Source organism: Mesorhizobium sp. P3_A10, assembly GCF_056403175.1.
The window spans coordinates 954,512-1,010,018 of sequence record NZ_JBFUFZ010000001.1 but is presented as its reverse complement, the minus strand read 5'-3'; the positions used below and the strand labels follow the sequence as shown (position 1 = coordinate 1,010,018).

Here is a 55,507-nt window from a genome sequence, read left to right as displayed (position 1 = left end):
TGGCGCCTTCGGCAGGCCGGGCATCGTCATGACCTCGCCGCAGATGATGACGACGAAGCCGGCACCGGCCGACAGCCTGACCTCGCGCACCGGCACGGTGTGGCCGGTCGGCGCGCCGCGCAGGTTCGGGTCGGTCGAGAAGGAATACTGCGTCTTGGCCATGCACACCGGCAGGTGGCCGTAGCCGGCCTGCTCCCAAGCGTGCAACTGATCGCGCACCGACTTGTCGGCGATCGCTTCGGAGCCGCGATAGATACGCTGGACGATGGTGTTGATCTTCTCGAACAGCGGCATCGCGTCGGGATAGAGCGGCGCGAACTGCGAGGCGCCGGATTCGGCCAGCGCCACCACCTTGTTGGCGAGTTCCTCGATGCCGGCCGATCCCTTGGCCCAATGCTTGCAAAGGATCGCTTCTTCGCCCATCGAGGCGACGTAGTCCTTCATCGTCTGGATTTCAGCGTCGGTGTCGGAATAGAAGTGGTTGATGGCAACCACCGCCGGCACGCCGAACTGGCGGATGTTCTCGATGTGACGGCCAAGATTGGCGCAGCCCTTCTTCACCGCCTCGATGTTTTCCTTGCCGAGGTCTTCCTTCTTGACGCCGCCATTCATCTTCATGGCGCGCACGGTGGCGACGATGACCGCCGCTGCCGGCTTGAGGCCAGCCTTGCGGCACTTGATGTCGAAGAACTTTTCAGCACCGAGATCGGCGCCGAAGCCGGCTTCGGTGACGACATAGTCGGCAAGCTTCAGTGCTGTCGTGGTGGCGACGACCGAGTTGCAGCCATGCGCGATATTGGCGAACGGGCCGCCATGGACGAAGGCCGGGTTGTTCTCCAGCGTCTGCACCAGATTGGGCTGCATGGCGTCTTTTAGCAAAACGGCCATGGCGCCGTCGGCCTTGAGGTCGCGGGCATAGACGGCCGACTTGTCGCGGCGATAGGCGACGATGATGTCGCCGAGGCGCTTTTCCAGGTCCTTGAGGTCGGTGGCCAGGCACAGGATGGCCATGACTTCCGAGGCGACGGTGATGTCGAAGCCGCCTTCGCGCGGAAAGCCGTTGGCGACGCCGCCGAGCGAACAGATCATCTCGCGCAGCGCCCGGTCATTCATGTCCATGACGCGACGCCAGACGACGCGGCGGGTGTCGATGCCGAGCTCGTTGCCCCAGTAGATGTGGTTGTCGATCAGCGCCGAAAGCAGATTATGCGCGGTGGTGATGGCGTGGAAATCGCCGGTGAAGTGGAGGTTCATGTCCTCCATCGGCACGACCTGCGCATAGCCGCCGCCAGCAGCACCGCCCTTGACGCCGAAATTCGGCCCGAGCGAGGCCTCGCGGATGCAGACGATCGCCTTCTTGCCGATGCGGTTGAGACCGTCGCCGAGGCCGACCGTCGTCGTCGTCTTGCCTTCGCCGGCCGGCGTCGGGTTGATGGCGGTGACGAGGATCAGCTTACCGTCCTTCTTGCCCTTCACCGACTTGATGAACTCGGCTGATATTTTCGCCTTGTCGTGGCCGTAAGGCAGGAGGTGTTCGGTCGGGATGCCGATCTTGGCACCGATCTCCTGAATCTGCTTTTTCTTGGCGCCGCGCGCGATCTCGATGTCGGACTTCACTTCGGCCATGACGGCTTTCCTCTGGATTGGACGATGGAGGGGACGGGTTTGGTGACTATGGTCGTCGCAAGCAATTCGAAACGGCCGTTAGGCGCGCGGGCATGTTCTAACCCTGTCGCTGCCGTGGCGTCAACTTGCATGCAACTATGTTTCCTATGAAGAAAAATGCTTCAGCTACCGGCAGAACCTGCCATGGGTCTTTTTTCGCGCCGGTTGCCGCGCCGTATAGAAGCCAGAGCGGGCGCTGTTCCGCCGTCTCAAAACAGCCGCACAATGCACCGAATGCGACAGAGGCGACGGCGCAAATTCGCCATCGCTGTCGATGTATTGCTACGCGCTACTGGGTCAGCACGTTGCTGATCTCGACCATGTTGGAGCGGACCCTGAGCACGTAGAAGCCCATCGTCGTCAGATGCGTCGGCATGATCCAGCCGTCCTCGCGGCCATTGGCGATGATGAAGGGCTGGATGCGCAGCGCCGAGACGAACTGCGAGTCCATGGTGTCCCACAGATTGCCGAGATGCTTTTCCTTGATCACGTCCTCGAAATCGGCCTGGGCGCCCTTCATCAGCCCGTAATAGGCATAGAGCTGGCCATAGGCGAACCAAAAGCGGTCGTCGGCGCGGAAGTCGAACCAGCCATTGTTGTGGTTTTCAGCGCGTTCCTTGAGGATCGCCGAGGTCGAGCCGATATCAGAGGAGATGCGGTCGATATATTGCTTCAGATTGTCGGCGCGGGCGTCGAATGTCGCCTGGCAGGTGGCCAGCCGGGCGTTGAAAGAGCGCAGCTTGTTCACGGCATCGCGATAGTAGCTCGGGGTCGGGGTCTTCGGGCCGAAGGGGTTCAGGCCGAAATACCAGGTCTCCTCGTCGAACTGCAGATTGCCGCGCGCGTCCTGCAGATCGGCGTCGATCTGCGATGTCGTGCGGACGCGGCCAAGATTGTCGGCCAGTTCGGTCGCCGTGCGCCGCACCGCCTGGTTGACGCCGCGCTGGAACGAAGCCTTGTTGTCCATCCACGGCGTGTGATCCCAGTCGATGCCGAACAGGCCGAGCTTGTAGAGGATCATCGACGAGATCCAGGCATTCTGGTTCACGTTGAAGTCGGTGAGGTCGGCCGCCACCTGGGCTATGCCTGAGTTTCCGCAGGTCTTGGCCGTATCGGTGCCGGCGCCGGCCGCGACCTGTTCACCGGCCGAGACGTTGCGGTTCTCGAAGGTATATTTGTCGACGTAGTTGGGATCGAACTTGTTCCACCACTGGGTGGCGTAGAAGAAATTCGCGTAGAGACCAAGCAGCACCAGTAAAGCGAGGCCGACCACCGCCTTCAGGATCCAGCCGCGCTGCGTATACCAGCTCCCGGCCCATAGGAACGGCCACAGGATCACACCGATCAGCAGGCCGATGCCGCGACCAATCCACTGGAAAATGCGGGTGAAGAAATTCACGATCGGATCAAGCATGGCTGTGTTCACCCCTCAGTCAGTCAGGCCATAGAGGCGTGTGCGAAACGCCACCTTGTCTTTCAAATATGTGGTTTTCAGAACGTCCACAACATGCGATCGCCAGGCGTCGCTGTAGCCGTCATAGTCCCTGTAGAAGCCCGGCTTGTTGAAGACATAGCGCGAGACGAAGTCCTGCGGCACGAAATCCGAGATCAGCTGATTGGTCAGCCAGGCATCGGGATGATCGGGCTTGGCCCGGATCACCAGGAAGCGCTGCTGCGGAAACACGTCGTCGATCTTGAGATGGCCAAGCTGGGAAATCTCGCGCTTGGCAGCGTTGAGGAAGGGGAAATTGCCGTCCCTCGTGATCAGGTCGGCATGGCCGTGAATCCAGGTCTGCAGCCAGACCTTGTCGACGTCGGTCAGATTGCGGTCGGGCTCGGAGTCGCGGATCAGCGCGCGCACCACCATTTCGGCGCGGTGCTCAAGATAGCCGGAGGTTTCGATCCACGAGGCGCGCGGCAGTTCGATGCGGCCGGTCGAGGCGAGGAACTTGAACACCTTGTCGGCATCGCTGATCGAGATGTAGCTCACCTGCCACGGCCGCGAGCGGCGGAAGCCGGGTGCAGCCGGATCGCTGATCACCGTCGTCATGTCGGGATCGACGAAGACGTAGAGGCCGCCGAAATGGCTGGTCCAGTAAGCGTTGTGGCGGAAGATCACCTGATCGGGCACCAGCGCATTCTCGCGGATGTCGCCACAGATCTTGGCCAGCTCCATCATGCGGGTAAGCATGGTGTTGTCGCGCCAGGCGTCTGGTTCCTGCTTCAGCCGGTCGACCAGCTTGCCGAGCTCGGCCGCCTTGCCCAGCACGTCCTCCGCCGACAGTACCTTGAACTCGACCTGGCTGATCGACAACAGGTCCTCGATGTCGTTGACCTTGGGGACAGAATCCTCGATCTCGCCGTAGATCACGTCCTTGATGGTCAGCGCGTCGATGGCGCGCTGGTTCTTCGACATGAACTCGAACATCAGCTGCGAGGTGTTCGAAAAGGCGGTGTGGACCACCGGCAGGTCGATCTGCGACGGCGTCAGGATGATGAAGCGGCGATTGACCTCGTCGGGATCGAGATAGTCGTAATCGCCGCATTCCTCGGCCACTTCTGGCGAAAAACCGGTGCGATCGATCTGGAAGCTCTTCAGCTTGGTTGCTTTGAGCCCGAAGGCCACCATCGCCTTGTTGTAGCGCTGGATCAGATGCGGTTCGTCAACCGTCAGCAGCCGGCCGTAGATCAGCTCATTGTCGCGGAGAAGGTCGGGTTTTTTGGCGGTTTTCACTCTTCCTTCTCCCCGTTTACGGGGAGAGGGGGGCGGCGGCGCATTTCACGCATTCCACAGCCCCTTTTTCTTCATCTCCTCAATTTCGCGCACCGCACGGTCGCGCAGGCGGGTGTCGCGGATCATCTTGGTGACCGCGGCATCGTCGGACTTGTCGGAATAGCGGAACTCCGAGTCGGCGTAGCGGTTGACCTCCTGCATGACCATGTCCATCGAGAACGGGCCGCGCAGTTCCTCGATCATCGCCTTCTTGTCGTCGTAGCCCTTGTGCATGAAGGCTTCCGGCTTCTCGAACCACTCATCCGGCAGTTCGATGTCCATGGCGCGCATCTTGATCGCGTCGGTGACGTTCTTGATGGCGCGGCCGGTGAAGCGCGGCTCGGCATCCTTGATCATGTGCAGATAGGTGCCGATGTCGGTCATCGATTTCGGCGCGCCGTTCTCCTTCATGTAGCGCTCGTAGACCTTGATCAGCCCGTCTTCCTGCGGCTTTTCATGCTCTTCATAGGCTTCGGTCACCGCGCGCTGGATTTCCTGGGCGGCATAGAGCTTGTGGTCGCCAAGCGGAATCTTGTGGTTCTTGCCCGCCAGCAGGACAAAAATGTCGATGTAGTCGTCGCGGCTCTGCGGCCCGTCGACGAGCCAGCGGGCGCCGGCGCGCTGGCGCAGCGCGTCGTCGACGTTCTCGGGGTAGTTGGAAAACATGCCGAACGCGCAGTTGCCGCGCACCACGGTGCCGGCGCCGGCAAAGGCGTCCATCAAGACGCCGGTGATTTCCTGCTGGCCGGCCGAGGCACGGTCATCGGAGCGCCTGGCGGCAACCTGGTCGATGTCGTCAATGGTACCGAAGCCGATGACGCGCGGGTTCAGCACATTGTTGATGAACTGGCGGCAGTTCTGGCCGGATTTGCCCTGATAGGAAGAGATCTGGTCGACGCCGAAATTCTCGTAGGCGAAGGGGTAGCCGGCGACCTGGCAGTAATTGTTGACGAGGCCGGCGATCATCTGGATCAGCGTCGTCTTGCCGGTACCGGGCGCGCCGTCGCCGATGAAGGTGAACAGGAAGCCGCCGAGTTCCACGAACGGGTTCAGCTCGCGCTCGAAATCATAGGCCATCAGCATCTTCGCCAGCTTCACCGACTGGTATTTGGCGATGTGGTTGCCGACGACCTCTTCCGGTGTCTTGAAGGTCATCACCAGCGGTTTCGACCGCTTGCCCGGCGCGACGTCAAAACCGTCGAGAGTGAAATCGTCGGCATCGATGCGGATATGGGCGTTCTCGAACGGGCCGATGCCGTCGAAGCGGCCCTTGCGCGCCAAAAGTCCGTCGATGGCGACGCGGGCAAAGGCGCGTGCCCGTGTCATCAGGTCGGCATCGTCCTTCGAGCCGGTAATCGCCTTGTCGAGACCGGCCACGATCGACTTAACCGCGTCCTGCGGCGTGTCGAACAGGAAGTCCGGCTCGGGGATGTCGTTCGGCGCCTCGCCGTCGCTGTCGACCAGCTGGAACAGATAGGAGGCAAGGCTGAAGGCCGAAATGTAAGCCGAGGCTGACAGAAGCTTCTTGAAGGTCGTGGCTTCGTCGCCTTCGAGCGGGGCGCGGGTGTTCTTCGCCTGCAGGCTCTTAAGGTCGGAGCCTTCGGCGAAGACATCGGAAATGGCGAGCGCAATCGCCAGGCCGCGCCGGGCGCGATAGAGCAGCGTGTGCTGCGGGATGCTCATCAGCTGATCGTCGGGATGGATGGCGGCGACGGTCTTGGCAAGCTCGACTTCGCGCGTGCGCCGCACCGAGCCGACAGAGACGGTCGAGACAAAACGGCGGTTGGTGCCGGCAAGCGCGGTGCCGGATTCGCGTGAAGGATCTTCCAGAACGACGACGCGGGTGATGAAGCTCTGCGCGGTAGCGCGGTGCTTTTCGATTGCGGCTTCCGGGATGGTGGTCAGGCCGGTGTCCATGAAGGATGCTCCGTGGTGTGACGGTCAGACGTCTGAGATGACCTGCCCGTTTGACAGGATGTGGACCTTGTAACCGGAAAAGATCTTTTGTGCCTCGCCGGCGGCGTAGAGCGCCTGATAGGCCTCGTGCGGGATCAGCGCGTGGTTCTCGTAGCTAGAGACACCCTGGCGCGCGGCTTCCAGATCGTCGGTGTTGATGAAGAACTCCTGCGTCGTCTTCTCGCTTGAGAACAGGCCTTTGCGGCCGGGCTTTTCGCCCTTCGAATAGACTTCCTGGATGGTCCAGGTCAGCAGCCAGGCGTTTTCCGGCTTGCGCACCTTGGCCAGCACTTCCGTGACCGTCGAGTTGTTGTCGGTAATGCCTGCCGAATAGAAAGGACCGAGCACGACGCGGCGCAGCTGCTTGGGGTGCAGCGGCTCGAAATCCTTGTCGAGATTGACTGCGATGGTCGCCGGCGACAGCGTGTAGGCGGAGTTCTTCTCGGTGAAATCGTCGAACCGATGGGCAAGCTCGGGATTGAGCAAGCCGTCGACGGGCAGCGGAATGTCGACTTTGTCGTTGAGCTTGCCGCTGCTGTCGACGAGCTGGCGGATCATGTCTTCGGAAGAATCCTCCACCGTCACCATGTAGACCAGCGGCAGGTTGGCACTGCCGTCGAAACTGGCCCAGTGGACGAGATAATAGGGCCACCCGGTCTTCGGATTGACCGAGACCTTTGCCGTCTGCGCCAGCGAGAAGGGGCCGAAGGTCTGCTCGCTCTTGACGTCCTCGAGGTAGAGCCGCTCGGCCATCGACTTCTGCAGCGCCTCGGGGAATTCCTTGTGGCGCAGGATGAAGTCGGCCATTTCCTCGCGCAACTCGCCGGCCAGCGGGATGTTGGCGAGGCGGCTGTCGGCCTGACGGCGGTCGTTTTCCAGTTCGAGCAGGTTCTGGAACACCGGAAAACCGCTTTCGGCGCGCGAAATGCGGAACGTGTCCATGAAGCCTAGCCGGTTGCGCCAGCAGGTAAAGGACTTGTCCAGCCGCGCAATATACTCGGCAACGATCTTGGCGACGATGCCGTGCCGGTAGAGCGGCGAACGGTCGTCGCGCATGAACACTTCAAGGCCGCTGAGTGCAGCAGTGATCGCGGAGAAATAGCGGGCCGCCGCTTCGTTTTCGGGGGTCATGATACTCGCCCCAAGGAGGTGCCCGGCACCCCCCTCTGTCTTGCCGGACATCTCCCCGTCGAGGAGGGAGATCGTTTGTGGCTTGGGCTCTCGCCACCCTTCAACTCCGCAGAAACATGCGAGGCGTCAGAACTGCCAATCTCCCCCCTTGAGGGGGAGATGTCAGGCAGGACAGAGGGGGGCGTCAAGGAACGCGACACTGGCGAGTGCTGCAATGCGGTTACGACTGCACGTAGTTTGCCGAATTGTGCTTCTTCATCACCTCATCGAAGCGGCGGGCAAACGCATCGTCGGCCAGCTTCTTGCGGCGCTGGATGTCGCCGCTGGCCACCATGTTCTTCTCGTGCATTTCGAGGAGATCGCCAATGTGCTTCTGGGAGGCGGCGCCAATGCCGGCCATGGTCTCTTCGGCGGTGTTGTCGACCTGGCTGCCCAGCGTGTTGATCTTGTGGGCGACGTCCTGCTGGGCCGCGGTCTTCAGCGAATCTTCCAGCGCCTTGTAGAGCACGATGCGCTGCTCGGTATCGATGGTCAGCTTGTTGATCAGCGTCGACTGCGCGGCAATCTGGTTGTTGAGCGAATCGACGAAGGTCTGGAACATCGAGGTGTAGCGCTCGAGTGTCTGGCTTTCGGCCAGCAATTCCTGCTCCTTGGCCTGCTTTTCGTTGTATTCGGTGGCCAGTTTCGAGCGCTCGCCCTCAAGCTGCGTGCGCTCCTTCTGGCTGGTCGACGCCGCGATCTTGTTCTCGATGTCGAGCAGAAGCGGATTGACCTCCTCGATGCGTTTCTGCACGGCTTCGAGGTTGGCCATGGTCACCTTGCGGCGCTCGATCACCTGCGCCAGGCTGGCCTCGGAGGTCTTATAGCGCTGGTCGAGAACTTCCTTTTGCGCCTTTAGGATGCCGACGATGGTGTCGGATTTCGCCAGCAGTTCCTGCAGATTGCCGGCCAGCGACATGTTGCGCACGCGATCGGTGCGCATGCGCTGCTTGCTCTGGGCGGAGAAGACGCCGACGAGATTTTCCCAGCCGGTGTAATTCTTCATGCTTTCGAATTCGGCGCCGAAGACGTTGGTGGCGTCCTCCAGCCCGATGATCAGGTCGGCGATGTTGCCTTCCATGACCTTCTGCTGCTTCAGCACATCCTCGATGCGGGCGTTTTCGATGTCGAAATTGGCGTCGCCGATCTTCTTGTCGGCTGTGGCCAGCGTATCAAGCACGGTGCCGGACTGCTCGATCTTGGTGCGCATGTCCTGCACGACCTGCTTGGTCTTGGCAATTTCGGCATCGAAATTCTGCAATGTCGCCATAGGGGCCTCCCGCTTCGGCATCAGTTTCGTGTCGGCGCGAATATATGTGGGGCATCCGGGGAATGAAAGACGCAAGACAACAGAGGGCACGAAAACAAAAGAATTCGCTCCACTCTTGAAACACAATGGAACCGTGAACATGCCATGATTTTCGGATCGACAGGCTGCCATTGGCCTGTGTGGGCGGCTGATCTGGTGGCCCCCGACGGATTCTTGCTCATCCTCTGCGCCTGCATTGCCGACTTCAAGCCAGCCCTGGGCCGCGTTTCGCGCCGTCACGCTGACGGGCGGGAGAAAAGCCGCCGCCACCATCGCCGCGAGCGCTTCTCCGCTGCACGGATCTCGCCGTGTTTCTCAAAGGGAATGCCATATCTGCCGCAGTGCAAACAGCTAAAGTCACGGCCGCAGAGATCTTCCCAGCACTGAACGTCCCTGGTCAGCGCGAGGCCGATGCGCTCCAGATGAAGGTTGCGAGAGCCCTTGATCAGGATCAGCTCATCCGGGCGTTGGGTGGCCCTGATATGATCGGCGGCTTTGCGCACCGAGTGCATTTCGTGGAACCGGCCGCTGTTGCGGTCCTCATCCGAGGGCGCCGCGCGATGTGCATGCTCACCGATAAAAATGATCTCCTGGGCGACGGCTCGGGCGTCCCGGTATGCCATGCGGTAGGCTTTGCTGGCCTTGCCGGCATAGTCGGCAATATGACCGAGCACCACGCGCTTGTGGGGCACCTGAGCCCGATCCAAGGCGGCGAAGGCCAACCCGAGGGAATGGAGCGGCGCCTTGATCGTGTCGATCAGGAAGGTCGGCCCGTGCGGGACCTCCAGCACGCCGCAGCGGTTGAACAGGGGCTCGAAACGCGCAACCCGTTCGCCGATGCGCTCTGGATCGAGGCCTAGTTCGATGGCACTCGCTACGGCCGCCGCTACGGGCAGCCAGAAGTGCTCGGCGATGAAGCGCGTATGCAAGTGAAGGGAGCCGCCGGGCCAAGTCAGACGCATTGTCAGCCGCTGCGGGAAGGCGGCGTGGATGTCGGTGGCGCGGTAACGGGCCTGGTCCCCGCGCCCGAAGGTTACGACGCGCGCCGCGCTTGCTGCTGCCATCGCCACGACACGCGCGTCATCGGCATTGAGCATGGCCAGGCCCTCGGGCGGAAGCGACTGGACCAGCGCCTGCTTTTCGGTAGCGACGGCGTCGGCGCCGCGAAAGATGGCTCTGTGTTCGTCGGCAACCAAGGTGACGACCGCGACGTGCGGCTTGAGCAGCGATGCCATCGCTCCCACGCGGCTTTTGCCGCCAGCGGCCACCTCCACCACCGCGTAGTCGGCGTCACGTGACAGACGTCGGAGCCCTTCGACAAGGGGTTTGAACGTGTTGCCATGGGTCTGCTTATGGACGCGTCCTTGCGAGTCGAGGATAAAAGCCAGAAGTTCTGCCGTCGTCGTCTTGGCCGAACTCCCGGTAATGCCGATCACCATGGCCTTGCTGCGCCGTCGCCGCCGGCGCGCGAGCTCGACATGACAACGCTTCCTGATGGCGCGAAAAGCAGTTCGCGTCCGTCCTGCCCGGTCCAGGCCGAGCATCAGCGTCGCCCGCTCGGCAACGGTGCGCATGAAACGATGCCCTCCGGTTCGACACCGTGGGGCACTCTGTGCGTGCGCAGCGCCGCATGCAACCCCTTGCATGTCGCGTACGCAGCGCTGCCGCGGCGATGGTTCAGGGCTTCGGGTCTGCCTTCAGATAGGCGATGACATTGGCAATGTCATCATCGTTGCTAAGACCGCCAAACGCCATCCTGTTGCCGGGCACTTTCAGCTTGGGAGCCCTTAGATATTCGGTGAGATTGGCCTCGTCCCAGACAAGGCCTGCGGCGCCCGCGCTTGTCATAGCTTCCGAGTAGTGGCCGAGGAAGCTTGCGGCGGTGCCTGCGGTGCGGCCGACGACACCCAGCAGATGCGGGCCGACCTTGTCGCGATCGGTCGCCGCCTCGTGGCAGGCCATGCACCGGTTGAAGACCTTTTTGCCGAGCGCGGCGTCGCCATCCGCGTGCGCGGCAAGGACGCCAAGAAGAAATGCTGCTGCAAACGAAACGGCTCGAAACATGGCTGACCCCGATGAGTTCTGGTTGGAGCACAAAATAGGACCGAGGCCTTAACAAACGCAGCTTCAGAGCTGGTGCGCTACCATTTCCGCGACTGCTTGCCGGATCGCCATTTCGATCGTCGTCGTCAGGCCTTGATGAAGCCGATGAAATCGTCGGGCGCGGCGCGGCCCATTTCTTCTTCCCAATGACGGCGGCAGAGCGAGACATAGACGTCCTTGCCGATCGCCACCTGTTCGCCTTGCCTGGCCACCTTGCCGTCCGGGCCGAGACGCACAACCATCGTCGCCTTGCGGCCGCAGCGGCAGATGGTACGCACTTCGCGCAGATCGTCGGCGATGGCCAGCAGCGCGCGCGAACCGGAAAACAGCTTGCCCTGGAAATCGGTGCGCAGGCCGTAGCACATGACCGGGATGTTCAGCCGGTCGGCAATGCGGGCGAGCTGCCACACCTGCTCCTCTTCGAGGAACTGCGCCTCGTCGACGAAGACGCAATGCACCGTCATGTGATCATGATGCTCGGCGACGCGGGCGAACAGATCGTCGCCATCGCGAAACATTTCGGCTTCGGTCTCCAGGCCAATGCGCGACGAGATCAGCCCGCTATCGCCCTTGCGGTAGTGGCCGGCAACGAACAGCATCGTCGTCATGCCGCGTTCGCGGTAATTGTACGACGCCTGCAGCAGCATCGTCGTTTTGCCGGCGTTCATCGTCGCATAGTTGAAGTAGAGCTTGGCCATGCCGTCCTTTTAAGCCGAGTTGTCGCCGCGCGGGGAGGGGGCGCCAGCGCCATTCCCCTGAAAAAGCTGCCTTCCATCAAAAAAGCGGCAGACGTGTCGCTCATCGGCCAGTCCGCGCCGTTGATCGTGATTGCCTTGGCGCTTGAAACCGCACCAGAATGGTGTTTGGCTGACGAAACAAGGCGGAGACAAAAACCGTAACTTCGCTTCGCCAAGAAATCGAAATGGGAGAATATCAATGTCGCGTATGAATTCCCTTGTCGCTGGCCTCGGCCTGGCGGCTTTGCTGTCCACCAGTGCTGCCTTTGCCGGCGATGCGGAAAGCTGCAAGACCGTGCGTCTTTCGGATGTCGGCTGGACCGATATCCAGGCAACCACCGGCGTCGCCTCGGTGCTGCTCACCGCACTCGGCTACGAGCCGAAGGTGATCCAGCTTTCGGTGCCGGTGACGATGGCGTCGCTGAAGAACAAGGATCTCGATGTCTTCCTCGGCAACTGGATGCCGTCGATGACCAACGACATCAAGGATTATACCGCCGACGGCTCGGTCGAGACCATCAGCGAAAACCTCACCGGTGCCGGCTACGGCATCGTCGTGCCGACCTACGTCGCGGACGCCGGCGTCAAGACGCTGACCGACCTCGGCAAGTTCAAGGATAAGTTCGACGGCAAGATCTACGGCATCGAGGCCGGCAATGACGGCAACCGTATCATCCTCGACATGATCAAGAACCCGGCCGACAATCTCGAAGGCTTCGAGCTGGTCGAGTCCTCGGAGGCCGGCATGCTGACGCAGGCCGAGCAGTCGATGAAGAACAACGAATGGGTCGCCTTCCTCGGCTGGACGCCGCATCCGGTGATGGGCGCCATGAAGATCACCTATCTCGACGGCATGGGCGACACCGGCTTCGGCGCCGCCACCGTGCACACCAATGTGCGCAAAGGCTACACCACCGAATGCCCGAATGCCGGCAAGTTCATCGCCAATCTGAAGTTCAATCTCGACATGGAAGGCGAGATGATGGACGCGATCCTGAAGGGCGCCGATGCCAACACGGTCGCGACCGACTGGCTCAAGAAGCACGCGGACGCGGTCGCTCCGTGGATCGCCGGCGTGACCACCTTCGACGGTGGCGACGCGGCGGCGGCGGTCAAGACCGCACTCGGAAGCTGAGCCGACTGAATTCGGCAAGGCCGAACCAGGAAGGGCAGTCACTGTAGAAAGGGCTGCCCTTTTTCATATCCTGTGACAAGATGACCGTACGGCAAGGACGGCGACTGCCAAAGAGGGGTAAGATGGATCCAATTTCGAAATTCCTGGTCAGCTACAAGATCCCCATAGGCGCCTGGGGCAAGGCTTTCTTCGGCTTCCTCACCGACAATTTCGACACCATCTTCAGGGCCTTCTCCAACGGCCTCAATTTCCTGCTCGACGGCATCGTCGACGGACTTCTGCTGGTGCCGCCCGTCATCCTCATCGCGCTGATTGCGCTGCTCGCCTATTTCCTGCAGCGCTCCAGGGGCCTGGCCGTGGCCGTCTTCATCGGACTGCTGTTCATCCTCAACCAGAACCTGTGGAAGCAGACGGTGGAGACGCTGGTTCTGGTGGTTGCCGCCGCCGCCGCCTCGATGGCGATTGGCGTGCCGCTCGGCATCTGGGCCGCGCACAAGCCGAAGGTCTACCGCATCATGCTGCCGGTGCTCGACCTGATGCAGACGCTGCCGACCTTCGTCTACCTGATCCCGGTGCTGACCTTGTTCGGGCTCGGCAACGCGCCTGGCCTCATCGTCACCATCATCTTCGTCATCCCGACCTCGGTCCGGCTGACGCATCTCGGCGTCACCTCGGTGCCGAAATCGATCGTCGAGGCCGGTGAGGCGTTCGGCGCCACCAAGAGCCAGCTCTTGTGGAAGGTCGAATTGCCCTCGGCACTGCCGACCATCATGGCAGGCCTCACCCAGTCGATCATGCTGTCGCTGTCGATGGTGGTGTTCGCGGCGCTGATCGGCGCCGGCGGTCTCGGCACCGAGATCAACCGGGCGTTGGGTTCGCGTAGGATCGACCTTGGACTTGAGGCCGGCCTCGCCATCGTCGTGCTCGCCATCGTACTCGACCGAATGACGCGTATTGGCGTTGGAGGCAAGAAATGACCGTCGCCGTTGACTTTAGAAATGTCGATATCGTCTTCGGCTCGGATCAAGCCGGTTCTCTGGCGCTGATCGACAGCGGCGCCACCCGCGCCGAAATCCTCGAAAAGACCGGCAATGTGCTTGGCTGCGCCGGCGCCAGCCTGACCGTGCATGAGGGCGAGATTTCCGTCCTGATGGGCCTGTCCGGTTCGGGCAAGTCGACGCTGCTCAGGGCCGTCAACCGGCTCAACGTCGTTTCGCGCGGCCAGGTCCTGGTCAAGGATGGCGACGGGACGGTCGACGTCGTCACCTGCGATGAGGTGACGCTGAGACGGCTGCGGCAGAAGCAGGTCGCCATGGTGTTCCAGCAATTCGGCCTGTTGCCGTGGCGCACGGTCGAGGAGAATGTCGGCCTCGGCCTCGAGCTCGCCGGCATGCCGGAAGCCGAGCGCAAGCAGCGCGTCAAAAAACAGCTGGAGCTGGTCCATCTCGACCAGTGGGCGAAGAAATACGCGCACGAGCTTTCCGGCGGCATGCAGCAGCGTGTCGGCCTGGCGCGCGCCTTTGCCACCGAAGCGCCGATCTTGCTGATGGACGAGCCGTTCTCGGCGCTCGATCCGCTGATCCGGACAAAGCTGCAGGACGAGTTGCTGCAGCTGCAGGCGGAGCTGAAGAAGACCATCATCTTCGTCAGCCACGATCTGGAAGAAGCGCTGAAGATCGGCACCCACATCACCATCATGGAGGGCGGACGCATCGTGCAGACCGGCGCGCCGGAAGACATCGTGCTGCGCCCGGCCAACGACTATGTCCGCGACTTCATCGCCAATGTGAATCCGTTGTCGGTGCTGACGGCCTGGAATGTGATGCGCGACCGCCGCGACCTCGAAGAGAGCAAGGATGGCTGGGTGTGGCTCGACCGGCGCAAGACGACGCGCTTCAAGATCGATGAGCACGGGCTGGTGGCGGCGGCCGAGCGTGACGGCAAGCCGGCGGTGTGGGTGTCCTGCGCCGATGTCGAGGCGCAACCCGAGGAGACGGCGCAGGTGTTCTGGGCCAACCCCGGGACGTCGCTGAAGACCGTGATGCTGGCCATGCACCGTTCGCAGACCGCGCCCGTAGCGCTGTTCGACGACCAGTCGCGCTTCGTCGGCGCGATCGGGATCAGGGACGTGCTGAGCGCGGTGTTGCGGCGGTAGACCGCTGGCCACGCTTTTCCGAAAATCGATTCCGATTTTTCGGGCCGGTGCGCTAGGGTAGCGTCGCAGCCGAATGGACGGTTGCGCCTGCCATGGGTATCAGAATGCAGCGGGGCATGTGGCAAGAATGATCTTCCGTCAGCTCTTCGATTCCGTCTCGGGCACCTATTCCTACCTGCTTGCCAGCCGCCTGGGTGGCGAAGCCCTGATCATCGATCCGGTGCTGGAGAAGGTCGACCGCTATCTCCAACTGGTGCGCGAACTCGACCTCAAGCTGGTCAAGGCGGTGGATACGCACCTGCACGCCGACCACATTACCGGCCTCGGGGCGCTGCGCGACAAGACCCATTGCGTGACAGTGATGGGCGAGCAGACCAAGGCCGACGTGGTCTCGATGCGGCTATCCGACGGCGACAAACTCGGCATTGAGGGGCTGTCGCTCGACGTCATCTACACGCCCGGCCACACCGATGATTCCTACAGTTTCATCTTGCCGGACCGGGTGTTCACCGGCGATACGCTGCTGATCCGCGGCACCGGCCGCACCGATTTCCAGAATGGCGATCCGCGCCAGCAATATGAATCGATCTTCGGCCGCCTGCTCAAGCTTCCCAACGAGACGCTGATCTATCCGGCACATGACTACAAGGGCGAGACCGTCTCGACCATCGGCGAGGAAAAGGCCTTCAACCCGCGCCTGCAGGTGAAGTCGATGGACGAGTACGTCGAGATCATGAACAACCTCAAGCTGGCGAATCCCAAGATGATGGATGTCGCCGTGCCGGCCAACATGAAGGTTGGGCTGCATCAGGAGGAGATTGCGCGGCGCGGCTGGGCGGTCAGTGCCGAGCAGGCATTCGCGCTGGTGGGAAAGCCTGATATCGCGCTGATCGACCTGCGCGAGCAATCCGAGCGTGAGCGGCACGGCGTCATCCCGGGGGCGATCCATCTGCCCTATACGAGGTTGCAGGAGAACATTGCCGCGGGCGGCATGCTGCACGAACTCGCGAGGTCAACCAGCAAGCAACTCTTGTTTTATTGCGCCTTTGGTGAGCGCTCGGCGATGGCGGTTCAGGCCGCACAGGACGCCGGGATTGCCGACGCCCGCCACATCCATGGCGGCATTGACGCCTGGACGAAGGCGAGTGGCCCGCTGGTGCATTAGCGACGGCTGCCTTTGGCGATCAATTCAACCCGATGCGCTTGGCGGCCAGCTTGAACAGGGCTTTGGCATCGGGTTCGAAGCGGAAGGTGCCGATGAAGTCGTCGGCACGATAATCCGGAAGCGTCTTGCGGATGGCAGTGGCGAATGTGCGCGCCTCGTCAAGCCGCCCTGCCAGCGCCAGGCAATGGGCGGCGATCGCCAGGATGATGGCATGGGCGTTGGGCCGGGCGGCCGCCTTCAACGCCCAGTCGGCGGCCTCCTCAAACTGGCCGAGGCGGACATGGGCCATGGCGCGCGCGCCCAGCATGCCGAACAGCAGCGGATCGAAGGGGCTGAGATGCCGCGAGTGGTCTGATGAGCCGATCGCGGCCTTCGGGTCGCCCGACTGCGAATGCACGAAGGAAAGCGCGTAGTGGCCGAGCGCGAAATTGGGGCTCAAATCCACGGCTCTTTCCAGCTCGATCAGGGAGCCGTCATGCTCGCCGCGCAGCCACAGCGCGCGGCCCATGGCCCAGTGGGCGGCCGGATTGTGATCGTCGACCAGAAGACTTTGCCCGGCGGTTTCGAAGGCCATGGCGCTTTCCTGATCGCGGTCCCCCCAGCGCTGAAAGGCATTTTGCCAATGGGTGAAAGACAGGCCGGCATAGGCGCGGGCAAAGGTCGGGTCCAGCTTCAAGGCGATGTCGAAGAAATGCCGGGCCTGCTCGTTTTCGGTGCGGGTGAAACGGTACATGTGCCAGAGGCCGCGATGATAGGCTTCCCAGGCATTGAGCGAGTTGGGCGCTTTCAGCATGGCGCGGTTGCGCTCGACCGTCTCGACCTCGGCCGAGATCGACGAGACAATGCTGTTGCCGATATCGTCGAGCACGGAAAAGATGTCGTCGGGCCTGCGCTCGAACGTCTCGGCCCAAACGATCCTGGCGGTGCGCACCTCGACCAGTTCGACCGCGACGATGACGCGGCCTGCCAGGCTGCGCACGGTGCCGGTGGCGACATAATCGACATTCAGCCTGCGGCCGGCATCCTCCGGCGCGATGTTCTTTTCAGCCAGCGCAAACACCGAGCCACGGGCAATGACGAAGAAATCCCGGAGCTTGGCGAGGCGGGTGATGATGTCATGGGTCAAGCCGTCGGCCAGCCCACCGCGAGCGCCGCCGGCGTCTTCGGCGAACGGCATCACGGCAAGTGATGCCTTGTGGGACGTTGCCGTTTGGGAACCGGCAAGCACGATCGGACTCTGGTTCGGCGCGGGTTGGGCTGCCGGCTGTGCCGGCACAATCGCACCGGGCCGTTCCGCGCGAATGGCCAGCCACGCCTGGCGCACAGGACCGAAATCCAGCTCTTCCGATTGGAACAGCGCTGCGGCGGCGGCAAGATGGTCCTCGCAGGCGCCGAATTGGCCGCGCCGCGCCAGTCTCGTCAGAAGCGCGATGTGGGCGCAGCTGTCGAACGGGGTCAGCTCCAGCCATTTTTCGAGATGGGCGGAGACATCCTCGGACTCGGCCGGGAGCGTCGTGACCAGATGTTCCAGTATGACCGCGTGGCAGGAGCCGAATCGGCGGCGCTGCGCGGTCAACCAATTGTTGAAGAGCGGGTTGCGGTCGATCTCCAGCCCTTCGAGGAAATCGCCGCCGACGAGCTTCGACAGGGCCTGCAGCCGCTCGGTATCAAGCTTTTCGATTCCCGCAGCAGCCGCCGCCGCGACATCCAGCGCGTCGACGCACATGCCGTCGAGGTCAAGCGCGATCGTATCGTCAGCGGTTTCGATCCTGCGGCGGCCCGGCTGGTCGAGAGCGGCCCGCAATTTGCTCAGACACCAGCGAAGCTCGCCTCTGGGGTCATTTGGAACATCCCACAGCAATTCGCACAGCTTACCACGCCCGACTGGATGGGGCGCTAGCACCAGATAGGCGAGCAGCGCACGCAGCTTGCGCGATGCCGGCAAAGCCACAGGAACTCCGTCGCGCACAATTGCCAGCGGCCCGAAAAGCCGCACGAAAAGGCCTTTCTGGCCATTGGCCTGGCTCGATTCCACGCCTGTTTCCACGCCTGCTCCCACGCTGGCCCTCCAGTCCTTGCTTTATCACCGAACACGACAAAGTGCACCGGCTCGCAAAATATGCGCGCCGAATGTGGTGTTTACCACATTGCGGCACGTCAAGGACCTGTAGTGCGGCAAGGTGTCGAAATCTCGCCGCCCAAACCGCCGGTGTGTAACCGGCCCGTGAGCAAAACCAGGAGTTCATCCATGTTGCATCAGCAGAAAATCAGAACCACGGCCGGCCGCGGCCGCCTGTTCGACAGCATTCTCGACACCGTCGGCGACACGCCGGTGATCCGAATAAACAATCTCGGCCCGGACCATGCGACGATCTATGTGAAGGCCGAGTTCTTCAATCCGGCCGCATCCGTGAAGGACCGGCTGGCGCTCAACATCATCGAGGAAGGCGAGCGCAGCGGCACGCTGAAGCCGGGCCAGACCATCGTCGAGGCAACCAGCGGCAACACCGGCATCGGCCTTGCCATGGTCTGTGCGCAAAAGGGCTATCCGTTGGTGGTGACGATGGCCGACAGCTTTTCCATCGAACGCCGCAAGCTGATGCGCATGCTGGGCGCCAAGGTGGTGCTGACGCCGCGGGCGCAGAAGGGTTTTGGCATGTACAAGAAGGCGGTCGAGTTGGCCGAAGCCAATGGCTGGTTCCTGGCCCGCCAGTTCGAGACCAAGGCCAACGCCGCCATCCACGAAGCGACGACGGCACGCGAGATCATCAACGATTTCGCCGGATCTCGGCTCGATTGCTTCGTCACCGGCTACGGAACCGGCGGCACCGTCGTCGGCGTGGCGCGCGTCCTGCGCCGCGAGCGGCCCGAGACCCGCATCGTGCTCACCGAGCCCGCCAACGCCCAGCTTGTCGGCAGCGGCAAGGCGCAGGAGCGCGGCGTTGGTGGCGCGCCGAGCGCCAGCCACCCGGCCTTCGAGCCGCACCCGATCCAGGGCTGGACCCCGGATTTCATCCCCAATGTGCTGCAGGAGGCGATCGACGCCAGCCTCTATGACGAGGTGATGCCGATTGCCGGACCGGAGGGCATGAAATGGGCCAAGGCACTGGCGCAGAAAGAGGGTATTTTCACCGGCATATCCGGCGGTTCCACCTTCGCCGTGGCGCGCCAGATCGCGGAAAAGTCACCGGCCGGCTCGGTCATCCTGTGCATGCTCCCCGACACTGGCGAGCGCTACATGACGACGCCGCTGTTCGATGGCATCGAGGCTGAGATGGACGCCGACGAGATTGCGCTTTCGCAGTCGACGCCCGGCTGCCAGTTCCCGGCGTGACCGCGGCATATCGGGAGCGACCGGCATGGATGCGACGCCTGGATTCACCGCCACGACCGGCGAGGAAACGCTTGACCCCCGCGACTGGGCCGATGTGCAGGTCCTGTCGCATCGGATCGTTGATGATGCCGTCGCCTACCTGCGCGACGTCAGAGAACGGCCGGTGTGGCGGGAGATGCCTGGAGATGTGACGGACTTCTTCACAGCACCCTTGCCGCAATCGCCAACGCCGCTCGTGGAAGTCTATGGCGACGTCGTCGACAAGGTGATGCCCTATCCGATGGGCAACATCCATCCGCGCTTCTGGTCCTGGTACATGGGGTCGAGCAATTTCACCGGTGCGCTCGGCGATTTCCTGGCGGCAATCCAGGGCTCCAATCTCGGCGGCGGCAACCATGCCGCCGCGCTGATCGACAGCCAGGTGGTCGACTGGTGCAAGCAGATGTTGGGCCTGCCGGCTTCGGCCAGCGGCACGCTGGTCAGCGGCGGCTCGATGGCCAACATCATCGGGCTGACCGTGGCGCGCAACACCAAGGCGGGCGTCGACGTGCGCGAGCATGGCGTTGCCGCCATCGAGAAGCCGCTGCGCTACTATGGCTCGGACCAGCTGCATTCCTGCCATCGCAAGGCAATGGAAGCGCTTGGCCTCGGCAACCGGGCACTGCGCCGCATTCCGACCGATGCCGACCTGCGCATCGATATCGCCGCCTTGCGGGCGGCGATATCGGAGGACCGCGCGGCCGGGTTCAAGCCGGCCTGTATCATCGGCAATGCCGGCACGGTGAACACCGGGGCGATCGACGACCTGCAGGCGCTTGCCAAGCTGGCGCATGAGGAAGACGCCTGGTTCCATGTCGACGGCTGCATCGGCGCTTTGATCGCCATCGCGCCGGAAAATGCCCACCGCGTCGCTGGTATCGAATGGGCCGATTCCGTCGCGCTCGATCCGCACAAATGGTTGCACGCGCCGTTCGAAGCCGGCTGCGCCCTGGTCAGGGACGCTTCGGCGCATCGCAAGACGTTTGCGGTGACCCCGGAATATCTGGAATCGACGCCGCGCGGCCTCGCGTCGGGACAATGGCTGCATGACTACGGCCTGCAGACGTCGCGCGGGTTTCGCGCGCTGAAAGTGTGGATGGCGCTGCGGGAACACGGCATCGAAAAGTTCGGTCGGCTGATCGACCAGAACATCGCGCAAGGGCACTATCTCGCTGGGCTAATCGAAGCCGAACCGACGCTGGAGCTGACTGCGCCGACCAGCATCAACATCGTCTGCTTCCGCTACCGGCCCGATGGCATGTCCGAAGACGGGCTGAAGGCGCTGAACACCGAGATCATGCTGCGGCTGCAGGAAGAGGGGACCGCCGCCATTTCCGACACGACGGTGCAAGGCCGGCATTGTCTCAGGGTGGCGATCAACAACCACCGCACTCGGCGCGAGGATCTCGACCTTCTGGTGCGCGAAACAGTCCGCATTGGAAAAGACATCGATGCTGCAGCACCGGATTGAAGAGAGCGCGGCCAAGCCGTGTCATTCGGGCAGGCCGGCCAGCCGCAGCGCTTCGACATATCTGGCGAAATAGTCCGGCCTGATTTGCCCCACGCGATGCTGGAGGTTGGAAAGCGTCAGTTCGGGGTCGAGCCGCAGCGAGCGCGCGATATGCTTGCTCGCGGCATCCAACCTGCCGGCCATGGCATTGCTGGCGGCCGCGACGCGTAGTCCGGTGAGATAATATGGCTGTGCGCGGGAAGCAGCCTCGGCGAGCGGCCACGCGGCGGCGTAGCGACCAGCCGCGAAATGGGCGAAGGCGGTGAAGCACTGCATGAAGAAGGTCAGCGGATCGAGCGGGCTCAGCCTTCTTGCCCGCGACAGGTGCTCGATGGCGATGTCCGGATCGTCGTGGCAGGCCTTGAGGCAGCCACTGGCGCTCCAGGCGGCCGCGCAGTTAGGGTTCAGCACGAGCGCGCGGTCGGCCAGTGCAGAGCCGGCCTCGTAGTCGCCGATGACATAGCCCAGCGCGAGGCCGCTGAAGGCTAGCGCCACCGCGTCGTCCTGGTCGGCAATGGCTACGTTGCCGGCCAGTCGGGAAACCTCGGCGCTCTCCTTCTGCCGGTCAGTCATCCAGCCATTAGCCATCCGCCAGAAATAGCACCAGGCCGCAGCGCCCTTCGCGGCGGCAAAATCGGGATCGAGCTCGATAGCCTTGTAAAACTGCGGGAGCGCCGCCTCCAGCCCCTCCCTCGTCCAGCAGTAAAGGCTCGCCATGCCGCGCAAATAGTGGTCATAGGCGTCGAGACTTTCGGTGGGTTTGCGCTTGGCGCGCGCCATCTCTGCCTGTTCGAGCTTGGGCGAAATCGCGCCGATGACGCTGGAAGCGACGAGGTCTTGCAGTTCGAACACCTCCGAGACGTCGCCTTCGAAGCGGTCGGCCCAGAGACTCACACCCGCCGCCGCCTCGATGAGTTGGCCCGCCACGCGCAGCCGACTGCCGGCCTTGCGGACGCTGCCCTCCAGCACGTAGCGCACACCGAGTTCCCTCGCCACGCGCGTGACGTCGACCGCCTGGCCCTTGTAGGCGAAGGCGGAGTTCCGCGCGATCACGAACAGCCAGCTTACATGCGATAGCGCCGTCGTGATCTCCTCGACCACGCCGTCGGTGAAATATTCTTGCTCGGCATCGCCGCTCATGTTCTGGAACGGCAGCACCGCGATCGACGGCTTTTCCGGCACCGAAACGGTAGGGCGCAGCGGCTCCACCTTCGCTTCCAGGCGGGAAGGTCCGATCTCAGGCGGGCCGCCATCGGCTATGGGTTCCTTCAGACGCCCCATGTTGGGCGCTTCGATGCGTTCGACCAGCGCCCGCGTCGCCTCTTCAGGCTCGACTCCGAGCTCACGCTTCAGCGCTTCCTTGCAGGCCAGGAACTGGCGGAAGGCATCGTTGGTCTTGCCGCGGCGGTGGAAGATGCGGATCAGGGCGCGGTGGGCCTGCTCGGCGCATGGGTCGAGAGTTACCAGCCGTCCGGCCAATCTTTCACAGGCCTGTTCCTCGCGCAAACCCAGTTCCGGCAAAAGGCTTAGCCGCTCGACCAGGTCCAGCGCCTTGCGGGTGTAGTTCGCCCGAAGCGGCGCAAGCCACTCGTCGATCTCGCGTGGGAATGACAGCCCGTCGAGCAGGTCGCCCCGGTAGAAGTCGGCCGCTGCGGCGAGGCTCGCACCGTCATCGGCCTGAATCTTCCGGTCGAAAATCCAGATGTCGGCTTCATCGGCGTTCGCCGCCAGCCAGATGGTGTCGGCATTGCCTTCGATGCGAATGGTCTCGTCGCCGGTGGACGGAAACAGCCGCCTGATGTCGACCAGGGCCTGGCGCAGGCTATTTCGCGCCAGCTGCTCGCCGCTGCCGGCCCACAGCATCGCCGCCGCCCTCTCACGGCGAAGGCCCTTGGGGCCAGCCAAAACGAGCGCGGCAAAGAGCAGCGACGTCTTGCGCGTCGCAAAATGCAGAGGTTGCCCGTCTGCAGAGGCAACCTCGATGTCGCCAAGCAATCGGATATGCACCCCGACCTCCGTGAAACAACCTCCGATAGAATATCACGTCCGGCCGTCGACTTAACGACGATTTAGCGCTTCCATCCGCGGTTTTTCCTGCCGTTTCACGCCTGGATGAACATTGGCAAAGCGCGCCGGTGGGACATTGCCCTCGTGAGTTCGAAACAGGGAGAATGACAATGACCTACATCAGCCTCAGGACCTTCCAGCCGACCTCCCGTTTTGCCGGCACGCTCGCCGCCCATGTCGCGACCGTCATCGGCGGGCTTCGGCGCCAGTATCAGGATGCCATGCAGCGCAGGGCTTTGGCCGGCCTGTCGATATCGGAACTGAAGGACTTCGGCTATCCGGCCGATGAAGCTCCCGCCGATGTCGCAGCTCGCGGCCGCATCGCCGGGCGCAGTTCGCTGCAATGACCCCTCCTGTGCGCACTTTCTGGAATTGCCTTGCAGGCTCTTCTCATCCGGCGCCGGCGGCAAGCGAAGCGCCGGGAAGATAAAGCAGGATCGGGCGGATTTCGTAGACGGCGGTGGGATTGACGCGCCTGAGATCACGCGCGACTTCTATCGCCGCTTCGCGCGTAGCGCAGTCGATGACGTAGAGGCCCAGCAATTGCTCCTTGGTCTCGGCAAACGGGCCGTCGATGACGATGCCTTCTCCCGGGCCGCGCAGGGTGACAGCGTCGGCCGTGCCGCCGAGCCTGGCGGCCGGCCCGAGGGTTCCGTCCCGGGTCAACCGGTCATTGACCTCGAGCAGGTCGGTCATCAGCGCCGCATCCTCCTGCGGCGTCCAGGACTGGACTGTCTGTTCGACGTGGTAGGCCAGGATGGCGTAGAACATGCGGCGATTTCCTCCTGCTGAATGGCTGCAGTATCGCAAGGATGCATGGACCGATCCAGCCCTGAGGCCCGTCTGGGTCGAGGTCTGCTGCCTCAAGCTGCCAGCGGCAGGCGCAATTCCGTCTCCAGGCCACCGCCGGGATGATTGGACAGGCTGATCTCGCCGCCGGCGCCGCGGGCGATGTTGCGGGCAATGGTCAGGCCGAGGCCAAGGCCGCCGGTCTGGCGGTTGCGTGACTGTTCGATGCGCACGAAGGAGCCGAACACAGCGTCGAGCTGGGCTTGCGGTATGCCCGGCCCCTCATCGCGGATGGTCAGGGTGATGATTTTCTCCGACTGCCGCAGGCTGAGATGCGCCTTCTTGCCGTAGGTCACGGCATTCTGGACAAGATTGGTGACGCAACGGCGAAGCGCGACCGGTCGCGCGATGCAGATCAGGCCGCGCGACCTTGTTTCGTCATTGTCGAACGAGGCGTCGTCGAAACCGTCGGCGACCGACTCCACCAGCGACCAGAAATCGATGCGTTCGCTCTTCTCCTCGGTTACCTCGAATTTGGCGAAATCGATGACGGAGCTGGCAATGCTCTCGATGTCGGCGAGATCGTGCGCCAGCGCCTCGCGCGCCGTCGATCTCCTGAGCAGTTCGAGGCGCAGCCGCATCCGGGTCAGCGGCGTGCGCAAATCATGCGCAAGTGCTGCCGCCAGGTGTTCGCGATCCTCGACATAGTCGCGCAGCCGAACCTGCATGGCATTGATCGCCTTCGCTGCGGCACGGATTTCGCGGCTGCCGGTTTCGGCGATCGGTGGGCTCTTCAGGTCGTTGCCGATCCGCTTGACCGCGGTTTCCATCATCCGGTAGGGCGCGGTTAGCCGGCGCAGCGACCAGATCGACATGATCACCACCAGCCCGGCGATCAGCGAGTAGAGCGGCAGGCTGTCGAAGCTCAGTATTGGGCCGACCGGGGTGTTCGGCTCGGTGAAGTTCAGCCATTGGCCATCGGCGAAACGGACCGACGCCGTCAGCTTGTCGCTCTGGGCAAAATCGGCGGCCAGCACCAGCAGATCGCGCTCGACCTGGCCGATGTCGGGACCCTCGACATCGCGTCCGGGGATGTCGGCTTCATGTGTCGCCGGATCGCGCCGGACCCGCGCGTCGGTGATGCCGAATTTCGACAGCCGCCCGACCAGTATGTCTTCCAGTTCGGCCAGTTCGTCATCGCCGGCAATCGACGACGTGACTGCCGGCGTATCTGAAACGGTGAGCGCGTAGGTGGCGTTGAACAGACCGGATGCCGTGACCTTGCGCTGCTCGGGCGTCGCGGTATGCATGAGTTGCACCAGCGAGAAGGCGCGATCGTTGAGCCGGTAGAGATCGACCTCGTCATTGGCGGCGGCGCGGTCGCGCGAGACGATGTAGAGGGTTGCGACCTGGCTGATCAGCAGGCCGGCAATCACGATGAGCAGCACCCAGACGGGCAGGGTTTGCGGCAGGAAGCGTCTCATTCGGACGTCGTCTCGGGGAGGAACTGATAGCCGCCGCTGCGCACGGTGAGGATCAGTTTCGGCGTCTTGGGATCGTCTTCCATCTTGCGCCTGAGACGGCTGACCAGAATGTCGATGCTGCGGTCGAAGCTGTAGTCGCTGTCGCCGCCGGAGAGCTCGATGAGCTGGTCGCGGGTCAGCACGCGCTGCGCGCTCTTGACGAAGGTTTGCAGCAGGTTGAACTCCGCCATCGTCAGCTCGACCCTGACATCGCCGGGCGCGATCAGCCGGCGGCGCGAGCAGTCCATCGTCCAGCCGGCGAAATGATAGATCTGCCTGGTGCTGGGCCGCCGCGGCTCGGCGGCGCCGTTGCGCCTCAGCACAGCGCGGATGCGGGCCAGCAGTTCGCGTGGGTCGAAGGGCTTCGGCACATAGTCGTCGGCGCCCATCTCCAGGCCCACCACGCGGTCGGTGGTCTCGGTGACCGCGGTCAGCATGATGATCGGCGTCGAATATTGGGCGCGAAGGTCACGGCACAATTCCAGGCCGCTCTTGCCGGGCAGCATGACGTCGAGAACGATGAGGTCGACCTGTGTCCGCCGCAGGACGGCCTCCATCTCGACGCCATCTGCGGCGACCGTCGTGCGCAGTCCGCGCTTCTGGAAGAATTCCTGGAGCAGGTCGCGGATGCCCTTGTCGTCGTCGACGATCAGTATGTGTGCGTCGGATTTCACGGGGATCCTGTCATCGTTGGTGGCCAAGCCTTCATTCACCCTCACGATAGAATTCTGGCCACATGTTGGCCAGCGGCGATGATGGGCGCCAGAGCCGATTTCGCAGAAACAATCCAGAAACAAAATTCTACAGTCCGGAAAAACTCGCGAAAAAAAACAAGGGCATAAGTGGTGTCGTGGCGGTCAGGTCATCGGCTGCGACGCTAGCTCCGGGGTTTACGGATAATCCAATGCAAAGGTTCTCGATCAGCTTGATGGGTGCGTTGCTCGGCATTTCGCTCGTCACGGCCGCGGTCGAACAATCGGACGCAAAGGTTGCAATCACCCGAAGCGAGCGTTGCAGCAGTCTCAGCCACCAATTTGATGAAGCCCTCGAAACCCATGCCACGGCAACGCAGGTCACCGCGGCAAAGGCACTTCAGAGAAAGGGCAACCGGTTCTGCGCCAACAAGAAACAGGCACAGGGGATCCGGATGCTCGCCAACGCTTTGAAGCTGCTTGGAGTGACACCTATCGACCCGGTTCAGTGACACTCAAAAATCGACCCGCACAAAAAAGGAAACGAAGCCATGAACAAGTCCCTCCTCTCCGCTCTCGGTCTCGCCGTCGCTCTCGCCTTCTCGATGCCGGCTCTCGGCAACGCCGCCGCCACCACGACTGCTGCTCCGGCTGCTGCTGCCACGACGACTGCTCCGGCCACCGCTGCGCCTGTCAAGGCTGCTCCGAAGAAGGTCACCGCCAAGAAGCCCGTCAAGGTCTGCAAGGTGACCGAGAAGCATAAGTGCCCGGTCAAGAAGGCCCCCAAGAAGGATCCGAAGAAGGTCTGATCCAGAACTGGCGTAGCAAGCTTGTCTTGTAGCAAGGCCGCTTCAGTCGAGATTCGGCTGGAGCGGCCTTGCCGTATCGGACGAGCGATTTTCACGCTTTTTCGATCTGTTGGTTGCCCGTAACTTTAACCCGATCGCAATGCCGGCCCGGTAAAGACAATCCGCATGAAGACGCGGCTTTCGTCCATTCTGCGTTCAATGGTCATCGGCGGCCTTGTGGTCTGCGGGGTGGCCAAGGTTTTGATCCTGCTCACCGCGAGCCCGGTGCCGGATCCGGCGAGCGGGCGAACGGAGCCATCACTGTTTGCGCCGGAAATATCCAGCGACTGGGACTACATCAAGCCGTGGCAGACCTGGGTGCTCATCGTGCTGACAGGTACGGTGTTGATCTGCTTTATCGCCTGGCCGGTCGTCGCCTGGATGGAGCGCCGGATGGATGCGTCCGCAACACCACCCCGGCAAATCCCTCCGCGTCGCATGTTCGGCCGCCATGGCCGTTGAACGGCTGGCGACAATTCCCACATAGACTTGTGGATTCGGTATGGCGGCCCGCAGACCGGCCGGCGACCGGATCAAAATGGACGATCGCTTTGGCCCATGTCAGAGTGAGAGCGACACCTCGCTGAAAATTGCCGGTTGCCATGCCTGAAATCACCACAAAGCCACGTGTCCAGGTCAAACCGCAGACCGAGCGGCCAAAACTCTACAAGGTCATCCTCGTCAATGACGATTTCACGCCGCGCGAATTCGTGGTGACGGTGCTGAAGGGCGAATTCAAGCTCAGCGAAGACCAGGCGCATCGGGTGATGATCACCGCGCACCGGCGTGGCGTCTGCGTCGTCGCCGTCTTCACCAGGGACGTCGCCGAAACCAAGGCGACGCGGGCGACCGACGCCGGCAAGGCCAAGGGCTACCCGCTGATGTTCACGACGGAGCCGGAGGAGTAGGGCCTTCTCCCCTCGCCCCGTTTACGGGGAGAGGGACAGCGAGGCCGGCTTGCCGGCCGAGCAGGGTGAGGGGTAAGGCAAGCGCCGACTTCCGATCCAAGCATGGCGCCGCCCCTCATCCGCCCTTCGGGCACCTTCTCCCCGTGAAACGGTGAGAAGGAAAAAGAGGCGCTACCTTCCCTCGCGGTACCACATCGAGCCCATCGCCAAAAGCAGCAGGCCGAGGCCGAGGAAGCCGCCGAACAGCGGCACGCGCGAGACGGCCTTCAGCACGCTGTCGTCGGTGGTGCGCAGGCCGATCCAGTCGCCGCCGGTGGCGGCACCCGAGGAGCGGACCGGCACGATCGACGGCAACGCCACATCGCTGACAACGCCGCCAAGCGCGGATGATTGAGCCAGCCGGCGTACGCTGCCGCCGGTGGCCTCGGCCGGTGCTTTCAGCCGGCCCTCGGTGGAGATGACGTCGGAGAACTCCGGCGCGTTGACCGGACCGACATGGGCAAGCGCGGTCAGGTCGCCATTGCCGATCTGGTAGAGGCCGATCTCGCTGGTCTGGATGCTGCCGAGGAAAACGCCGGGTTCGGATTTTTCGAGCCTGACGATCAGCGCCTTGCCCGACGGCGTGATGACCTGCGCCGGGCCGGGGTCGTCGCTCATCGTCTGGCGGCGGACTTCCAGCACCATGCCGCGGCCGTCGGCGGTCAACCGCTCTTCCTCGAGCTCGGGCTCCTTCATCAGCCAGTGGGCGATGCGCCGGTAGAGCTGGACATGCGGGCCGCCGCCCTCGAAGCCGCGCGCCCACAGCCAGCCCTGGTCGGACAACAGCATGCCGACACGGCCTTCGCCCTTGTGGTCGAGCAGCAGCAGCGGCCGGTTGTCGGCGCCCTTCATCACCACCTCGCCCTCGGGATTCTGCACGCCGATGGTGCGGAACCAGCGGCTCCAGTGCGGCGGTTCGGTCGCCGAGCCGTCGAGCCCGCGCGTCACCGGATGGCGCTGGCCGAGATCGGTGAGGCGCGGATAGAAGGCCTTGTCAATGACTTCGCCGGTCGGCATTGCCGGCAGCGCCGACATTAGCGGTGTGCGAGCGATCGAGCTCTCGCCGGCATATTCGGGGCCGGCCGCAATCAACAGCGCGCCGCCCTTTTCGACATATTCGGAGATGTAGTCGTAATAGAGGATCGGCAGCACATCGCGGTGCTGGTAGCGGTCGAAAATGATCAGGTCGAAATCCTTGATCTTCTCGACGAACAGTTCACGCGTCGGGAAGGCGATCAGCGACAATTCGTTGATCGGCGTGCCGTCCTGCTTTTCCGGCGGCCGCAAAATGGTGAAATGGACGAGATCGACCGAGGCGTCGGATTTCAAGAGATTGCGCCAGGTGCGCTCGCCGGCATGCGGCTCGCCGGAGACCAGCAGCACGCGCAAATTCTCGCGGATGCCGTCGATCAGCGCGATGGCGCGATTGTTGGCATCGGTCAGTTCACCCGGCTCGCGATCGATGGAGAGCTCGACGATGTTGCGGCCGGCGCCTGGAATGGTCACCTGCAACGGCATCGCCTGGCCGATGGTGGCCTCCTCGACCGCAACCTGCTCGCCATTGACCGAGACGCGGACATCGACCGGGCCGGTTTCGTTGTCGGTGGCAATGACGCGGTAGGTCATGTCGAGCGGCTTGCCGACCAGGCCGAAGCGCGGCGCGTTCTCGAAACGTATGCGGCGATCCTTTTCGTGGTCGTTGCCGGTGATCAGCGCATGCAGCGGGGCATTGAAATCGGGTGCGCCGGCAGGCGCGTCATGCACCTCGCCATCGGTGATCATGATGGCGCCGCCGATGCGCGACGGCGGCACATCGCGAAAAGCACTTTCGAGCGCACCGAAAAGCCGGGTGTCGGTGCGCTCCTCGGCGGCTTCGGACTTGCCGGCCTCGACGACACGCACGTCGAACTGCTTGAAGCGGCCAAGACGCTGCACAAGTCCGGCAAGGGCATCGTCGGTCTGTCTGGTGCGCTCGCCAATATCCTGGCTCTGGCTGCGGTCGACGATGACGGCAACGACGCTCTTCAGCGCCTCGCGCTCCTCGCTGAGGAACACCGGGTTGAGCAGAGCGGCGCCCAATGCCAGCAGAGCGGCGAAGCGGAAGATCGCGCCGCGCTGGCGAAACCACAGACCGACCAGCGTCAGCAATATCAACGGCACCAGCACGGTGGCGAGCAGCGGCCAGGAGATGAGCGGTTCGAAGGCGAGCGACCAGTTCATCTCACTGCCCCAGCCGTTCGAGCAGAACCGGGACATGCACCTGGTCGGATTTGTAGTTGCCGGTCAGCATGTACATCATGATGTTGACGCCGGCGCGCAGCGCGTAGATGCGCTGCATCGGGTCCGACGGCACGGTCGGCAGCAACGGGTCGCCATTCTCGTCGACCGCCCAGGCGCCGGCGAAATCATTGGCGGTGATCATGATCGGCGAGACGCCGTCGCCGACCCGCACAGGGCGGTTTTCGGTGTTGCTGGCTTCGAGCGACGCCTCAACCCAGAGCGGGCTGCCGCTGAAGCGGCCGGGAAACTCCGGCAGGATGAAGAAGGATTTGGTCAGCACATGGTCGGACGGCACCGGCTCCAGCGGTGGCACGTTGAGATTGCCGAGAATGTCGCGCAGCCGCTCCGTCGCCGGGCTGGTGGAATCGGCGCCGATGCCATTGGCGAACTGGTCGCGTGTGTCGAACAGAACCGTGCCGCCCTGCTGCATATAGGCGTCGATGCGGGCAATGGCTGCTTCGGTCGGCATCGAGGCGGTGGGGTCGATCGGCCAGTAGATCAGCGGGTAGAAGGACAGTTCGTCCTTGGAAATATCGACGCCGGCGGGCGCTCCCGGTTCCAGCGCGGTCTTCTCGATGAGGAAGCGGGTCAGGCCTTCGAGCCCGGCGCGGCTGATCGAATCGACACCGGGCTCGCCGGTCAGCACATAGGCGATGCGGGTCTTGGCAATGTCCTCGATCGCGGCGGCGTCACCAGGCTTGGTGTCGTCGGCGCGCGCGATATCGGCATGGCCGAACAGGGCACTGAGCGCAATCAGAAGGGCCGCCCCGGTTGCAGCCGCGCGGGCGCGCCGCGGCCGGCGTGACAACAGGCCGCCCATCCAGAACACGGCCAGCGTGTCGAGCACCATCAGCACCAGGGCTGCTGTCACCAGCGGGCCTTTCAGATTGCGCGACTCGTCGAAGGCGTACTGGATGGTGGTGACCGGCACCGCGAATTGCGGGCGCACCAGCGGCGCAAAAGTGCTGGCGGCTTCGAGCAGGTTGTGGGCGAAAACGCCGGCCTCGGAGCCGTAGAGGCCGGGCGGGTTCTCGAATGTCACCGGCAGCGGGCCGGCGCCGGGCACCAGCGGCCTTGCATCCGGCGTCGGCGGCACCAAAGTGCCGTCGGCTGATATCATCCGGTAGGGCGCCAGCGAGGTGGCGGCGGCTTCGGCGTTGGCGACCGCGGCACCCTGGTTGCGCGACAGCTGCACGATGCGGCGCAACATCTCGACGAAACTGCCTGATATCGGCAGGTTCGACCATGTCGCTTCGGGCGTGACATGGAACAGCACCAACGTACCCTTGCCTTTCTTCAGTCCGGTCACCAGTGGCGTGCCGTCGGCAAGCGTGGCCCACGTGCGCTCGACGATGTCGGGCGTCGGCTCGGCCAGCACCTGCCTGCTAACGGTGACTTCGGCGGGTGGAGCGAGATCGGCAAAGGGGCCGTTCTTCGGAAATTCGGTGACCGGCTGCGGCGTCGTCCATGACAGCGCGCCGCCGAGCGAGCGCTCGCCGATGCGCAGCCTGACCGGCAGCAGATCGTCGTCATTGCCGGCGGCGGCCAGCCGCGACCCGGCGAAGCGCACCAGCGTGCCGCCCTTGTCGACCCAGTCGACCAGCCTTTGCCGAACCTGCTCCGGGATGGTGCCGACATCGGCCATGACGATCATCGCCGGCTTCTGGTCGAGCAGTTGCGGAATGGCGTCGGCAAGGTCGGCGCTCGACGGTTCGACCAGATCGGCGAAGGGCTGCAGCGCGCGCCTGATATAGTAGAGCGGCGACAGCAGCGGCTGCGCCTGGTCGGCCTCGGACTGCGACAGCAGCCCGACCCGGCGGCGCTTGGAGCTCTCGTCGAGGACGCGCACGGCGCCTGCCTGCCGCTCCCCATCGAGGGCGATCGAGGCGAAGTCGTTGCGCAGTTCGAACGGCACCGCCATCGTACCGGTGGCGGTGGCTTCGCCCGGGGCGAAGGTCAGCGTCGCGTCTGCGATGCGGCGGCCCTTGTCATCGAAGGCGCCGGCGGTCACTTGCGCCGGGGCCGGATCGCCCGGCGCGCGGATGGCGGTCAGCGCGAAACCGTCGACCTGGTTGTCGGCGCTGGTCAGGCCGGTCAGCGTCAGCCGATCGGAGACGGCCCAGACGACGCGGGCGGCGTTGTTCGACAGCAGCGTGTTGAAGGCGGCTTCGTCGCCTTGTGCGGCCAGTCCGTCGGCAAGAACGGCGACGCTGGCGCCGGGCAAGGCCTCCAGGGCAGCCGCGACGCGGGCGTAGACGGCGGGGCGGTCGGTCGGGATCGGCCGCGGTTTCGCGGCGCGCAGCCGGTCAAGCGCTGCTGCCGCATCGAAAGGGCCGATCTCGGCATTGGGCTTCTCGGCGGTGAAGGCGATGATGACGGGCACGCCGTTCGAGCCGGCATCGGCGATCAACCTTTGGGCGGTGGCGACGCGCTCGCCCCAGTCGGCCGCACTTGCCCAGTCATTGTCGACGACCAGCGCGAGCGCCGCGCCCTCTGCCGGCAGCTTTTCGCGCGGGTTGAAGACAGGTTCGGCCAAAGCGGCGACGATGAGGGCTGCCATCAACAGCCTGAGCAGGGTCAGCCACCATGGGCTCTGCTGCGGCGTCTCCTCGCGCTTCAGCACGCGGGCCAGGATCTTCAGCGGCGGAAACACTTCGGATTGCGGCTTGGGCGGGGTCAGCCGCAAGAGCCACCAGATCACCGGCAGCGCCAGCAGGCCCCACAACACCATGGGCGCACCGAACGAAAGCGGCAGCCAGCTCATGCGCTGACCTTTCCGGCATGACCGCCAGCGGTCAGCCCGGCGTAACTGCCATCGGCGGTCATCGCCATGTGCAGGCGCACCAGCGCCTCGGAGGCGAGGCGGTCGGTGTTGTTGACGGTAAAACTCCAGCCGAGCCGCTTGCACCAGCCGGCCAGTTCCTGGCGGCGGGCGGTATAGAGCAGGCGATACTCATCGCCCAGCATTTCGGCGCGGCCGGCGGTCAGCTTGTCGCCGGTCTCGGGATCGGTGAATTCGGTGCGTCCGGCATAGGGGAAGCTTTCCTCGGCGGGATCGGCGACCTCGATCAGATGCGCGCGCACGCCGTGACGGGCGAGCACGTCGAGCCAGGCCATGGTGTCTTCGACCGGGTCGAGAAAATCGCTGACGATGACGATGTCGCAGAAGCGCCGAATGGCGGTCAGGTCGGGCTTGGCCGGCAGGTCGCCAGCGTGGGTGAGTTGGGCCGCGATGCGCTCAGCGCCGTTGCGGGCGGTGAACGGATCGGTCAGGCCCGGCCAGGCGATGCGCTCGCCGCTGCGCGACAGGAGCTCGGCCATGGCCAGCGCCAGCACCAGCGCGCGCGATTCCTTCGAAACGGTGGCCCCAGTCGATTTGTAGAGCATGGAAGGCGAGGGGTCGGCCCACAGCCAGACCGTATGGGCGGCCTCCCATTCGCGGTCACGGACATAGGTGTGGTCGTCGCGGGCAGAGCGGCGCCAGTCGATGCGCGAGGAATCGCCTTCGACATAGGGCCGGAACTGCCAGAAATTCTCGCCAATGCCGCGCTTGCGGCGGCCATGCCAGCCGGCAATCACGGTGTTGACGAGGCGGCGCGCCTCGACCAGCAGGTCTGGCACCAGCGACGCCCGCAACCGGCCACGGGCGAGCGCGTCGCGCGTCGCTGCCGGTGCCTGGACTTCGCCGATACGCGCCATCAGATGCCTTTTGCCAGTTTCGCCACCACGTCACGCACGGTCGTGCCCTCGGCGCGGGCGGCAAAGGTCAGCGCCATGCGGTGCTGCAGCACCGGCTCGGCCAGCGCGCGGATGTCGTCGACCGACGGCGCCAGCCGTCCATCATAGAGCGCGCGGGCGCGGGCGCACAATGTCAGCGCCTGGCTGGCGCGTGGGCCCGGACCCCAGGCCACATGCTTGTCGGTTTCGGCGTTGCCCTGGCCGGGGCGGGCCGAGCGCACCAGCTTGAGGATCGCCTCGACGACGCTTTCCGGTACCGGCATGCGGCGGATCAGCGTCTGGATCTCCTTCAGCCGCGCCGGCTGCAGCACGTTTTCAGCCTTGGCGTCCTCGATGCCGGTGGTTTCCAAAAGGATGCGGCGCTCTGCCTCGATTTCGGGGTAGAGGATGTCGACCTGCATCAGGAAGCGGTCGAGCTGTGCCTCGGGCAACGGATAGGTGCCTTCCTGCTCCAGCGGGTTCTGCGTTGCCAGCACATGGAAGGGCGCCGGCAGGTCGTGGCGGGCGCCGGCAACGGTGACGTGGTACTCCTGCATCGCCTGCAGCAGCGCCGACTGGGTGCGCGGCGAGGCCCGGTTGATCTCGTCGGCCATCAGCAATTGCGCAAAGATCGGGCCGGAGATGAAGCGGAAGGAGCGCTTGCCGAATTCGTCCTGTTCCATCACCTCGGAGCCGAGAATGTCGGACGGCATCAGGTCAGGGGTGAACTGGATGCGGCGGGAATCGAGGCCGAGCACAATGCCCAGCGTCTCGACCAGCTTGGTCTTGGCGAGACCCGGCACACCGACGAGCAGCGCATGGCCGCCGGCGAGCAGCGCCACCAGTGTGCGCTCGACGACGCTTTCCTGACCGAAGATGACACGGCCGACGCCGTCGCGGACCCTGGAAATATCGGCCAAGGCCTTCTCGGCCTGGGCGATCATGTCCTTTTCGCTGATCGGGCTTTCCTTGATCATCACGCTCATGTCGTATCGATCCTTGTGGTTGGAAATACCGGCTTGCACCCTCAGTGCCGCAGAATGCCGCGATTCGGCCTCGCCTGGCGCCTGCATTTGAATTTAAATCACAGACTTAGGCTGACAAGCGCAACAACAGTGACTATTTCGTGACCATGACGGAACGCTCCGAACATCGCGAACAAAGCCTTACGACCGCCACCGAGGCGCGGGGACTCGAGGCGCTGATCTCGCGGGCGACGCGCGCCGGCAAGGGCGCGGCGCCGGTGGAGCGCTGGAATCCCGACTTCTGCGGCGATCTCGACATGGAGATCAAACAGGACGGAACCTGGTTCTATCTGGGCACGCCGATCGGCCGCATGCCGCTGGTGCAGCTGTTTTCGACCGTGCTGCGCAAGGACGCCGACGGCAAGACCTATCTGGTGACGCCGGTGGAAAAGGTCGGCATTCGGATCGTCGATGCGCCTTTCATCGCCGTCGAGATGGATGTTTCCGGCGCCGGCGACGGTCAGATCATCACTTTTCGCACCAATGTCGGCGATGTGGTCGAGGCCGGGCCGGGCAATCCGCTGCGCTTCGTCGACGAGGACGAGACCGGCGGCCTGAAACCCTATGTGCTGGTGCGCGGGCGACTGGAGGCGCTGGTGGCGCGGCCGGTGATGTATGAGCTGGTCGCGCATGGCGAGGAAATCGATGTCGGCGGCAGAAAAATGTTTGCCGTGCGCTCGAAGGGCGAGGTCTATCCGATCATGCCGGCCGAAAAGCTGCAGCGGCTGAGCGCGTGATGGATCAAGTGACGCCGCCGTTTTCCACCGAGGATTTTCGCACACGTGTCGCGGCCCAGCCGGATGCGCATGAAGGCGACGATTTTGGCGACCATCGCTTCAATCCCGGCCATCCCAGGCTCAATCAGTTGAAGGCGCTTCGCAATGCCGCCGTGCTGATCCCGGTCGTCGATCACGGGCGCGAAGCGACGGTTCTTTTGACCAAGCGGGCGGAAAAGCTGCGCAGCCATTCGGGGCAGGTGGCTTTCCCGGGCGGCACGATCGACCCGAGCGATCCGAGCCCGGAGGCCGCGGCAGTGCGTGAAACCTTCGAGGAGATCGGCCTCGGGCAGGATCACATCGAGATCATCGGCCGCATGCCCGACTATGTCGCCGGCAGCGGTTACCGCATTGCCCCGGTGCTGGCTATCGTTCAGCCGGGTTTTTCCCTGACGTTGAACGTCGAGGAGGTCGATGCCGCCTTCGAAGTGCCTTTGCGTTTCCTGATGGACCCGGCCAACCACACCAGGGACAGCCGGATGTGGAACGACCTCGAATGGTTTTTCTACGATATGCCCTATGGCGACCAGCGCATCTGGGGTGTTACCGCCGGCATCATCCGCACGCTCTATGAAAGGCTCTATGCGTGAGCGTCTCGATAGCCGGCAGGGCCGACTGGCTCGGGGAAAAGCATCTGCAGCGCCTGCTCGCCGTGCTGTCGGATGGCGGCGAGGCGGCGCGTGTCGCTGGCGGTGCGGTGCGCAACACGCTGATCGGCCAGCCGGTCGCCGATATCGACATCGCCACCACTTGTTTGCCTGAGGAAACCATCCGCCGTGCCGAGGCGGCGGGCTTCAAGGCGGTGCCGACCGGCATCGAGCACGGCACCGTCACGGTGATCGCCGGCGGCACGCCCTATGAGATCACCACTTTGCGCGCCGATATCGAGACCGACGGGCGCCGCGCCAAGGTTTCGTTCGGACGCGACTGGAAGGCCGACGCGGAACGGCGCGACTTCACCATCAATGCACTTTATGCCGAGGCAGACGGAACGGTCATCGATCTGGTCGGCGGTGTCGCCGACATCGAAGCCCGCCGGCTGCGTTTCATTGGCGACCCGGAAGCGCGCATCCGCGAGGACTTTCTGCGCATCCTGCGCTTCTTCCGTTTCTTTGCCTGGTATGGCGACGGCCGGCCCGACGCCGAAGGGCTGAAGGCCTGTGCCCGGCTGAAGGAGGGGCTTGGCCAACTGTCAGCCGAGCGCGTCTGGTCCGAACTGAAGAAACTTTTGTCGGCGCCCGATCCGTCGCGGGCCTTGCTGTGGATGCGCCAGGCCAGCGTGCTGACCAGTGTTTTGCCGGAAAGCGAGAAATGGGGCATCGATGCCATTCACGGCTTGGCCAGAACCGGAAAGGATCTGGACTGGACGCCGGATCCGCTGCTCAGGCTCGAAGCCATCGTGCCGCCCGACGCGGCGCGAATGAGGGTGCTGGCCGAGCGGCTGAAGTTTTCCACCAGCGAAGCTGATCGCCTGCGGCATTGGGCGCTGACGGCTGCCGTCGAGCCGAAGACGACCGAGGGCGAATTGGCGAAAAAGCTCTATCTTGGCGATCGCCAGGGCGTTGTCGATCGGCTGCGGCTTTCGCTGGCTTCAGCGCGGGCACGCGCCGTCGAGGACAATGATGCACTGCTCGAAGCCGGCGGTTTTTCGCGCCTGCTAGCCTTTGCCGCAAAATGGGAAAAGCCGGCGTTTCCGCTCAAGGGCGCCGATTTGACCAAGCTTGGCGCGTCGCCGGGACCGAAGCTTGGCGCAATTTTGAAAAACCTTGAAGGAGAATGGGTCGAGGCCGGCTTCGCCCCCGATCGCGGCGCGCTGCTCGATCGCGCCGCGAAGGCCCTTGAAACCTAGCGCCTAGCGTCACTGCAGCTTGACGCCGCCAATCAGATGCTGCCGGCACGCTCGACCGAGGTCACGACGTTACCGGCACCGGTACACGCCGCGCCGCTCACTTGATTGCCAAGGGAGCCAGCGCGCGTGAAAGGCTTGCCTCGCCCTTGCCATAGACGGAGGCACTATAGTTGACCAGCGTGTCGGTGCGGGCGGTATTGAGCAACTGGTTGGTGATCTGGGTCGGCGTCGCGGTGGTGAACTTGCTGCCCACAATCGCAGCGTAGCCGGAAATGATCGGCGCGGCGAAGGAGGTGCCGTAAAGGCCCGTCTTGCTCCCGGCGACACCCACGACGAGGAAATGGCTCTGCACAACCGGGTTGGAGCCGGCAGTGTTGGAGTACCAGGCCATCTTGGTCTTGGCTGACGTCGTGCCATTCCCGTCGAGCGCGCCGACGAAGATCGCTGACGCCTTGCCGACCAGAGCGAGGTCGAGATAGTCCTGCTGGCCGCCGACGACACCGCCGACCGCAACCGCGTCGTTGCCCGCTGCCTTCGAAACGACGGCTGTTCCCTTGGTGGCGTAGGAGATGATGGAGGCTTCCTCGGCGCTCCATCCGATCTGGCTCGGGCTATAGCCCGCCTTGGCGTACATGCCATAGCTCAGATTGAGCACGTTCAGGCCCGGCGCCAGCGTGACCGCCGAACTCGTGGAGAAGTCTTTCGATCTGATGGTCGCCAGGGGAGCAATCATGCTGGCTTCCTGGCGCGTCCATTCGCCGTGCCGCTGGTTCTGCACCCCGAAGCCAAAATTGCCACTGAACCGCGATGTGCTGGAGAAGTCGTCGACGATGGTAATCGTGGCACCCTTTCCCTTGTAGCCTGCAGCCCATGCGGCGCCGACATCGGAACTCATCCAGCCTTGCACGGCCTGCGTTGTGGCAGTCGGCAGCGTTGCGCTCAGACATATGGAAGCGTTCGATTGACCGCCAACGCAGAGCGCCCCCAGCGGATCCGGACCGAGATCCTGCGCCGCTGCCATCGTTGCCGGCAGGAGGGTGAGAGCTGTGGCGAGAGCGAACTTCCAACGATTACCTGACATGTTCTTACCCCGGATCAAACAAAAGCTAGGACGGACGATCGCGAATTTCTGCCGGCTGCTCGACATCTCATGAGCCCCTGGCGATCAGAAAGTAACACGGTAATTCAGCCAGATATGCTGGCTCTCCGGTTTAGCGTTAACCAGATATTTCAAGGTTTCCTCGGGCGCCATCTCGCCAGCCGCGAGCCGGCAATTGACGTTGTAGGTGCCCAAGTCGCCATAATCGGCCTCGCAGGACTTTTCTGTGAGGCTCCCGCCGAAGGTCGTTGTGAACGACAATGAAAGAATGCTGTTCGCACTCGGATGAATCTGAGTGAGGAAGCCAAGCTTGAAGCTGGGCTCGATTCGATACTTCTCTGCCTGTTCTCCGGTCCCGAACCCCCAAAGAATGCCGGTGTCGTCCGTGATCTGGGTGAGCAGGTCCACATGCATGTCGACCCAGCGCGCGCGGTACCAATGGTTGAACGATTGCCAGCTTCCATTCTGCAGCTCATAGCCGCCGTCGCCCAGACCTCTCGCGCGGTCGCTGAGCGGCGAGCCCTGATGTATGTCGACCAGCGATGTCGTAAATTCCTGGGTCGTAATTTCCTGGGCAATCGCCGGAGATGCCCCAAGGAGCGCGGACACCAGGAGCGCCGTCGTGCGGAAACTGCCTCGAATGCCGGACTTTTCGCGCATGCGCGAAACACCTCGCCCCACCGATTCCGGACCAGTGCCTGGTGGCGACGGGCTTCTCTATCAGCCCACTGTAGCCGGATTATCCGCGCGACAGTCGCACGGGTTCGGTTACCGCAGGGTTTATTTCAGCTGAAGCGAATATGTTTTTTTGACCGAGAACGGTCGGGATGAAAATTCATGGGCCGCAATGCCATTCGGCGTTGGTGTGACCGCAGTTGTCAAAATCGCCCGCCAAGGCGTCAAGAACGCCGATGGCGGACGCTACCGACCCGACGCTTTTCTGCTACGCCGCGTCGCGGACTTTCTCGATGCGCGAACGGATCGCCTCGATCATCGTCTCGCGGATGACCGTCTCGCCATGCGTCTCGCGCATGTGCTCGGCGGCGCGGCGCATAACTTCGGCTTCTTCCTCGGCGCGCGTATGCCACTCACAGCCGGGAACCAGCGATCCGCAGTGAAATTGCTTCATTGGAGTTCTCCTTTCCTCCTTGGAGCGCCGCGCCCATCGGGCAGGCAACGGACACTCCGGCAGCTTTGTTCCGCGCATGATCGTTTGTCGAAAACCGTATCCGGTTTTTTGGGTCATGCACGGGGCGACAAGCATAACACGAATGAATGGTTTTGGTTGCCGCAGAATGCCAGCCAGGACCAAAAAGGCGGAGCATCGCTGCTCCGCCCTCTTACGCTACCCCGGGGCAAGACCAATTGGTCTTGTCCCGGCTGGTCCATCACTTCACGATCTTGACTGCTTCGGCAACTTTGTTCTTGCCGCTCATGTCCCAGGAAACGCGGACCTTTTCGCCGGCCTTCAGGCCAGGATCCTTGAAGGTCTTGGGCAGCGTAAAGGTAGATCCGTCATCCAGAACGAGGCTCATCGCCGTTCCATCGAAGGTCTTTACCGTGCCGGTGGTGTGCTTGACCGCGGCGAACGCGACCGAACCGGAGGCAAGAAGGGCAGCGGCGGCGGCCGAGACAATGAGCTTGCGCATGTTAAGTACTCCTGGAAAAAAGCGGACATCCGTTTGGGAAGATGGTCCGCATCGTCTTGGGCCGTCCGGTTGCGTCGGGTCACGGTTCGGGGGCGAACCGCCGGCGCTTCCCGACCCGGCACGACAAATAACCCAGTTGTTTCAAATGGATATTAGACGAAAAAGATAATTTCTCAGGCGTCTGGTGCCACATTCCAAGCCGCATTCGATCGATTGGGACCTGATTGCGGTTCACGCCCCGCTCACCGGAATTTTACGGCCACTTTACCTCGGGCGGCAGGCTGGACAGGATCGAGACGACATTGCCGCCTGTCTTCAGTCCGAAGATGGTGCCGCGATCGTGAAGCAGATTGAATTCGACGTAGCGGCCACGGCGGATGAGCTGTTCGTCGCGGTCACCATCGGTCCAGTTTTCGTTGAAGTTGGCCCGCACCAGATGGCCGTAGACGACGAGAAAAGAGCGGCCGACGTCCTGGACGAAGTTGAAATCGGCATTCCAGCCGCCGCTCTCCTCACCCGAATGCAGCCAATCGAAGAAGATGCCGCCGGTGCCGCGCGGTTCGTTGCGGTGCGGCAGGAAGAAATACTCGTCGCACCAGGCCTTGAATTTCGGGTAGTCGGCAACCGCCGGATTCTTCTCGCAGGCGAACTGCATGGCGCGGTGAAAGGCAATTGTGTCGGGGTCGTCCTGGACGCGGCGGCGGTCGAGCACCGGCGTCAGATCGGCGCCGCCGCCGAACCACTGGCGCGAGGTGACGACCATGCGGGTGTTCATGTGCACGGCCGGCACGTTGGGGTTCCACGGGTGCCCGATCAGTGAAATGCCGCTCGCCCAGAAGCTCGGGTCTTCCTCCGCGCCCGGCATCTGCTTCCTGAACTCGGGCGAAAACTCGCCATAGACTGTCGAGGTGTGGACGCCGACCTTTTCGAAGACACGGCCATGCATCATCGACATGGTGCCGCCGCCGCCGCGGCCCTCGTCGCGTTCCCAAGGCGTCTTCTCGAAGCGGCCAGGCGACCATGAGGCCAGCGGTCCCTGCAGGTCCTGCTCGATCTGCTCGAAGCTGGCGCAGATGCGCTCGCGCAGCGTCTCGAACCAAACCCTGGCCTTCATCTTCTTCTGCTCGATGTCGGCCGGCAGTCCCGCCGGTATTTCGGGTCTTTCCAAATGCTGTCTCCGGTTTCGGGTGTACCCGACAAATGACTCGTCTTTTCCGGGCGCGATCCCTAATCTCTTGTGTGCAAGGGTCAAGTGAATAAGGGTTCTTTCGTGCGCACCCCGGCAAGACCATCGCTGGATGGGCTGAAGAAAAGGCTCGACCGTTCGCGCGCCGAGCGCGAGCGCATGCCGCGCGACGGTTTTCTGCGCGAGACCTTCGTGCTGCCGCGCTCCGATGCGCGGCTCAAGGCCAAGGAGTGGTTCGAGCGCTTTCCCAAGCAGGCCTACTGGACCGAGATCGAAAGCTGGTTCGAACGGCCAGGCGACGTCATTGAGTTCACCATCCGGCGGCTGCCGGCGGCGGATTAGGATTTCCTCGCCCCGTTTACGGGGAGAGGATGCCGGCAGGCAGGTGAGGGGCGGCGCAAACCTTCGCATGCCGGCGCTGCCCCTCATCCGCCTTCACTTCGTTCAGGCACCTTCTCCCCGTAAACGTGGAGAAGGAAGAGTCACCAGCCTTCTCGCCCCTGTGCCTTGTTTTGCCAGCCGGTCGCCCTTGTTTCTCAACGGGCATTTGTCGATCGACATGCAGCCGCAGCCGATGCAGTCGGTGAGCCCGTCGCGCAGCTTCTTCAACTGGTCGATCTTCTGGTCGAGACTGTCGCGCCAGGCGGTCGACAGCAGATTCCAGTCCTCGCGCGTCGGCGTGCGGCCTTCCGGCAATGATTCAAGGGCCGCAGCAATCTCGGCCAGCGAGATGCCGACCTCCTGCGCCACCCGGATGATCGCCACCCGCCTCAGCACGTCGCGGCCGTAGCGGCGCTGGTTGCCTGATGTGCGGTGGCTGCGGATCAGCCCGCGCGCCTCGTAAAAATGCAACGCCGACACCGCGACGCCGCTGCGCATGGCCACCTGGCCAACCGTCAATTCCGTTACCGGAGCCATTTCAGATTTTCCGCTTGACCTCAAGTTAAGTTGAGCTTGTAGCGATGAAATCCTGGAGATGCAAACCGCGGGAGAAGGCAATGTGCGCTTGGGTGAGAATGACGGGTGAGGGCGCTATTGCCGGCGGGAACGAGGCGCCGGCGCCTGCCGATCGGCTGCAAATCCTATCGCAGCTGCCGGATCGCTTCGCCCGCCACCATGGCAACCGAGAGCGCCACATTGATGCTGCGCGTGCCCGGCTGCATCGGGATGGTCAGTCGCGCGTCGGCGGCTTCGTGGACTGGATCCGGCACGCCTGCGGATTCGCGACCGAACAAAAGAATATCGCCGTCAGCGAAGACGAAGTCGGTGTAGGCGGTCACGGCCTTGGTCGACAAAAGCACCAGCCGCCGCGCGCTCCCTCTTCGCCAGTCCTCGAAGGCGTGCCAGTCGACATGCCGGGTCAGATCAGCCATTTCGAGGTAGTCCATGCCGGCCCGTTTCAGCGTCCGGTCGGAGAGCGGGAAGCCGGCCGGTTCGATGATGTCGACGCCGAGGCCGAGGCAAGCGGCGAAGCGCAGGATTGTCCCGGTGTTGCCGGCGATATCCGGTTGGTAGAGCGCGATGCGGAGACGATCGTTCATTTCCGCGTCCTTCTAATAAGTGGCAGATCGGCCACACGCATCCCCGGGTTTTGGAAATTCCTTGACCTGCGGGTGGTCATTTTCTGCGAAATCGGTTATACGCCCAGCATTGTCAACCCGAACCGATGGAGGGGAAATTCATGACCATGCACATCCAGCGCCCCTCTCGTGGGCTTACCTGCCTGCCGGCGGTTTCGGTACGACAATTCTCCTGAACGTTTAGACTTAGTCGCACCGATTCCCAGCCGAAACCTTTTTCGGTCTTCGAAGGAATCCTGCGATGTTTTTCAAGCTGTCGAAGGGGCTGAACGCCCCACCTGAACACGCCTCGACCGATGTTCTTCCTGCCGCCGGTGCCATGCCCGCGGCCGGGTTTGATTCACCCTTTTATCTCTATTTTCACATGGAGGACGGACCGATGTTCGATCCCTACAAAATACCGGGTTCAAGAAGCCTGCACGAGCGCAAGATGGCGACCTGGGCGCTGCTGATCGGCGAAACCTATTCGTCGGCGGTCCACGCCGAGACCCGCCGGCGTCCGCATCGCGGCATGCTGCCGGATGTCGATTTCTCGCGCGCCGTTCCCGACTACAGCCGGCCGTCGCTGGTGCGTCGGATCATCCGGCTGATCCGGCCGGGCGCGAAAATCCGCGTCGTGCACACGGCGGCGTCAGGATCGTCAAACGAGCCTGTCGGCGAAATGCGTTCGACACCCTATATTGCGCGAAACGAAGCCAGCGACTCGGGTGATTCCGAGCCGTTTGGCGTCGAAGTCGTGCGATCCCGCGCCGCGTGAGCGCACACAAGCCATCGAAGAGTATCAAGACGATGTTTGCCTGGTTTGAAAGAAGGCTCGACCCGTTCCCCGCTGCGGAACCGGTCGAGCCGCCCAAGACACTGGTTGCGTTCTGCGTGCATTATACGCGCGGCGCCTGGCACTACATTCTGCTCGATGCGGTGCTGGTAACGGCCATCGCCCTGGCGGAAGTGTGGATGTTCGGCTTCCTCGGCCGGATCGTCGACTGGCTGTCGGGGCAGAACCGCGAGACCTTCCTGCAGACCGAGGGCTTGAAGCTCGCCGGCATGGCCTTCGTCGTGCTGTTCGCGCTGCCGGGCACGGTCTGGTTCCACTCGCTGCTCAACCAGCAAACGCTGATGGGCAACTACCCGATGCGCATCCGCTGGCAGGTGCATCGCTACTTGCTCAAGCAGTCGATGGCCTTCTATCAGGACGAGTTTGCCGGGCGCATCGCTACCAAGCTCATGCAGACGGCGCTTGCCGTGCGCGAATGCGTCATCAAGCTCATCGACGTGCTCAACTATATCATCGTCTATTTCCTTGGCATCCTGTTCATTGTCGGCTCCGCGGACTGGCGGCTGGCGGCGCCGCTTGTCGTCTGGCTTGCCGGCTATATCGGACTGTTGCGCTATTTCATTCCGCGGCTGGGCAAGGTCGGCGAGGCGCAGGCCAACGCGCGTTCGACCATGACTGGCCGCGTCGTCGACAGCTACTCCAACATCCAGACGGTCAAGTTGTTCAGCCACGCACGGCGCGAGGCGTCCTTCGCCAGGGAAGGCATGGCCGGCTTTCTCGACACGGTCTACCAGTCGATGCGGCTGGTGACGCAGCTCTACTGCGTGCTCTATGTCCTGAATTCGCTGCTCCTGTTTTCGGTCACCGCGATCTCGCTGTGGCTGTGGCTCGGCCAGGCGGTGACGATCGGCGCCGTCGCCGTGGTCATCGGCCTCGTGCTGCGGCTCTGGGGCATGTCGCAATGGATCATGTGGGAAATGTCCAGCTTGTTCGAGAACATCGGCACGGTGCAGGACGGCATAGGCTCGATCTCGCTGCCGCGCTTGGTCGAAGACAGGCCGGACGCCAAGGATATTGCCGTCGCCAAGGGCGAAATCCGCTTCGACGACATTCGCTTCCACTACGGCAAGCAGAAGGGTGTCATCGAGAGCTTGTCGCTGACGGTGAAGCCGGGCGAAAAGGTCGGTATCGTCGGCCGGTCCGGCGCCGGCAAGTCGACGCTGGTCAATCTGCTGCTGCGTTTCTACGACCTCGAAGCGGGCAAGATCCTGATCGACGGCCAGGAGATCGCCTCGGTGACGCAGGATTCGCTACGCGCCCAGATCGGCATGGTCACGCAGGACACCTCGCTGCTGCATCGTTCGGTGCGCGAGAACATCCTCTATGGCCGGCCGGACGCCTCCGACGAGATGCTGGTCGAGGCGGCGCGGCGCGCCGAAGCGCTGGACTTCATCTCAGGGCTTTCGGACGCCAGCGGCCGCAAAGCTTTCGAGGCTCATGTCGGCGACCGCGGTGTCAAATTGTCCGGCGGCCAGCGGCAACGCATCGCCATTGCCCGCGTCATGCTGAAGGACGCGCCGATCCTCATTCTCGACGAGGCGACGTCGGCGCTCGATTCCGAGGCCGAGGCGGCTATCCAGGAGAACCTCTACAAGCTCATGCAGGGCAAGACGGTCATCGCCATTGCCCACCGACTGTCGACCATCGCTGCGATGGACAGGCTCGTCGTCATGGACAAGGGCCGGGTCATCGAGGAGGGTTCGCACGAGGAACTCGTCGCCAGCGGCGGGCTCTACGCGCAGCTCTGGCAGCGCCAGTCGGGCGGTTTCCTGCTTGATGACGGCCCGGCCGAAGCCGCCAACGATCCGGTTGCCAAGGGGCAAGCCGCAGAATGATGGCCGCCGCATGATGACAGCCGTCTATCGCTGGTTCGAGAACTGGGTCTATCCGTTCCGGGAGCCGGCGAATCTTCGGCCACCTGCCAGCGTCGGCGGTTTTCTCTGGCACTATGTCGGCCAGGCGAAGTTCGCCTTCTTCGCCATGCTGGTCATTGGCGGCATCGCGCCGCTGGTCGAAGCCGGACTGTTCTATTTCGTCGGGCGGCTGGTCGATATTCTCGACCAGCTGCCCGGCGAGCGCAGCTGGCATGCCTTGTGGACCGCCGCCGGCCCCGAACTCGTCTTCATGATCGTCGTGGTGCTGGTCATCCGCACCATCGTCGTCGGCCTGTCGGCGCTGGTCGACGAGCAGACCATCACGCCTGGATTCTACAATCTGGTGCGCTGGCAGGCGCACCGGCATGTCTCGCGCCAGTCCTATGCCTTTTTCCAAAACGATTTCGCCGGCCGCATCGCAACCAAGGTCTGGCAGGCGGGGCAGGCGACCGGCGACCTGATGGAAAGCTTCATCGAGGTCGTCTGGTTCATGCTCGTTTACACGATGACGACGCTGGCGCTGGTCGCCGGCCTTGACCTCAGGCTGGCTGGGCTGGTGGTGATCTGGATTGTTGCCTTCGGCTTTCTGGCCAAGTTCCACGTACCGGCGATCCGTAAGCATGCCGAGGCAACCGCCGAGGCCGGCTCGATGATCAATGGCCGTATCGTCGATTCCTACTCCAACGTGCAGACGCTGAAACTGTTCTCGGCCGACGGCGACGACCGTTACATCCGCAACGGCTTTGATATCTATCTCGATGCGCTGCGGCCGTTCACCCGCCGGCTGACCGGTGTGCGCATGGCGCTGACGACGCTGTCGGGCATCATGATCACCGCGATCGCCTGTTTTGCCGTCTATCTCTGGGTCGAAGGTTCGATCACCGTCGGTGCCGTCGCCTTCACGCTGTCATTGGTGTTGCGGCTCAACATGCTGCTGGGACGGCTGATGATGCAGCTCAACGGCATATTGCGGAACCTCGGCGTGCTGGAGAACTCCAAGGCGCTGATCTCGCAGCCGCTCGGGCTGATCGATGCGCCGGGCGCGAAGGAGCTTGTGGTGGCCGGCGGGCAGATCGATGTCAGAAATGTCGAGTTCCACTACGGCAAGGGCTTCGGCGTGCTCAATGGCATCGACCTCGTCGTGCGGCCGGGCGAAAAGGTCGGGCTGGTCGGGCCGTCCGGCGCCGGCAAGACGACGCTGGTCAATCTCATCCTGCGCCTCTACGACCTCGAAGCCGGCCGGATCACCATTGACGGGCAGGATGTTTCAGCGGTGACGCAGAACTCGCTGCGCGCCAATATCGGCGTCGTCAGCCAGGATACCGCGCTGTTCCACCGTTCCCTGCGCGACAACATCAAGCTCGGCATGCCGGACGCGACCGATGCGGAAGTGATCGCGGCGGCGAAGAAGGCCGAGGCGCATGATTTCATCCTTGGTCTGCGCGACAACCGCGACCGTGCCGGCTACGAGGCCTTTGTCGGCGAACGCGGCGTAAAACTGTCAGGCGGCCAGCGCCAGCGCGTGGCGATTGCCCGCGTCTTCCTCAAGGACGCGCCGATCCTGGTGCTGGACGAGGCGACCTCGGCGCTCGATTCCGACATCGAGGCAGCGATCCAGGAGAATTTGACCAGGTTGATGGAGAACAAGACGGTCATCGCCATCGCGCACCGGCTGTCGACCATCGCGGAACTCGACCGGCTGGTGGTGCTCGACGGCGGCCGCATCGTCGAACAGGGCACGCATGACGAGTTGGTGGCGCTCGACCGGCTCTATGCCCGGCTGTGGAAGCGGCAGTCCGGCGGGTTCCTTTATCATGAGGACAGCGTGCTGGAAGAGACGAGACCGGCGGAGTAGAACGCGATCATGTCGGTCAGAATGCCCTCGAATTTTGGACAAAGCAGCGCGCAAGAGAGCGCGCTCGACCTGCTCGGCCACGAGATCCTGGCCGAAAAGGCAGCCGCACTTGGCCGCACCGGTCAGCGCGTCGAGGAAACTCTGAAGAAGCTGCGCGACAATAGCGAGGACGACCATCGCGCCCGGCTGCTGAAGGAAGCCGCCGCGGCCGTCCATGCCTATTTCATCCAGCGCGAACTCTGCGGTTTGCGCAGGCATGAGTCGGTGATCCGCGAATACGGCATCCCAAGGGCGGTGCTGGTCAGGCTCGGCGCCAGCTGAGCTGGACGAAATGTGGTGCAGCCCGCCTCAGGCTGCACCGGCAGACATCATTCCAGCCACTCAGTGATAAAACTGCCGTTCTCGTGAATGTCGGTCGTTTCCAGCGGGCCTGGGCCGAGATTGGTGAATTTGTGCGGCGTGTTGGGCGGAACGATCAGGATCTGGCCGGCGGATGCCTCGATCTCCTGGCCGCCGACGGTGAACAGGCCGGTGCCCTGGCGGATGATGAAGATCTCTGCATAGGGATGCGTGTGCAGCCGGGGGCCGCCACCGACTTCAGGCAGATAATTGAAGATCAGGCAGGAGTTGGAGCCGTAGGCGCCGCATTGCAGCTCGCCCTTCCAGCCGTCGGAGCGAACAGCCCATGTGTCGCGGTCTATGACGTGTGCCATGGGCGGAGGATAGAACGCGCCCGCGTCTGTTGTCGAGGCAAACGCCGGCCCCTGATCCGCCGTCGATATAAGGCGGTTTGGCCGGGGCCGAACAGTGTCCAGTGCCACCCCATCCGGCGCCGGATTGCGCCCCCGCGACAATCTGCCCTTGTGCCTCCACCCCGCTGGACAAAAACGGGCTTCACGCATAAACCGAAGTCCAAATGCCGGAGGAATTCGCTAGCCTGTTCGCCATGCGCTGTCGGGTTGGCGTGAATGAGCGGGGAACAAGGCTCGACCACCGGCACGGAAGAGACGAAAGGATCAGGCACCCGTGAGCGCAACCGACACCCAGGATCCCAACCGTCGTGATTTTCTTTACGTCGCCACCGGCATGGCCGCAGTGGTCGGCGCGGGTGCCGTCGCCTGGCCGTTCATCGACCAGATGCGCCCGGATGCCTCGACGTTGGCGCTGGCCTCGGTCGAGGTCGACGTCTCCTCGCTGACACCGGGCATGTCGCTGATTGTCAAATGGCGCGGCAAGCCGGTCGTGGTGCGCAACCGCACCGAACAGGAGATGAAGGACGGCGAGGCGGTCAATCTGGGCGACCTCAAGGATCCGATCGCCCGCAATGCCAATCTGCCGGCCGATGCGCCGGCGACCGACGCCAACCGCACCACGCCGGGCAAGGAAGCCTGGATGGTGATGGTTCAGGTCTGCACCCATCTCGGCTGCATTCCGCTCGGCCAGGAAGGCGATTTCGGCGGCTGGTTCTGCCCGTGCCACGGCTCGCAATACGATACGGCCGGCCGCATCCGCAAAGGTCCGGCGCCGGAGAACATGGCGGTGCCGGTATTCAAGTTCATTTCCGATACCAAGATCCTTATCGGTTGAGGCAGGGGATATTTCGATGAGCGAGGGACACTCGACCTATACGCCCAAGACCGGTATCGAACGCTGGTTCGACGCCCGCATGCCGCTGCCGCGCATGGTCTATGACAGCTTCATAGCCTATCCGGTGCCGCGCAACCTCAACTATGCCTGGACCTTCGGCGGCATCCTGGCGATCATGCTGGTGGCGCAGATCCTGACCGGCATCGTGCTGGCCATGCATTACACGGCCGACACCAATCTCGCCTTCGATTCGGTCGAAAAGATTATGCGCGACGTGAATTCGGGATGGCTGTTGCGCTATCTCCATTCCAACGGCGCCTCGTTCTTCTTCGTCGCCGTCTACATCCACATCTTCCGCGGCCTCTACTACGGCTCCTACAAGGCGCCGCGCGAGTTGCTGTGGATCCTCGGCTGCATCATCTACCTCCTGATGATGGCAACGGGCTTCATGGGCTATGTGTTGCCGTGGGGCCAGATGAGCTTCTGGGGCGCCACCGTCATCACCGGCTTCTTCAGCGCCATTCCGCTGGTCGGCGACTGGATCCAGCAGCTGCTGCTCGGGGGCTTTGCCGTCGATAATCCGACGCTGAACCGCTTCTTTGCACTGCACTATCTGCTGCCGTTCATGATTGCCGGCGTCGTCGTGCTGCACGTCTGGGCGCTGCATGTGGTCGGGCAGTCGAACCCGACCGGCATCGAGGTCAAGTCGAAGACCGACACCGTCGCCTTCACCCCTTACGCGACCATCAAGGACGCGTTCGGCATGATCGTGTTCCTTTTCGTCTTTGCCTATTTCGTCTTTTACCTGCCGAACTTTCTCGGCCATCCCGACAATTACACGATCGCCAACCCGCTGAAGACGCCTGCCCACATCGTGCCGGAATGGTACTTCCTGCCTTTCTACGCGATCCTGCGCGCCATCACCTTCAACATCGGGCCGATCAATTCCAAGCTCGGCGGCGTGCTGTGCATGTTCGGCGCCATCGTCATGCTGTTCCTGGTGCCGTGGCTCGACACCTCGAAGGTGCGCTCGGCGGTTTACCGGCCCTGGTACAAGTTGTTCTTCTGGCTGTTCGTGGCCGATGCCGTCCTGCTTGGCTGGCTTGGCTCGCAGCCGGCGGAAGGCGGCGGTCTAATGACCCTCCTGATAGGTGAGTTCGTGGGCAACTACGTTGGCTACGCTCAAGCGGCGACACTGTTCTACTTCGCCTTCTTCCTGGTCGCGCTGCCGGTGCTGGGGCTGATCGAGACGCCGCGCAGGCTGCCCAATTCGATCACCGAGGCGGTGCTCGAGAAGAACAAGGGCGGCAGCGGCCATCCGACCGGCGCCACGGCCGCGCCGGAAACCAAGGGCTGAGCGGTAGAGAATCTAAGGGGATTTGGCATGAAGAAGATTCTCACCTCGCTGGCGCTGATTGGCCTTGTGGCCGCCGGCGTTGGAGCTGCAGGCACCGGGGCAATCGCCGCCGAAGAGGCACACAACGCTGCCGCGCCGACGCATTTCCCGATCGATGAGCCGAAGGAGATGGACTGGAGCTTCGCCGGTCCGTTCGGTACCTATGACAAGGCGCAGCTGCAGCGCGGCCTGAAGGTCTACAAGGAAGTCTGCTCGGCCTGCCATTCGATGAACCTGGTGGCCTTCCGGACGCTGGAAGGGCTCGGTTATTCGGAGGCGCAGGTGAAGTCCTTTGCCGCCGAATACACCATCCATGACGGCCCCAACGATGCCGGTGACATGTTCGACCGCCCGGGCAAGCCGTCCGACCATTTCACGGCGCCGTTCGCCAACGTCGAGGCCGCCGCTGCCGCCAATGGCGGCGCTGCCCCGCCCGATATGTCGCTGCTGGCCAAGGCGCGCGGCGTCGAGCGCGGCTTTCCGCGCTTCGTCTTCGACATCTTCACCCAGTACGCCCAGGGTGGTCCCGACTACATTCACTCGCTGCTGACCGGCTATGACGAGCAGCCGCCGGCCGGCATGGTGATTCCGGAGGGCACGCACTACAATCCGTACTTTATGTCTGGCGTGTCGCTGAAGATGCCGAAGCCGCTCTCCGACGGCCAGGTGACCTATGATGACGGCTCGCCGCAGACCGTCGACCAGTATTCCCGCGACGTGTCGGCTTTCCTGATGTGGGCGGCCGAGCCGCACATGGAAGACCGCAAGAAGACCGGTTTCCGCGTGCTGGTGTTCCTGCTTTTGTTCGGCGCCCTGGTCTACCTGACCAAGCGCAAGGTCTGGGAAGGCGTGGCGCACTGAGCGCTGCAAGCTTCGAAAATGCGAGGGCGCCGAAAGGCGCCCTTTTTGCATTCTGGAGCAGGTGAGAACAGTGGCCGTGTCACATGGCCGTCACCGCTTTCGGTGATGCTGAGCCGCCCTCATCAAAGGATCGCACCCATGAAAAAATATGCATCGCTGGCAGCAGGCCTTCTGCTGCTTGTCGTCGGCTCCACGGCCTATGCCGAGGACGCGGCACCGTTCGTCACCAACAAGGACATCGACCTAACGATGATCCTGCCACCGCCGCCGGCAAACGATTCCGCCCAGACGAAAGCCGAGTTGGGCGAGGTGCTGACGCTGCAGGTGACGCGCACCCCTGAAATGGAAGCCCGGGCCATCGCCGATGCCCAGGAGGACGTCTGGCGCTTCGCCGATGTCATGGGACCGAAGTTCAACAAGGAAACGCTGCCAAAGTTCAGCGCCTTCTTCGATCGGGTCGTTGCCACCGAAGGCGCGGTCGTCGACCCGGCCAAGGATGTCTGGAAGCGTCCGCGCCCGCATCAGCTGAGCGATCTGGTCAAGCCCGTGGTCAAGTTGTCGAGTTCCGGTTCCTGGCCGTCCGGCCATGCCACCGTCGGCACGATGATGGGCATCATCCTTTCCGACATGGTTCCGGAAAAGCGCGCCGAGATCATGGCGCGCGCGGCCGAATATGCCCACAACCGTGAGGTCGGCGGCATCCACTATCCGTCCGATATCGAGGTGGGCAAGATTTCCGGCAGCGTCATTGCCGCCATCCTGCTCAGCCGCCCCGATTTCAAGGCCGAGTACGAAGTGGCAAGGTCCGAGCTCCGCTCCGACCTCGGCATGTGACGACCGTCCTGCTCAAAAAGGCAGCCGGCACACGAAAAAAGGGCGCCCTAGGCGCCCTTTTTAGTGCGGCCACTGCCACGAAGCGAACCGATCCTTTGCCAGACAATTTTTTGCCAGGCGACACATCGCGGTAGCCGTCCCTGGCCTAGCCGGGTTACGATCGGCCAAATCCCTTTGACGTCCTACTGCCGAATCTGGACGACCAATCCCCGGAGAGCCGCCTGATGAAATCGTCCCTTGAAGACACGCTGCTTGCCGCGATCCGCACCATTCCCGATTATCCGAAGCCCGGTATCCTGTTTCGTGACATCACCACATTGCTCGGCAATGCGCGGGCCTTCCGCCGCGCCATCGACGAGTTGGTGCATCCCTATGCCGGCCAGAAGATCGACAAGATCGCCGGCATTGAGGCACGTGGCTTCATCCTGGGCGGCGCTGTCGCCCACCAGCTTTCGGCCGGCTTCGTGCCGATCCGCAAGAAGGGCAAGCTGCCCTACGAGACGGTGCGCGTCGCCTACAGCCTGGAATACGGGCTGGACGAAATGGAGATGCACAAGGACGGCGTCGCGCCGGGCGAGAAGGTGATCCTCGTCGACGATCTGATCGCCACCGGCGGCACGGCGGAGGCGGCGGTGAGGCTGCTCAGGCAGATCGGCGCCGACATCCTTGCCGCCTGCTTTGTCATCGACCTGCCGGACCTCGGCGGGCGTGCCAAGCTGGAGGCGCTCGGGGTGCCGGTGCGGACGCTGATTGGGTTTGAAGGGCATTAGCTCTTCTCCCTCGCCCCGTTTACGGGGAGAGGGAAGGGAGCGAAGCGAGCGGAGCAGGGTGAGGGGTAAGTGCGGCGGTCGAGGATAAGACGCTACGTTGGTGCCGCCCCTCATCCGCCTTTCGGGCACCTTCTCCCCGTGAACGGGGAGAAGGAAGAAACTCACCCTGCCTTCACCAGCACCGCGCTCTCAAACTCCAGCACCTTGTCGCCGGTCGAACCGAAGGCTTCCGCGCGCAGCGCCAGCATCCGCCAGCCGGGGCGCGAGGCAATGGGGCGATGGGAAAGTGCGGTGCGGCTGAAGGTGACGGTTTCACCGGCATAGACAGGCTTCAGCCATTTCAGGTTCTTGAAGCCGGGCGAGGGGCCGAATTCGGGCAACGGGCCGGGGCCGGTCCAGTGGATGCCTTCGGCATCCATGCGGGTTTCGAGATTGTATTTCATCCAGGTGGCTGCGGTGTGCCAGCCCGAGGCGCAGAGGCCGCCAAGGACGCTGTTCTTTGCCGCTTCCTCGTCGACATGAAAGACCTGCGGATCGTATTTGCGGGCGAACGCCTTGATCGCCTCGGGTTCGAATCTATGCGAACCGAGCGTGACGGTGACACCGATGCAGAAATAGTCGTCCAGCGTCATGCGCTGGCCTCACGGGTCAGGAACATGCAGGTGTTCTCGAATTCGAAGACGCTCTCGCCGCGCTGGTTGAACAGTTCGCTGCGCATGGTGATCAGGCCTATCTGCGGCTTCGATCTGGAAATGCGCTTGGCAAGCACTGTGGCGTTGCCGGTGAGCGTGTCGCCGGCCAGCACAGGCTTCTTCCATTTGACCTGGTCGACGCCGGGCGCCCCTTGCGAGGTCGAGTCGAGCAGGAAGGCGTCGCACAGCATGCGCATGAACATCGCGCAGGTATGCCAGCCGGAAGCCGCCAGCCCGCCAAGCAGGCTTGCCTTGCCCGCGGCCTCGTCGAGATGCATCGGCTGCGCATCGAATTCCTGCGCGAATTCGATGATCTCGGCCGCACTTACCAGCTTCCTGCCGAGGTCGAGCGACGCGCCCTCGGTGAAATCCTCGTAGGCCCAGGTCTTTCCGGTCATCATCCGAATCCGGTTCAAGATTGTACGATCGCTAAGGATCGGGCATCCCGGATGCAGGCCTGACGGCGTTTGGTCAAGCGATTTCTGGTGATCCAAGCCTTGCTCAGAGCCAGCCGCGGCGGCGGAAATACCAGAAGGGCAGGATCGCCGACAAGATCATTAGGCCGATGGCGAAGGGATAGCCGAGCTGCCATTTGAGCTCGGGGATGATGTCGAAATTCATGCCGTAGATCGAGGCGACCAGCGTCGGCGGCAGGAAGATGACGGCGGCGACCGAGAAGATCTTGATGATGGCGTTCTGTTCGATCGAGATCATGCCGAGCGTCGCGTCGAGCAGGAACGAGATCTTCTGCGACAGGAAGGTGGCGTGGTCGGCGAGCGACAGCACGTCGCGCGACAAGGTCTTGATGCGGGCGCGGATGTCCTTGCTCATCTTGATCTGGGTCGAGGCATGGGCGAGGAAGCCGGCCAGGCGCTGCAGCGAGATCAGGCTGTCGCGGATCGAAGACGCAAGGTCTTCCTTGCGCCCGATGGCCTTCAGCAGCTCCTGGAAATCGCGGTTGCGCTTGGAAACCTTGGTCGACCGCGCCTCGAAGATGTCGCGCGAGATCGCCTCGACGTCGCGGCCGGCGCGTTCCAGAATGTCCGCGAGGCGGTCGACGATCGCTTCCAGCAGGCCGATCAGGATGGTGTCGCCGCTGGTGCAGCCGGTCGCCACCTTTTCGGCGCGCAGCGGAAAGGTCTTGAAGGCCTTGGGTTCATGATAGCGCACAGTGATCAGCCTCGAGCCGGCGAGCACGAAGGTGACCGGCGACATCAGGGGATCGTCGGCCTCGGTCTGGGCGGGCAGCGTGGCGGTCATGAAGTAGGCGCCGTCCTCGACATAGAGGCGGCTCGAGATCTCGATCTCCTCCATCTCCTCGCGCGTCGGAATGGCAACGCCAAGCCAGCTCTCGATGGCAGCCTCTTCCTCCTTGGTCGGATTGAAGAGATCTGCCCAGACGACGCTGTCGCCATTTGCCACGAGATCGTCGGTAACGCGCAGGCGATCATTGTCCACGACGAAGGCCTTGATCATCGCCGGCTCTCCCTTGCTCGTGTGGCGAATCCGAAATTCGCGTTACCCTGGAGCGCCGCCACGAGGGCGGGCTGCCCGCAAGATCAGGTGTTGAACTTGAACAGCAGCACGTCGCCGTCCTGGACGACATATTCCTTGCCTTCGTCGCGGGCCTTGCCGGCTTCCTTGGCCGCCACTTCGCCACCCAGCGTCACATAGTCGTTGTAGGCGATGGTCTGGGCGCGGATGAAGCCACGCTCGAAATCGGTG

General features: G+C 63.2%; 54 protein-coding genes (2 of these 54 cut by a window edge). 24 read left to right on the top strand and 30 right to left on the bottom strand.

Annotated elements, in window-relative coordinates; translation table 11 throughout:
* The 9 genes from AC1DXU_RS04880 to AC1DXU_RS04840 all read right to left on the bottom strand — a co-directional run.
* Positions 1 to 1,626: the 5' portion of a formate--tetrahydrofolate ligase gene (locus AC1DXU_RS04880; RefSeq protein WP_477313028.1), read on the bottom strand. 54 nt of this gene lie to the left of the window's left edge; 1,626 of the gene's 1,680 nt are visible here — the first part of the coding sequence; its start codon is at positions 1,624 to 1,626; the stop codon falls past the left edge of the window.
* 328 nt (positions 1,627 to 1,954) lie between these two features.
* Positions 1,955 to 3,079 (bottom strand): DUF2333 family protein, encoded by a 1,125-nt coding sequence (locus AC1DXU_RS04875; protein ID WP_477313026.1) that lies wholly within the window; start codon positions 3,077 to 3,079, stop codon positions 1,955 to 1,957.
* Between the two features lie 15 nt (positions 3,080 to 3,094).
* Complete coding sequence (locus AC1DXU_RS04870; RefSeq protein WP_477365013.1) at positions 3,095 to 4,399, bottom strand: DUF6638 family protein; 1,305 nt, start codon at positions 4,397 to 4,399, stop codon at positions 3,095 to 3,097.
* Between the two features lie 45 nt (positions 4,400 to 4,444).
* The gene (locus tag AC1DXU_RS04865) at positions 4,445 to 6,355 is read right to left on the bottom strand and encodes an AAA family ATPase (RefSeq protein WP_477365010.1); all 1,911 of its coding nucleotides are present in this window, start codon (positions 6,353 to 6,355) and stop codon (positions 4,445 to 4,447) included.
* Positions 6,356 to 6,379: 24 nt separating this feature from the next.
* Positions 6,380 to 7,525 carry a hypothetical protein gene (locus AC1DXU_RS04860; protein ID WP_477313020.1) on the bottom strand — a complete coding sequence of 382 codons (1,146 nt, stop codon included), beginning with the start codon at positions 7,523 to 7,525 and terminating at the stop codon, positions 6,380 to 6,382.
* A 220-nt stretch (positions 7,526 to 7,745) separates the two neighbouring features.
* Positions 7,746 to 8,834, bottom strand: a complete 1,089-nt coding sequence (locus AC1DXU_RS04855) for a hypothetical protein (RefSeq protein ID WP_477365008.1) — start codon at positions 8,832 to 8,834, stop codon at positions 7,746 to 7,748.
* 275 nt (positions 8,835 to 9,109) lie between these two features.
* Positions 9,110 to 10,447, bottom strand: coding sequence for a Mur ligase family protein (locus tag AC1DXU_RS04850; protein ID WP_477365005.1), 1,338 nt, complete (start codon positions 10,445 to 10,447; stop codon positions 9,110 to 9,112).
* A gap of 103 nt (positions 10,448 to 10,550) precedes the next feature.
* The gene (locus AC1DXU_RS04845) at positions 10,551 to 10,937 is read right to left on the bottom strand and encodes a c-type cytochrome (RefSeq protein ID WP_477313014.1); all 387 of its coding nucleotides are present in this window, start codon (positions 10,935 to 10,937) and stop codon (positions 10,551 to 10,553) included.
* A 125-nt stretch (positions 10,938 to 11,062) separates the two neighbouring features.
* A complete protein-coding gene (locus AC1DXU_RS04840; protein WP_477365002.1) occupies positions 11,063 to 11,674 on the bottom strand; it encodes a thymidine kinase in 612 nt (203 codons plus the stop codon).
* Between the two features lie 238 nt (positions 11,675 to 11,912).
* On the opposite strand from AC1DXU_RS04840, the gene choX reads away from it, so the two are divergent.
* The 4 genes from choX to AC1DXU_RS04820 all read left to right on the top strand — a co-directional run bounded on the left by choX (position 11,913) and on the right by AC1DXU_RS04820 (position 16,168).
* A complete protein-coding gene (choX, locus tag AC1DXU_RS04835) occupies positions 11,913 to 12,848 on the top strand; it encodes a choline ABC transporter substrate-binding protein (RefSeq protein WP_477364999.1) in 936 nt (311 codons plus the stop codon).
* A gap of 122 nt (positions 12,849 to 12,970) precedes the next feature.
* Positions 12,971 to 13,825, top strand: coding sequence for a choline ABC transporter permease subunit (choW, locus tag AC1DXU_RS04830; RefSeq protein WP_477313008.1), 855 nt, complete (start codon positions 12,971 to 12,973; stop codon positions 13,823 to 13,825).
* On the top strand, positions 13,822 to 15,003 hold the full coding sequence (choV, locus tag AC1DXU_RS04825) for a choline ABC transporter ATP-binding protein (RefSeq protein WP_477313006.1): 1,182 nt from the start codon (positions 13,822 to 13,824) through the stop codon (positions 15,001 to 15,003). The genes choW and choV overlap by 4 nt, the downstream gene beginning before the upstream one ends.
* 127 nt (positions 15,004 to 15,130) lie before the next feature.
* Positions 15,131 to 16,168 carry an MBL fold metallo-hydrolase gene (locus AC1DXU_RS04820; protein WP_477364997.1) on the top strand — a complete coding sequence of 346 codons (1,038 nt, stop codon included), beginning with the start codon at positions 15,131 to 15,133 and terminating at the stop codon, positions 16,166 to 16,168.
* 19 nt (positions 16,169 to 16,187) lie between these two features.
* Here AC1DXU_RS04820 and AC1DXU_RS04815 read toward each other — a convergent pair whose 3' ends face one another.
* Complete coding sequence (locus AC1DXU_RS04815) at positions 16,188 to 18,203, bottom strand: transcriptional regulator (RefSeq protein ID WP_477364995.1); 2,016 nt, start codon at positions 18,201 to 18,203, stop codon at positions 16,188 to 16,190.
* Positions 18,204 to 18,416: 213 nt separating this feature from the next.
* Here AC1DXU_RS04815 and AC1DXU_RS04810 point away from each other — a divergent pair, with 213 nt between their 5' ends.
* On the top strand, positions 18,417 to 19,502 hold the full coding sequence (locus AC1DXU_RS04810) for a PLP-dependent cysteine synthase family protein (protein WP_477313000.1): 1,086 nt from the start codon (positions 18,417 to 18,419) through the stop codon (positions 19,500 to 19,502).
* Positions 19,503 to 19,527: 25 nt separating this feature from the next.
* Positions 19,528 to 21,012, top strand: a complete 1,485-nt coding sequence (locus AC1DXU_RS04805) for a pyridoxal phosphate-dependent decarboxylase family protein (protein WP_477364993.1) — start codon at positions 19,528 to 19,530, stop codon at positions 21,010 to 21,012.
* A gap of 21 nt (positions 21,013 to 21,033) precedes the next feature.
* On the opposite strand, the gene AC1DXU_RS04800 is transcribed toward AC1DXU_RS04805, so the two are convergent.
* Positions 21,034 to 23,058, bottom strand: a complete 2,025-nt coding sequence (locus AC1DXU_RS04800; protein ID WP_477364989.1) for a BTAD domain-containing putative transcriptional regulator — start codon at positions 23,056 to 23,058, stop codon at positions 21,034 to 21,036.
* A gap of 170 nt (positions 23,059 to 23,228) precedes the next feature.
* On the opposite strand from AC1DXU_RS04800, the gene AC1DXU_RS04795 reads away from it, so the two are divergent.
* A complete protein-coding gene (locus AC1DXU_RS04795; protein WP_477364986.1) occupies positions 23,229 to 23,465 on the top strand; it encodes a hypothetical protein in 237 nt (78 codons plus the stop codon).
* A gap of 43 nt (positions 23,466 to 23,508) precedes the next feature.
* Here the strand turns inward: AC1DXU_RS04795 and AC1DXU_RS04790 are convergent, their stop codons facing one another.
* From AC1DXU_RS04790 to AC1DXU_RS04780, 3 genes are all read right to left on the bottom strand, one after another.
* Positions 23,509 to 23,889 carry a YciI family protein gene (locus AC1DXU_RS04790; protein ID WP_477364983.1) on the bottom strand — a complete coding sequence of 127 codons (381 nt, stop codon included), beginning with the start codon at positions 23,887 to 23,889 and terminating at the stop codon, positions 23,509 to 23,511.
* A gap of 92 nt (positions 23,890 to 23,981) precedes the next feature.
* Positions 23,982 to 25,391 carry an ATP-binding protein gene (locus AC1DXU_RS04785; protein WP_477364980.1) on the bottom strand — a complete coding sequence of 470 codons (1,410 nt, stop codon included), beginning with the start codon at positions 25,389 to 25,391 and terminating at the stop codon, positions 23,982 to 23,984.
* Positions 25,388 to 26,104, bottom strand: coding sequence for a response regulator (locus tag AC1DXU_RS04780; protein WP_477312992.1), 717 nt, complete (start codon positions 26,102 to 26,104; stop codon positions 25,388 to 25,390). The genes AC1DXU_RS04785 and AC1DXU_RS04780 overlap by 4 nt, the downstream gene beginning before the upstream one ends.
* Before the next feature lie 230 nt (positions 26,105 to 26,334).
* Between AC1DXU_RS04780 and AC1DXU_RS04775 the strand changes: the two genes are divergently transcribed.
* The 4 genes from AC1DXU_RS04775 (at position 26,335) to clpS (ending at position 27,878) form a co-directional block, all read left to right on the top strand.
* Positions 26,335 to 26,634 carry a hypothetical protein gene (locus tag AC1DXU_RS04775; protein WP_477245907.1) on the top strand — a complete coding sequence of 100 codons (300 nt, stop codon included), beginning with the start codon at positions 26,335 to 26,337 and terminating at the stop codon, positions 26,632 to 26,634.
* A 39-nt stretch (positions 26,635 to 26,673) separates the two neighbouring features.
* Positions 26,674 to 26,931 carry a hypothetical protein gene (locus AC1DXU_RS04770; RefSeq protein ID WP_477364977.1) on the top strand — a complete coding sequence of 86 codons (258 nt, stop codon included), beginning with the start codon at positions 26,674 to 26,676 and terminating at the stop codon, positions 26,929 to 26,931.
* Positions 26,932 to 27,096: 165 nt separating this feature from the next.
* Entirely contained in the window at positions 27,097 to 27,432 is a 336-nt protein-coding gene (locus tag AC1DXU_RS04765; protein WP_477364974.1) for a hypothetical protein, read from the top strand.
* 140 nt (positions 27,433 to 27,572) lie between these two features.
* Positions 27,573 to 27,878 (top strand): ATP-dependent Clp protease adapter ClpS, encoded by a 306-nt coding sequence (gene clpS / locus AC1DXU_RS04760; protein WP_477312986.1) that lies wholly within the window; start codon positions 27,573 to 27,575, stop codon positions 27,876 to 27,878.
* 171 nt (positions 27,879 to 28,049) lie between these two features.
* On the opposite strand, the gene AC1DXU_RS04755 is transcribed toward clpS, so the two are convergent.
* The 4 genes from AC1DXU_RS04755 to AC1DXU_RS04740 are packed head-to-tail and all read right to left on the bottom strand — an operon-like array spanning position 28,050 to position 34,900.
* The gene (locus AC1DXU_RS04755) at positions 28,050 to 30,137 is read right to left on the bottom strand and encodes a hypothetical protein (RefSeq protein ID WP_477364971.1); all 2,088 of its coding nucleotides are present in this window, start codon (positions 30,135 to 30,137) and stop codon (positions 28,050 to 28,052) included.
* Position 30,138: 1 nt separating this feature from the next.
* Positions 30,139 to 32,961: a DUF4159 domain-containing protein gene (locus tag AC1DXU_RS04750; RefSeq protein ID WP_477364968.1), complete on the bottom strand. Its 2,823-nt coding sequence runs from the start codon at positions 32,959 to 32,961 to the stop codon at positions 30,139 to 30,141.
* Positions 32,958 to 33,896, bottom strand: a complete 939-nt coding sequence (locus AC1DXU_RS04745; RefSeq protein ID WP_477364964.1) for a DUF58 domain-containing protein — start codon at positions 33,894 to 33,896, stop codon at positions 32,958 to 32,960. Before AC1DXU_RS04745 ends, AC1DXU_RS04750 begins: the two co-directional genes overlap by 4 nt.
* On the bottom strand, positions 33,896 to 34,900 hold the full coding sequence (locus AC1DXU_RS04740) for an AAA family ATPase (protein ID WP_477364961.1): 1,005 nt from the start codon (positions 34,898 to 34,900) through the stop codon (positions 33,896 to 33,898). The genes AC1DXU_RS04745 and AC1DXU_RS04740 overlap by 1 nt, the downstream gene beginning before the upstream one ends.
* A 146-nt stretch (positions 34,901 to 35,046) precedes the next feature.
* Between AC1DXU_RS04740 and AC1DXU_RS04735 the strand changes: the two genes are divergently transcribed.
* From AC1DXU_RS04735 to AC1DXU_RS04725, 3 genes are read left to right on the top strand one after another with little or no spacing between them, the layout of a single operon-like run.
* Entirely contained in the window at positions 35,047 to 35,676 is a 630-nt protein-coding gene (locus tag AC1DXU_RS04735) for a DUF1285 domain-containing protein (RefSeq protein WP_477366031.1), read from the top strand.
* On the top strand, positions 35,676 to 36,305 hold the full coding sequence (locus tag AC1DXU_RS04730; protein WP_477364959.1) for a CoA pyrophosphatase: 630 nt from the start codon (positions 35,676 to 35,678) through the stop codon (positions 36,303 to 36,305). Before AC1DXU_RS04735 ends, AC1DXU_RS04730 begins: the two co-directional genes overlap by 1 nt.
* Positions 36,302 to 37,564 carry a CCA tRNA nucleotidyltransferase gene (locus AC1DXU_RS04725; protein WP_477364956.1) on the top strand — a complete coding sequence of 421 codons (1,263 nt, stop codon included), beginning with the start codon at positions 36,302 to 36,304 and terminating at the stop codon, positions 37,562 to 37,564. Before AC1DXU_RS04730 ends, AC1DXU_RS04725 begins: the two co-directional genes overlap by 4 nt.
* Before the next feature lie 97 nt (positions 37,565 to 37,661).
* Here AC1DXU_RS04725 and AC1DXU_RS04720 read toward each other — a convergent pair whose 3' ends face one another.
* The 5 genes from AC1DXU_RS04720 to hemF all read right to left on the bottom strand — a co-directional run bounded on the left by AC1DXU_RS04720 (position 37,662) and on the right by hemF (position 41,480).
* Complete coding sequence (locus AC1DXU_RS04720; protein ID WP_477364953.1) at positions 37,662 to 38,645, bottom strand: S8 family serine peptidase; 984 nt, start codon at positions 38,643 to 38,645, stop codon at positions 37,662 to 37,664.
* Between the two features lie 84 nt (positions 38,646 to 38,729).
* Positions 38,730 to 39,323 (bottom strand): hypothetical protein, encoded by a 594-nt coding sequence (locus AC1DXU_RS04715; RefSeq protein WP_477364949.1) that lies wholly within the window; start codon positions 39,321 to 39,323, stop codon positions 38,730 to 38,732.
* Positions 39,324 to 39,606: 283 nt separating this feature from the next.
* A complete protein-coding gene (locus AC1DXU_RS04710) occupies positions 39,607 to 39,792 on the bottom strand; it encodes a DUF1059 domain-containing protein (RefSeq protein ID WP_195178660.1) in 186 nt (61 codons plus the stop codon).
* A gap of 259 nt (positions 39,793 to 40,051) precedes the next feature.
* Positions 40,052 to 40,312, bottom strand: a complete 261-nt coding sequence (locus AC1DXU_RS04705; RefSeq protein WP_477364947.1) for a DUF1344 domain-containing protein — start codon at positions 40,310 to 40,312, stop codon at positions 40,052 to 40,054.
* Between the two features lie 253 nt (positions 40,313 to 40,565).
* Entirely contained in the window at positions 40,566 to 41,480 is a 915-nt protein-coding gene (gene hemF, locus AC1DXU_RS04700; protein WP_477364944.1) for an oxygen-dependent coproporphyrinogen oxidase, read from the bottom strand.
* A 102-nt stretch (positions 41,481 to 41,582) separates the two neighbouring features.
* Here hemF and AC1DXU_RS04695 point away from each other — a divergent pair, with 102 nt between their 5' ends.
* Positions 41,583 to 41,840, top strand: a complete 258-nt coding sequence (locus AC1DXU_RS04695) for a hypothetical protein (protein WP_292311022.1) — start codon at positions 41,583 to 41,585, stop codon at positions 41,838 to 41,840.
* A 102-nt stretch (positions 41,841 to 41,942) separates the two neighbouring features.
* Here AC1DXU_RS04695 and soxR read toward each other — a convergent pair whose 3' ends face one another.
* On the bottom strand, positions 41,943 to 42,416 hold the full coding sequence (gene soxR / locus AC1DXU_RS04690) for a redox-sensitive transcriptional activator SoxR (RefSeq protein WP_477364941.1): 474 nt from the start codon (positions 42,414 to 42,416) through the stop codon (positions 41,943 to 41,945).
* 164 nt (positions 42,417 to 42,580) lie between these two features.
* A complete protein-coding gene (locus tag AC1DXU_RS04685) occupies positions 42,581 to 43,039 on the bottom strand; it encodes a tRNA (cytidine(34)-2'-O)-methyltransferase (protein ID WP_477364938.1) in 459 nt (152 codons plus the stop codon).
* A gap of 280 nt (positions 43,040 to 43,319) precedes the next feature.
* Here AC1DXU_RS04685 and AC1DXU_RS04680 point away from each other — a divergent pair, with 280 nt between their 5' ends.
* From AC1DXU_RS04680 to AC1DXU_RS04665, 4 genes are read left to right on the top strand one after another with little or no spacing between them, the layout of a single operon-like run.
* Positions 43,320 to 43,835 carry a hypothetical protein gene (locus tag AC1DXU_RS04680; protein ID WP_477364935.1) on the top strand — a complete coding sequence of 172 codons (516 nt, stop codon included), beginning with the start codon at positions 43,320 to 43,322 and terminating at the stop codon, positions 43,833 to 43,835.
* 32 nt (positions 43,836 to 43,867) lie between these two features.
* Positions 43,868 to 45,748 carry an ABC transporter ATP-binding protein gene (locus tag AC1DXU_RS04675; RefSeq protein ID WP_477364932.1) on the top strand — a complete coding sequence of 627 codons (1,881 nt, stop codon included), beginning with the start codon at positions 43,868 to 43,870 and terminating at the stop codon, positions 45,746 to 45,748.
* Positions 45,749 to 45,758: 10 nt separating this feature from the next.
* Positions 45,759 to 47,642 (top strand): ABC transporter ATP-binding protein, encoded by a 1,884-nt coding sequence (locus tag AC1DXU_RS04670; protein ID WP_477364929.1) that lies wholly within the window; start codon positions 45,759 to 45,761, stop codon positions 47,640 to 47,642.
* A gap of 9 nt (positions 47,643 to 47,651) precedes the next feature.
* Positions 47,652 to 47,963, top strand: coding sequence for a DUF6665 family protein (locus AC1DXU_RS04665; RefSeq protein WP_477364926.1), 312 nt, complete (start codon positions 47,652 to 47,654; stop codon positions 47,961 to 47,963).
* Positions 47,964 to 48,010: 47 nt separating this feature from the next.
* Here AC1DXU_RS04665 and AC1DXU_RS04660 read toward each other — a convergent pair whose 3' ends face one another.
* Entirely contained in the window at positions 48,011 to 48,355 is a 345-nt protein-coding gene (locus AC1DXU_RS04660; RefSeq protein ID WP_477364923.1) for a cupin domain-containing protein, read from the bottom strand.
* Between the two features lie 313 nt (positions 48,356 to 48,668).
* Between AC1DXU_RS04660 and petA the strand changes: the two genes are divergently transcribed.
* From petA to AC1DXU_RS04635, 5 genes are all read left to right on the top strand, one after another.
* Positions 48,669 to 49,229, top strand: coding sequence for a ubiquinol-cytochrome c reductase iron-sulfur subunit (petA, locus tag AC1DXU_RS04655; protein ID WP_477312953.1), 561 nt, complete (start codon positions 48,669 to 48,671; stop codon positions 49,227 to 49,229).
* A 16-nt stretch (positions 49,230 to 49,245) separates the two neighbouring features.
* Entirely contained in the window at positions 49,246 to 50,586 is a 1,341-nt protein-coding gene (locus AC1DXU_RS04650) for a cytochrome b (RefSeq protein ID WP_477364920.1), read from the top strand.
* Between the two features lie 27 nt (positions 50,587 to 50,613).
* Positions 50,614 to 51,486, top strand: a complete 873-nt coding sequence (locus AC1DXU_RS04645) for a cytochrome c1 (RefSeq protein WP_477364917.1) — start codon at positions 50,614 to 50,616, stop codon at positions 51,484 to 51,486.
* Between the two features lie 138 nt (positions 51,487 to 51,624).
* Positions 51,625 to 52,320, top strand: coding sequence for an acid phosphatase (locus AC1DXU_RS04640; protein WP_477312947.1), 696 nt, complete (start codon positions 51,625 to 51,627; stop codon positions 52,318 to 52,320).
* Between the two features lie 224 nt (positions 52,321 to 52,544).
* The gene (locus AC1DXU_RS04635) at positions 52,545 to 53,090 is read left to right on the top strand and encodes an adenine phosphoribosyltransferase (RefSeq protein ID WP_477364914.1); all 546 of its coding nucleotides are present in this window, start codon (positions 52,545 to 52,547) and stop codon (positions 53,088 to 53,090) included.
* Between the two features lie 161 nt (positions 53,091 to 53,251).
* Here AC1DXU_RS04635 and AC1DXU_RS04630 read toward each other — a convergent pair whose 3' ends face one another.
* The 4 genes from AC1DXU_RS04630 to ychF form a co-directional block, all read right to left on the bottom strand.
* On the bottom strand, positions 53,252 to 53,722 hold the full coding sequence (locus AC1DXU_RS04630) for a MaoC family dehydratase (RefSeq protein WP_477364911.1): 471 nt from the start codon (positions 53,720 to 53,722) through the stop codon (positions 53,252 to 53,254).
* Complete coding sequence (locus AC1DXU_RS04625; protein ID WP_477364908.1) at positions 53,719 to 54,180, bottom strand: MaoC family dehydratase; 462 nt, start codon at positions 54,178 to 54,180, stop codon at positions 53,719 to 53,721. The genes AC1DXU_RS04630 and AC1DXU_RS04625 overlap by 4 nt, the downstream gene beginning before the upstream one ends.
* A gap of 103 nt (positions 54,181 to 54,283) precedes the next feature.
* Positions 54,284 to 55,258, bottom strand: a complete 975-nt coding sequence (gene corA, locus AC1DXU_RS04620; protein ID WP_477312941.1) for a magnesium/cobalt transporter CorA — start codon at positions 55,256 to 55,258, stop codon at positions 54,284 to 54,286.
* A gap of 83 nt (positions 55,259 to 55,341) precedes the next feature.
* Positions 55,342 to 55,507, bottom strand: the 3' end of a protein-coding gene (gene ychF / locus AC1DXU_RS04615; protein WP_477272807.1) for a redox-regulated ATPase YchF. 938 nt of this gene lie beyond the right edge of the window; the window shows 166 of its 1,104 coding nt (coding positions 939-1,104); its start codon lies off the right edge, out of view; the stop codon is at positions 55,342 to 55,344.

What these genes read in the sequence shown, in the direction of transcription:
- AC1DXU_RS04875 (WP_477313026.1), bottom strand. Translation starts at nt 3,079, where the DNA reads ATGCTTGATCCGATCGTGAATTTCTTCACCCGCATTTTCCAGTGGATT.
- AC1DXU_RS04865 (WP_477365010.1), bottom strand. Translation starts at nt 6,355, where the DNA reads ATGGACACCGGCCTGACCACCATCCCGGAAGCCGCAATCGAAAAGCAC.
- AC1DXU_RS04860 (WP_477313020.1), bottom strand. Translation starts at nt 7,525, where the DNA reads ATGACCCCCGAAAACGAAGCGGCGGCCCGCTATTTCTCCGCGATCACT.
- AC1DXU_RS04855 (WP_477365008.1), bottom strand. Translation starts at nt 8,834, where the DNA reads ATGGCGACATTGCAGAATTTCGATGCCGAAATTGCCAAGACCAAGCAG.
- AC1DXU_RS04850 (WP_477365005.1), bottom strand. Translation starts at nt 10,447, where the DNA reads ATGCGCACCGTTGCCGAGCGGGCGACGCTGATGCTCGGCCTGGACCGG.
- AC1DXU_RS04845 (WP_477313014.1), bottom strand. Translation starts at nt 10,937, where the DNA reads ATGTTTCGAGCCGTTTCGTTTGCAGCAGCATTTCTTCTTGGCGTCCTT.
- AC1DXU_RS04840 (WP_477365002.1), bottom strand. Translation starts at nt 11,674, where the DNA reads ATGGCCAAGCTCTACTTCAACTATGCGACGATGAACGCCGGCAAAACG.
- choX (WP_477364999.1), top strand. Translation starts at nt 11,913, where the DNA reads ATGTCGCGTATGAATTCCCTTGTCGCTGGCCTCGGCCTGGCGGCTTTG.
- choW (WP_477313008.1), top strand. Translation starts at nt 12,971, where the DNA reads ATGGATCCAATTTCGAAATTCCTGGTCAGCTACAAGATCCCCATAGGC.
- choV (WP_477313006.1), top strand. Translation starts at nt 13,822, where the DNA reads ATGACCGTCGCCGTTGACTTTAGAAATGTCGATATCGTCTTCGGCTCG.
- AC1DXU_RS04820 (WP_477364997.1), top strand. Translation starts at nt 15,131, where the DNA reads ATGATCTTCCGTCAGCTCTTCGATTCCGTCTCGGGCACCTATTCCTAC.
- AC1DXU_RS04810 (WP_477313000.1), top strand. Translation starts at nt 18,417, where the DNA reads ATGTTGCATCAGCAGAAAATCAGAACCACGGCCGGCCGCGGCCGCCTG.
- AC1DXU_RS04805 (WP_477364993.1), top strand. Translation starts at nt 19,528, where the DNA reads ATGGATGCGACGCCTGGATTCACCGCCACGACCGGCGAGGAAACGCTT.
- AC1DXU_RS04795 (WP_477364986.1), top strand. Translation starts at nt 23,229, where the DNA reads ATGACCTACATCAGCCTCAGGACCTTCCAGCCGACCTCCCGTTTTGCC.
- AC1DXU_RS04790 (WP_477364983.1), bottom strand. Translation starts at nt 23,889, where the DNA reads ATGTTCTACGCCATCCTGGCCTACCACGTCGAACAGACAGTCCAGTCC.
- AC1DXU_RS04785 (WP_477364980.1), bottom strand. Translation starts at nt 25,391, where the DNA reads ATGAGACGCTTCCTGCCGCAAACCCTGCCCGTCTGGGTGCTGCTCATC.
- AC1DXU_RS04775 (WP_477245907.1), top strand. Translation starts at nt 26,335, where the DNA reads ATGCAAAGGTTCTCGATCAGCTTGATGGGTGCGTTGCTCGGCATTTCG.
- AC1DXU_RS04770 (WP_477364977.1), top strand. Translation starts at nt 26,674, where the DNA reads ATGAACAAGTCCCTCCTCTCCGCTCTCGGTCTCGCCGTCGCTCTCGCC.
- AC1DXU_RS04765 (WP_477364974.1), top strand. Translation starts at nt 27,097, where the DNA reads ATGAAGACGCGGCTTTCGTCCATTCTGCGTTCAATGGTCATCGGCGGC.
- clpS (WP_477312986.1), top strand. Translation starts at nt 27,573, where the DNA reads ATGCCTGAAATCACCACAAAGCCACGTGTCCAGGTCAAACCGCAGACC.
- AC1DXU_RS04755 (WP_477364971.1), bottom strand. Translation starts at nt 30,137, where the DNA reads ATGAACTGGTCGCTCGCCTTCGAACCGCTCATCTCCTGGCCGCTGCTC.
- AC1DXU_RS04750 (WP_477364968.1), bottom strand. Translation starts at nt 32,961, where the DNA reads ATGAGCTGGCTGCCGCTTTCGTTCGGTGCGCCCATGGTGTTGTGGGGC.
- AC1DXU_RS04745 (WP_477364964.1), bottom strand. Translation starts at nt 33,896, where the DNA reads ATGGCGCGTATCGGCGAAGTCCAGGCACCGGCAGCGACGCGCGACGCG.
- AC1DXU_RS04740 (WP_477364961.1), bottom strand. Translation starts at nt 34,900, where the DNA reads ATGAGCGTGATGATCAAGGAAAGCCCGATCAGCGAAAAGGACATGATC.
- AC1DXU_RS04735 (WP_477366031.1), top strand. Translation starts at nt 35,047, where the DNA reads ATGACGGAACGCTCCGAACATCGCGAACAAAGCCTTACGACCGCCACC.
- AC1DXU_RS04730 (WP_477364959.1), top strand. Translation starts at nt 35,676, where the DNA reads ATGGATCAAGTGACGCCGCCGTTTTCCACCGAGGATTTTCGCACACGT.
- AC1DXU_RS04720 (WP_477364953.1), bottom strand. Translation starts at nt 38,645, where the DNA reads ATGTCAGGTAATCGTTGGAAGTTCGCTCTCGCCACAGCTCTCACCCTC.
- AC1DXU_RS04715 (WP_477364949.1), bottom strand. Translation starts at nt 39,323, where the DNA reads ATGCGCGAAAAGTCCGGCATTCGAGGCAGTTTCCGCACGACGGCGCTC.
- AC1DXU_RS04710 (WP_195178660.1), bottom strand. Translation starts at nt 39,792, where the DNA reads ATGAAGCAATTTCACTGCGGATCGCTGGTTCCCGGCTGTGAGTGGCAT.
- AC1DXU_RS04705 (WP_477364947.1), bottom strand. Translation starts at nt 40,312, where the DNA reads ATGCGCAAGCTCATTGTCTCGGCCGCCGCCGCTGCCCTTCTTGCCTCC.
- soxR (WP_477364941.1), bottom strand. Translation starts at nt 42,416, where the DNA reads ATGGCTCCGGTAACGGAATTGACGGTTGGCCAGGTGGCCATGCGCAGC.
- AC1DXU_RS04685 (WP_477364938.1), bottom strand. Translation starts at nt 43,039, where the DNA reads ATGAACGATCGTCTCCGCATCGCGCTCTACCAACCGGATATCGCCGGC.
- AC1DXU_RS04680 (WP_477364935.1), top strand. Translation starts at nt 43,320, where the DNA reads ATGTTTTTCAAGCTGTCGAAGGGGCTGAACGCCCCACCTGAACACGCC.
- AC1DXU_RS04675 (WP_477364932.1), top strand. Translation starts at nt 43,868, where the DNA reads ATGTTTGCCTGGTTTGAAAGAAGGCTCGACCCGTTCCCCGCTGCGGAA.
- AC1DXU_RS04670 (WP_477364929.1), top strand. Translation starts at nt 45,759, where the DNA reads ATGATGACAGCCGTCTATCGCTGGTTCGAGAACTGGGTCTATCCGTTC.
- AC1DXU_RS04665 (WP_477364926.1), top strand. Translation starts at nt 47,652, where the DNA reads ATGTCGGTCAGAATGCCCTCGAATTTTGGACAAAGCAGCGCGCAAGAG.
- AC1DXU_RS04660 (WP_477364923.1), bottom strand. Translation starts at nt 48,355, where the DNA reads ATGGCACACGTCATAGACCGCGACACATGGGCTGTTCGCTCCGACGGC.
- AC1DXU_RS04650 (WP_477364920.1), top strand. Translation starts at nt 49,246, where the DNA reads ATGAGCGAGGGACACTCGACCTATACGCCCAAGACCGGTATCGAACGC.
- AC1DXU_RS04645 (WP_477364917.1), top strand. Translation starts at nt 50,614, where the DNA reads ATGAAGAAGATTCTCACCTCGCTGGCGCTGATTGGCCTTGTGGCCGCC.
- AC1DXU_RS04640 (WP_477312947.1), top strand. Translation starts at nt 51,625, where the DNA reads ATGAAAAAATATGCATCGCTGGCAGCAGGCCTTCTGCTGCTTGTCGTC.
- AC1DXU_RS04635 (WP_477364914.1), top strand. Translation starts at nt 52,545, where the DNA reads ATGAAATCGTCCCTTGAAGACACGCTGCTTGCCGCGATCCGCACCATT.
- AC1DXU_RS04630 (WP_477364911.1), bottom strand. Translation starts at nt 53,722, where the DNA reads ATGACGCTGGACGACTATTTCTGCATCGGTGTCACCGTCACGCTCGGT.
- AC1DXU_RS04625 (WP_477364908.1), bottom strand. Translation starts at nt 54,180, where the DNA reads ATGACCGGAAAGACCTGGGCCTACGAGGATTTCACCGAGGGCGCGTCG.
- corA (WP_477312941.1), bottom strand. Translation starts at nt 55,258, where the DNA reads ATGATCAAGGCCTTCGTCGTGGACAATGATCGCCTGCGCGTTACCGAC.